This is a genomic window from Streptomyces lomondensis (assembly GCF_014651035.1).
Classification (GTDB): domain Bacteria; phylum Actinomycetota; class Actinomycetes; order Streptomycetales; family Streptomycetaceae; genus Streptomyces; species Streptomyces lomondensis.
In genome coordinates this window covers 229,683-287,353 of sequence record NZ_BMWC01000010.1, presented here as the reverse complement: position 1 = coordinate 287,353, position 57,671 = coordinate 229,683, and the positions used below count along the sequence as shown (strand labels likewise).

The 57,671-nt window shown below is 73.3% G+C and carries 48 protein-coding genes and 2 pseudogenes (2 of these 50 cut by a window edge); 29 read left to right on the top strand and 21 right to left on the bottom strand.

Going from position 1 to position 57,671, the window contains the following annotated elements:
* On the top strand, positions 1-26 hold the end of the coding sequence (locus IE255_RS29880; RefSeq protein ID WP_190053497.1) for a glycoside hydrolase family 3 C-terminal domain-containing protein. The gene continues 2,812 nt to the left of window position 1, outside the view; 26 of the gene's 2,838 nt are visible here — the last part of the coding sequence; the start codon falls outside the window, past its left edge; its stop codon occupies positions 24-26.
* A gap of 97 nt (positions 27-123) precedes the next feature.
* Here IE255_RS29880 and IE255_RS29875 read toward each other — a convergent pair whose 3' ends face one another.
* The 3 genes from IE255_RS29875 to IE255_RS29865 form a co-directional block, all read right to left on the bottom strand.
* Positions 124-1,569, bottom strand: coding sequence for an aldehyde dehydrogenase family protein (locus tag IE255_RS29875; protein ID WP_190053496.1), 1,446 nt, complete (start codon positions 1,567-1,569; stop codon positions 124-126).
* A 122-nt stretch (positions 1,570-1,691) separates the two neighbouring features.
* On the bottom strand, positions 1,692-3,365 hold the full coding sequence (locus IE255_RS29870) for a PucR family transcriptional regulator (RefSeq protein WP_190053495.1): 1,674 nt from the start codon (positions 3,363-3,365) through the stop codon (positions 1,692-1,694).
* A gap of 119 nt (positions 3,366-3,484) precedes the next feature.
* Positions 3,485-5,614: an ATP-binding protein gene (locus IE255_RS29865; protein ID WP_190053494.1), complete on the bottom strand. Its 2,130-nt coding sequence runs from the start codon at positions 5,612-5,614 to the stop codon at positions 3,485-3,487.
* 252 nt (positions 5,615-5,866) lie between these two features.
* Between IE255_RS29865 and gabT the strand changes: the two genes are divergently transcribed.
* The gene (gene gabT, locus IE255_RS29860; protein WP_190053493.1) at positions 5,867-7,201 is read left to right on the top strand and encodes a 4-aminobutyrate--2-oxoglutarate transaminase; all 1,335 of its coding nucleotides are present in this window, start codon (positions 5,867-5,869) and stop codon (positions 7,199-7,201) included.
* 122 nt (positions 7,202-7,323) lie between these two features.
* Positions 7,324-7,547, top strand: a pseudogene (locus IE255_RS39490) (phosphatase PAP2 family protein); the annotation flags it as partial.
* Positions 7,548-7,586: 39 nt separating this feature from the next.
* Here the strand turns inward: IE255_RS39490 and IE255_RS29855 are convergent.
* Positions 7,587-8,175: pseudogene (locus IE255_RS29855) on the bottom strand (imine reductase family protein); the annotation flags it as partial.
* 90 nt (positions 8,176-8,265) lie between these two features.
* The gene (locus tag IE255_RS29850) at positions 8,266-10,266 is read right to left on the bottom strand and encodes an acyltransferase (protein WP_190053492.1); all 2,001 of its coding nucleotides are present in this window, start codon (positions 10,264-10,266) and stop codon (positions 8,266-8,268) included.
* A gap of 57 nt (positions 10,267-10,323) precedes the next feature.
* Between IE255_RS29850 and IE255_RS29845 the strand changes: the two genes are divergently transcribed.
* Positions 10,324-11,001, top strand: coding sequence for a phosphatase PAP2 family protein (locus IE255_RS29845; protein ID WP_190053491.1), 678 nt, complete (start codon positions 10,324-10,326; stop codon positions 10,999-11,001).
* Positions 11,002-11,004: 3 nt separating this feature from the next.
* On the opposite strand, the gene IE255_RS29840 is transcribed toward IE255_RS29845, so the two are convergent.
* The 7 genes from IE255_RS29840 to IE255_RS29810 form a co-directional block, all read right to left on the bottom strand.
* Positions 11,005-11,460, bottom strand: coding sequence for a hypothetical protein (locus tag IE255_RS29840; RefSeq protein ID WP_190053490.1), 456 nt, complete (start codon positions 11,458-11,460; stop codon positions 11,005-11,007).
* Between the two features lie 150 nt (positions 11,461-11,610).
* A complete protein-coding gene (locus tag IE255_RS29835; RefSeq protein ID WP_190053489.1) occupies positions 11,611-13,038 on the bottom strand; it encodes an NAD(P)/FAD-dependent oxidoreductase in 1,428 nt (475 codons plus the stop codon).
* A gap of 18 nt (positions 13,039-13,056) precedes the next feature.
* Positions 13,057-13,857 carry an ABC transporter permease gene (locus IE255_RS29830; protein WP_190053488.1) on the bottom strand — a complete coding sequence of 267 codons (801 nt, stop codon included), beginning with the start codon at positions 13,855-13,857 and terminating at the stop codon, positions 13,057-13,059.
* Positions 13,857-14,786: an ABC transporter permease gene (locus IE255_RS29825; protein ID WP_190053487.1), complete on the bottom strand. Its 930-nt coding sequence runs from the start codon at positions 14,784-14,786 to the stop codon at positions 13,857-13,859. The genes IE255_RS29830 and IE255_RS29825 overlap by 1 nt, the downstream gene beginning before the upstream one ends.
* Positions 14,786-15,940 carry an ABC transporter ATP-binding protein gene (locus IE255_RS29820; RefSeq protein ID WP_190053486.1) on the bottom strand — a complete coding sequence of 385 codons (1,155 nt, stop codon included), beginning with the start codon at positions 15,938-15,940 and terminating at the stop codon, positions 14,786-14,788. The genes IE255_RS29825 and IE255_RS29820 overlap by 1 nt, the downstream gene beginning before the upstream one ends.
* The gene (locus IE255_RS29815; protein ID WP_190053485.1) at positions 15,937-17,184 is read right to left on the bottom strand and encodes a polyamine ABC transporter substrate-binding protein; all 1,248 of its coding nucleotides are present in this window, start codon (positions 17,182-17,184) and stop codon (positions 15,937-15,939) included. Before IE255_RS29815 ends, IE255_RS29820 begins: the two co-directional genes overlap by 4 nt.
* A gap of 57 nt (positions 17,185-17,241) precedes the next feature.
* Positions 17,242-18,777 (bottom strand): gamma-aminobutyraldehyde dehydrogenase, encoded by a 1,536-nt coding sequence (locus tag IE255_RS29810; RefSeq protein WP_190053484.1) that lies wholly within the window; start codon positions 18,775-18,777, stop codon positions 17,242-17,244.
* Positions 18,778-18,978: 201 nt separating this feature from the next.
* Between IE255_RS29810 and ybiA the strand changes: the two genes are divergently transcribed.
* Positions 18,979-19,548: a riboflavin biosynthesis intermediates N-glycosidase gene (ybiA, locus tag IE255_RS29805; protein WP_190053483.1), complete on the top strand. Its 570-nt coding sequence runs from the start codon at positions 18,979-18,981 to the stop codon at positions 19,546-19,548.
* Positions 19,549-19,592: 44 nt separating this feature from the next.
* On the opposite strand, the gene IE255_RS29800 is transcribed toward ybiA, so the two are convergent.
* Together IE255_RS29800 and IE255_RS29795 are read right to left on the bottom strand one after the other, a co-directional pair.
* Entirely contained in the window at positions 19,593-20,057 is a 465-nt protein-coding gene (locus tag IE255_RS29800; RefSeq protein WP_190053482.1) for a DUF4190 domain-containing protein, read from the bottom strand.
* A gap of 69 nt (positions 20,058-20,126) precedes the next feature.
* Entirely contained in the window at positions 20,127-20,795 is a 669-nt protein-coding gene (locus IE255_RS29795; protein WP_190053481.1) for a DUF4190 domain-containing protein, read from the bottom strand.
* 214 nt (positions 20,796-21,009) lie between these two features.
* Between IE255_RS29795 and IE255_RS29790 the strand changes: the two genes are divergently transcribed.
* On the top strand, positions 21,010-22,071 hold the full coding sequence (locus IE255_RS29790; RefSeq protein WP_267974821.1) for an adenosine deaminase: 1,062 nt from the start codon (positions 21,010-21,012) through the stop codon (positions 22,069-22,071).
* A complete protein-coding gene (locus IE255_RS29785; protein ID WP_229906642.1) occupies positions 22,068-22,814 on the top strand; it encodes a glycerophosphodiester phosphodiesterase in 747 nt (248 codons plus the stop codon). Before IE255_RS29790 ends, IE255_RS29785 begins: the two co-directional genes overlap by 4 nt.
* Here IE255_RS29785 and IE255_RS29780 read toward each other — a convergent pair.
* A complete protein-coding gene (locus tag IE255_RS29780; RefSeq protein ID WP_190053480.1) occupies positions 22,759-24,390 on the bottom strand; it encodes an RNA polymerase sigma factor in 1,632 nt (543 codons plus the stop codon). The genes IE255_RS29785 and IE255_RS29780 overlap by 56 nt on opposite strands.
* A gap of 192 nt (positions 24,391-24,582) precedes the next feature.
* Complete coding sequence (locus tag IE255_RS29775) at positions 24,583-27,405, bottom strand: LuxR C-terminal-related transcriptional regulator (protein WP_190053479.1); 2,823 nt, start codon at positions 27,403-27,405, stop codon at positions 24,583-24,585.
* Between the two features lie 313 nt (positions 27,406-27,718).
* Between IE255_RS29775 and IE255_RS29770 the strand changes: the two genes are divergently transcribed.
* From IE255_RS29770 to IE255_RS29760, 3 genes are all read left to right on the top strand, one after another.
* Entirely contained in the window at positions 27,719-28,387 is a 669-nt protein-coding gene (locus IE255_RS29770) for a helix-turn-helix transcriptional regulator (protein ID WP_190053478.1), read from the top strand.
* A gap of 178 nt (positions 28,388-28,565) precedes the next feature.
* Positions 28,566-29,255, top strand: a complete 690-nt coding sequence (locus IE255_RS29765; protein WP_190053477.1) for a Pvc16 family protein — start codon at positions 28,566-28,568, stop codon at positions 29,253-29,255.
* Between the two features lie 128 nt (positions 29,256-29,383).
* On the top strand, positions 29,384-31,387 hold the full coding sequence (locus tag IE255_RS29760) for an ATP-binding protein (protein ID WP_190053550.1): 2,004 nt from the start codon (positions 29,384-29,386) through the stop codon (positions 31,385-31,387).
* A 24-nt stretch (positions 31,388-31,411) separates the two neighbouring features.
* Here IE255_RS29760 and IE255_RS29755 read toward each other — a convergent pair whose 3' ends face one another.
* Positions 31,412-32,824 (bottom strand): RICIN domain-containing protein, encoded by a 1,413-nt coding sequence (locus IE255_RS29755; RefSeq protein WP_190053476.1) that lies wholly within the window; start codon positions 32,822-32,824, stop codon positions 31,412-31,414.
* Between the two features lie 214 nt (positions 32,825-33,038).
* On the opposite strand from IE255_RS29755, the gene IE255_RS29750 reads away from it, so the two are divergent.
* From IE255_RS29750 to IE255_RS29695, 12 genes are all read left to right on the top strand, one after another.
* On the top strand, positions 33,039-34,613 hold the full coding sequence (locus IE255_RS29750; protein ID WP_190053475.1) for a phage tail sheath family protein: 1,575 nt from the start codon (positions 33,039-33,041) through the stop codon (positions 34,611-34,613).
* Between the two features lie 60 nt (positions 34,614-34,673).
* Positions 34,674-35,117 (top strand): phage tail protein, encoded by a 444-nt coding sequence (locus IE255_RS29745; protein WP_190053474.1) that lies wholly within the window; start codon positions 34,674-34,676, stop codon positions 35,115-35,117.
* The gene (locus IE255_RS29740) at positions 35,117-35,605 is read left to right on the top strand and encodes a hypothetical protein (protein WP_190053473.1); all 489 of its coding nucleotides are present in this window, start codon (positions 35,117-35,119) and stop codon (positions 35,603-35,605) included. The genes IE255_RS29745 and IE255_RS29740 overlap by 1 nt, the downstream gene beginning before the upstream one ends.
* The gene (locus IE255_RS29735; RefSeq protein WP_190053472.1) at positions 35,602-35,760 is read left to right on the top strand and encodes a DUF6760 family protein; all 159 of its coding nucleotides are present in this window, start codon (positions 35,602-35,604) and stop codon (positions 35,758-35,760) included. The genes IE255_RS29740 and IE255_RS29735 overlap by 4 nt, the downstream gene beginning before the upstream one ends.
* 2,715 nt (positions 35,761-38,475) lie before the next feature.
* Positions 38,476-39,000, top strand: a complete 525-nt coding sequence (locus tag IE255_RS29730; protein WP_190053471.1) for an extensin — start codon at positions 38,476-38,478, stop codon at positions 38,998-39,000.
* Between the two features lie 74 nt (positions 39,001-39,074).
* Positions 39,075-39,497 (top strand): phage tail protein, encoded by a 423-nt coding sequence (locus IE255_RS29725; RefSeq protein WP_190053470.1) that lies wholly within the window; start codon positions 39,075-39,077, stop codon positions 39,495-39,497.
* A gap of 91 nt (positions 39,498-39,588) precedes the next feature.
* Entirely contained in the window at positions 39,589-40,314 is a 726-nt protein-coding gene (locus IE255_RS29720; RefSeq protein WP_190053469.1) for a CIS tube protein, read from the top strand.
* Positions 40,314-42,221: a VgrG-related protein gene (locus IE255_RS29715; RefSeq protein WP_190053468.1), complete on the top strand. Its 1,908-nt coding sequence runs from the start codon at positions 40,314-40,316 to the stop codon at positions 42,219-42,221. Before IE255_RS29720 ends, IE255_RS29715 begins: the two co-directional genes overlap by 1 nt.
* Before the next feature lie 31 nt (positions 42,222-42,252).
* Complete coding sequence (locus IE255_RS29710) at positions 42,253-42,693, top strand: GPW/gp25 family protein (RefSeq protein ID WP_190053467.1); 441 nt, start codon at positions 42,253-42,255, stop codon at positions 42,691-42,693.
* Positions 42,693-44,654, top strand: coding sequence for a putative baseplate assembly protein (locus tag IE255_RS29705; RefSeq protein ID WP_190053466.1), 1,962 nt, complete (start codon positions 42,693-42,695; stop codon positions 44,652-44,654). Before IE255_RS29710 ends, IE255_RS29705 begins: the two co-directional genes overlap by 1 nt.
* A gap of 28 nt (positions 44,655-44,682) precedes the next feature.
* Positions 44,683-45,243 (top strand): phage tail protein, encoded by a 561-nt coding sequence (locus tag IE255_RS29700; RefSeq protein ID WP_190053465.1) that lies wholly within the window; start codon positions 44,683-44,685, stop codon positions 45,241-45,243.
* Between the two features lie 401 nt (positions 45,244-45,644).
* Entirely contained in the window at positions 45,645-47,051 is a 1,407-nt protein-coding gene (locus IE255_RS29695; RefSeq protein ID WP_229906641.1) for an NADase-type glycan-binding domain-containing protein, read from the top strand.
* Positions 47,052-47,112: 61 nt separating this feature from the next.
* Here the strand turns inward: IE255_RS29695 and IE255_RS29690 are convergent, their stop codons facing one another.
* The gene (locus IE255_RS29690; protein ID WP_190053464.1) at positions 47,113-48,552 is read right to left on the bottom strand and encodes a gamma-aminobutyraldehyde dehydrogenase; all 1,440 of its coding nucleotides are present in this window, start codon (positions 48,550-48,552) and stop codon (positions 47,113-47,115) included.
* A gap of 164 nt (positions 48,553-48,716) precedes the next feature.
* On the opposite strand from IE255_RS29690, the gene IE255_RS29685 reads away from it, so the two are divergent.
* The 7 genes from IE255_RS29685 (at position 48,717) to IE255_RS29655 (ending at position 55,762) form a co-directional block, all read left to right on the top strand.
* Positions 48,717-49,256 carry an Lrp/AsnC family transcriptional regulator gene (locus IE255_RS29685; protein WP_190053463.1) on the top strand — a complete coding sequence of 180 codons (540 nt, stop codon included), beginning with the start codon at positions 48,717-48,719 and terminating at the stop codon, positions 49,254-49,256.
* Between the two features lie 19 nt (positions 49,257-49,275).
* The gene (locus IE255_RS29680) at positions 49,276-50,637 is read left to right on the top strand and encodes an aspartate aminotransferase family protein (RefSeq protein WP_268255762.1); all 1,362 of its coding nucleotides are present in this window, start codon (positions 49,276-49,278) and stop codon (positions 50,635-50,637) included.
* 215 nt (positions 50,638-50,852) lie between these two features.
* Positions 50,853-51,602 carry an ABC transporter ATP-binding protein gene (locus IE255_RS29675; RefSeq protein WP_190053462.1) on the top strand — a complete coding sequence of 250 codons (750 nt, stop codon included), beginning with the start codon at positions 50,853-50,855 and terminating at the stop codon, positions 51,600-51,602.
* Entirely contained in the window at positions 51,584-53,203 is a 1,620-nt protein-coding gene (locus IE255_RS29670; protein ID WP_190053461.1) for a hypothetical protein, read from the top strand. Before IE255_RS29675 ends, IE255_RS29670 begins: the two co-directional genes overlap by 19 nt.
* Positions 53,204-53,344: 141 nt before the next feature.
* On the top strand, positions 53,345-53,752 hold the full coding sequence (locus tag IE255_RS29665; RefSeq protein WP_190053460.1) for a VOC family protein: 408 nt from the start codon (positions 53,345-53,347) through the stop codon (positions 53,750-53,752).
* 25 nt (positions 53,753-53,777) lie between these two features.
* Entirely contained in the window at positions 53,778-54,899 is a 1,122-nt protein-coding gene (locus tag IE255_RS29660) for an LOG family protein (protein ID WP_190053459.1), read from the top strand.
* A 146-nt stretch (positions 54,900-55,045) separates the two neighbouring features.
* Positions 55,046-55,762 carry an LAETG motif-containing sortase-dependent surface protein gene (locus IE255_RS29655; RefSeq protein WP_190053458.1) on the top strand — a complete coding sequence of 239 codons (717 nt, stop codon included), beginning with the start codon at positions 55,046-55,048 and terminating at the stop codon, positions 55,760-55,762.
* Positions 55,763-55,821: 59 nt separating this feature from the next.
* On the opposite strand, the gene IE255_RS29650 is transcribed toward IE255_RS29655, so the two are convergent.
* The 3 genes in view from IE255_RS29650 to IE255_RS29640 are tightly spaced (at most 25 nt apart) and all read right to left on the bottom strand, a layout consistent with a single transcriptional unit that may run on beyond the window.
* Positions 55,822-56,619 carry a maleylpyruvate isomerase family mycothiol-dependent enzyme gene (locus IE255_RS29650; RefSeq protein WP_190053457.1) on the bottom strand — a complete coding sequence of 266 codons (798 nt, stop codon included), beginning with the start codon at positions 56,617-56,619 and terminating at the stop codon, positions 55,822-55,824.
* A gap of 25 nt (positions 56,620-56,644) precedes the next feature.
* On the bottom strand, positions 56,645-57,664 hold the full coding sequence (locus IE255_RS29645) for an ABC transporter ATP-binding protein (protein WP_190053456.1): 1,020 nt from the start codon (positions 57,662-57,664) through the stop codon (positions 56,645-56,647).
* A protein-coding gene (locus tag IE255_RS29640; RefSeq protein WP_190053455.1) for an ABC transporter permease crosses the window boundary here: on the bottom strand, positions 57,665-57,671 show its end. It continues 1,658 nt past the right edge of the window; the window shows 7 of its 1,665 coding nt (coding positions 1,659-1,665); its start codon lies off the right edge, out of view; its stop codon occupies positions 57,665-57,667.

Genomic DNA, 57,671 nt, shown 5'->3' with positions numbered 1-57,671 from the left:
TCGCGCACGTCGGCTTCTCCGGTTGAGGGTCCGGAGCAGGCCGGCGTAGAGAAGGGGCCCGGCACCGGAAGGCATCGGTGCCGGGCCTCTTCGCAGAGCCTATATGAAAATGGTTCCCATAAGCTAGAGGGTGATTCCGGCCAGGACCATCACGCGCTCGTAGGTGTAGTCCTCCATCGCGAACCGCACGCCCTCGCGGCCCACGCCGGACTGCTTGACGCCGCCGTAGGGCATCTGGTCGGCGCGGTAGGACGGCACGTCGCCGATGACGACGCCGCCGACCTCCAGGGCGCGGTGGGCGCGGAAGGCGGTCTGAAGGTCGTGGGTGAACACGCCTGCCTGGAGGCCGTACTTGGAGTCGTTGACGGCGGCGAAGGCCGCGGCCTCGCCGTTCACCTTCTGCACGGTGAGGACCGGCCCGAAGACCTCCTCGCAGGAGAGCGTCACGTCGGCCGGGACCTCGGCCAGGACGGTCGGCGCGTAGGAGGCGCCGTCGCGCTTGCCGCCGGTGAGCAGCCGGGCACCGGCGTCCACGGCCTCCTGGACCCAGGCCTCGACGCGCTTGGCGGCGTCCTCGCTGACCAGCGGGCCGACGTCGGTGGCGTCGTCGCTCGGGTCGCCGGTGACCTGGGCCTCGACGGCGGCGACGATGCGCGGCAGCAGCCGGTCGTACACCGAGGCGTCGGCGATGACCCGCTGGACGGAGATGCAGGACTGGCCGCCCTGGTAGTTGGAGAAGGTGGCGATGCGGTTCGCCGCCCGGTCCAGGTCCTCGTCGCTCGCCCAGTCGGCGAGGACGACGGCCGCGCCGTTGCCGCCCAGCTCCAGGGTGCAGTGCTTGCGCGGCACCGAGTCCATGATCGCGTAACCGACCTTCTCGGAGCCGGTGAACGAGATGACGGGCAGGCGCTCGTCCTGCACGAGGGCGGGCATCTTGTCGTTGGCGACCGGCAGGATGCTCCAGGAGCCCTCGGGCAGCTCGGTCTCGGCGAGCAGGTCGCCGATGATCAGGCCGGACAGCGGGGTCGCCGGGGCCGGCTTCAGGATGATCGGGGCGCCGGCGGCGATGGCCGGTGCGACCTTGTGGGCGCAGAGGTTCAGCGGGAAGTTGAAGGGCGCGATGCCGAGCACGACGCCCTTCGGGAAGCGGCGGGTGAGGGCGAGCCGGCCCTGGCCGCCGAGGTCCGTGTCGAGCCGCTGGGCCTCGCCGCCGTTGAACCGCCGGGCCTCCTCGGCCGCGAACCGGAACACCGAGACGGCCCGGCCGACCTCGCCCCGCGCCCACTTCATGGGCTTGCCGTTCTCGGCGGAGATCAGCCGCGCGATCTCCTCGGTGCGCTCGGCGAGGCGCTTGCTGACGTGGTCGAGGGCGGCGGCGCGCACGTGCGCCGGAGTCGCGGCGAACTCGTCCCGCACGGCGTACGCGGCGGCCACGGCCTCCTCGACCTGCGCGTCCGTCGGCACGCTGACCTGGCCGACGAGCCGCCCGTCCCACGGGGAGGTGACGTCGAAGGTGTCCTCGCCGGTGGCCTGGCGGCCGGCGAGCCAGAAGGCGTGGGTGGAAGTCATGTGTGTTCCGGCCCTTCGGCGTTGGGGGTGATCCTGTGCTGCGGGACCAACGGTAGGCGCGGGGTGGCCGAAGGGTGCTTGTCCGGGGTGTAGCAGTGGCGGCCGGGGGCACTACGTTTTGGCTAGTCGGTGTTGGTCGCCTTCAGGGCCAGCCAGAGCTCCATCCGCGCGTCCGGGTCGTCCAGGGAGCGGCCGAGGATCTCCTCGACGCGGCGCATGCGGTAGCGCAGGGTGTGGCGGTGGACGCCGAGGTCGGCCGCCGCCGCGTCCCACTGGCCGTGCTTGGACAGCCAGGCGCGCAGGGAGGCGACGAGGTCGCCGCGGCCCGTGGCGTCGTGCTCGTACAGCGGCCGCAGCATGCCGTCGGCGAACGCCCGGACCGCGTCGTCCGCCAGCAGCGGCAGGACCGAACCGGCCGCCATCTGCTCGTGCTCGACGAGGATCCGCCCGCGCCGCCGCGCCACCGACAGCGCCTGCTCGGCCTGCTTGTACGCGGCGGAGGCGGCGATCGGCCCGGCGGGCGCCGACAGGCCCACGACCAGTTCGCCCTCCTCGCCGCCCGGCGCCTTCTCGCGCGCCCCGGCCCGGGCCGTCTCCAGGGCGGCCGCGTACTCCCCGCAGGCCGCCGCCGCGGCACCGCCGTCCGCGGCCAGCACCACCAGCCGCTCCCCCTCCGGCACGACGAGGACGGCCTCGCCGGCCCGGGCCGCGGCGGACTCCATGACGTCGGCCAGCGCCGCGAGGGGGTCGCCGCCCGTGTCGGCCGCGGCGAGCGCGGCGGCCGAGGGCCGGTCCGCGGCCCGGGCGGGCGCCCCGGCCTCGGCACGGGCCAGGGCGGCCGACGCCGACACCGGCACCCGCTCCGCGACCAGCATCCGGAACGGCGCGTCCAGCAGCCCGCCGTACAGATCCCCGGCGACGGCCCGCGCGTGGTCCGGCTCCCCGGCCAGGAGCATGCGCAGCACCGCCGTGCCGACGCGCTGCTCGGCCGCCTGGAGGGACCGGGAGCGTTCCGTGGTCAGGGTCAGCAGCGCGATCGCGGAGTGGACGGCGTAGCGCTCGGCCGTGCCGAGGGCGGCGGCGGTCCCGACGGCGAGGGCCGCCCGGGGGCGCCGGCCGGTGCCGATGGTGTGCAGCTCGACCCGGTCCTCGTTGTCCGGCCCGCCGACCACCGACGAGGCGGGTGCGGGCCGCTCCCGCAGCCGCTGGACGTCGCCGGTGAGCCGCGCGGCCCGCCGCCCGGCCCACTCCGGTGCCGCGGCGACGACGGCGCCCGAGGCGTCGTACAGCGCCGCCCAGCCGTCGACCTGCGAGGCGAGCGCGGCCAGCAGCCCTTCCGGACCGCCGGTCTGGGCCTGCCGGGTCAGCTCGCGCTGGGCGGCGAACCCGGCCGTGACGGCCCGGTACTGGTCGGCGGCGATCGCGGCGGAGACGGCCTTGCTGATGGCGAGGAACGGGGTCCGGCGCGGCACCTCCAGCAGCGGCAGGCCCTCCTCCTCGGCCGCGTCGACGAGCGCCTTGGGGATCTCCTCGTAGTTGACGCCGACGGCGAAGCCGAGCCCGACCACTCCGGCCGCGACCAGCCGCCGCACGTAGCGGCGCATGGCCTCCGGGTCCTCGGCGTCCAGCTTGAGGGCGGTGATCAGCAGCAGTTCCCCGCCCTCCATGTAGGGCACGGGGTCGGCGAGCTCGCTGACGTGCGCCCAGCGGACCGGCACGTCGAGGCGGTCTTCGCCCGCCCGCACGGTCAGTTTCAGCGCGGAGTGGTGGACGAGCGAGGCGAGCGTCGGGGGCATGAGGCCTTCTGCGTCAGGGCTGTGTGATCTTTGTGGTCTTTTGGCCGCCGCGTATGAACGACCTGTGACGATTCTGCCTCACCGTACGGTCCCCGCGTACCCGCACCGGCGGGAAGCCGTCAGCCCCGGAGATCCACCAGCAGCGGCGGCGCGTGCTCGCCCTTCACATCGGTCAGCGACAGCACCGCGTGCCCCGCCGGTACGCCGTGCGCCAGCTCGGAGGCGGACCAGCGCTCCCGCTCGACCTGCCGTACGGTCACCGCCCGCGCGGTCGGGGCCTTGCCGGTGATCACCCGCCGCACCGCGTGCAGCGCCTTGCCCGCCGGGGTCTCGGCGATGATCTGCCGGTCGGTGACGTCCCGGGCCTCGGTCCACTCCTTGCCCCACACCTCGGCGAAATCCTGCCCGTCCCAGGGCGTGACCCCCGACAGCGCCATCCGGCACCCGGTGGCCCCGAGCAGCGGCCCGCGCAGGGGCCGGGCGACGTCGTCCAGGGTGCGCAGGGTCAGCACGACGCCGGCGTTGCCGGACCGCAGCCGCTGGATGCCGCGCACGGACTCGGGCGTCACCACACCGGTCGCGTCGTCGAGCACCAGGCAGGCGAACAGCGACCGGTCCTCCCGTACGGCGACACTCGCCGTGAACTGGGCGAGCACCAGCCGCGCCAGCATCCGGGAGGCGTCGGCGTGCCCGCGCTCGGGCAGGTCGATGCGCACCCGGACGGGGTGGTCGAGGGCCTTGAGCGTGAACGGCCGCGACTGCCCGGAGGTGTCGAAGAACCCGGCGAACGCGGGCCGGTCGAGCAGCGCCACGCGGTCGGCGAGCACCCCGCCGACATCGCCGGGCTGCCCCATCTGCCGCTCCCGGGCGTCGAGTTCCCGCAGCAGCGAGTCCTGCCCGGCGTCCTGCAGCCCCTGCCGCAGCGTGGCGAACGGCCCCGGCGCACCGTCCAGCAGCTGGCGCAGCTCCGGTACGGAGGGGAAACGCCCGTGCACGGCCCGGAACGGCCCGAGCAGCTGCGCGAGGACGGTGGTGGACCGCCGGCTGTCACTGCCCGGATGCGGGTCGGCGAGATCCCCGACCAGCGCCTCGGCGAGCACGGCCGCGGCCTCGTCCGGGTCGGCGGTCCCCCCGTACAGGTCGAGGTCGTACTCGGACTCCTGGTTCCCGATCCGTACGACGACGTCGTACGCGTCGGCCGGACCGAGCCCCGCCCCGGCCGCCCCGACCACGACCACGGCGGCCCGCCCGGCGAGAGCGTGCAGACACAGCGACTCGGCGAGCGGCCGGACGACGGTACCGGTCTTACCGGAGCCGGCGGGGCCGACGGCCACGAGCGAGGTGCCGAGCAGGTCGGGGCCGAGGGCCAGCCCCGCCCCGCGGTAGGCGTAGGGGTTGCGGGCGTCGTCCACGGTGGTCCCGAGCCGCACCTGTCCGGTGACCAGGTCGTGCCGGGCGAGCCGGGCGGGCAGATCGCGCTCCCCGGAGGGGTGGAGGCAGGCGGCGGCGCCGTCCTTGAGCACGGCACCGCTGAAGGTGGCCAGGCTGTGCCGTCCGGTGCGCACGCCCTGCCAGGCGCGCAGGATCCGGGCGTGGTCGACGTCCCGCATGAGCCCGGCGCGGGCCTCGGCGGCGAGCCGCTCGGCGGCGTCGACGGCCCCGGCCGCACGGAGTTCGTTCCACTGGGCCGGGTCCTCCTGGGGCGCCGGATGCGCCGTCTGCGGCTCGGGCCGGCGGAAGCGGGGGACGACGAAGCGGCGCCACACCTCGCCCCAGCGGCCGAGCCGCGCAACGCCGACCATGATCGCCAGGGCGACGAGCAGCTCGTACCCCCGGTACACCAGGAACGTGCCGGTCTCGCCGAGATCGCTGTCGGCGCCGCGCCAGGCGTCGGGAACGATCAGGTCGAACGGCACCCACCACCAGTTGCCGAGGTACCCGTTCTGGAGCAGCGACCAGATCAGCCAGCCTACGAGGAAGGCGATCAGCGCCCCGCTCAGCAGCTGCCGGGTGGGGACCTGCTCGGGCTCCTCCGCGGGCCGCGGCCGGTGCCCGAACCGCCACACGCCCGGCGCCGCGTCGGGGCGTGGCGCGCGCAGCCAGGCGAGGAAGGCCGACCCGTCCGGCGGCGGCGTCGCCGGTGCCTGGGGCGGCCGGGGAGGCATCGCGGGCACCTCCGGCGGCCCCGCCGGACGCGGCACGGGATGCGCGTGCGTACCCCGGGCCTCCTGCGTCCCGTCGCTGTCCATCGCCCTTGCCCCCTGACCAGCCGCTCCGTCCACCATCAGCGAGCCAATCTAACGCCCTCCCCTGGGGAGTTCACCGCTTACACGGCCGGGTCGTGGGCACCGGTCCCGGAGAGTGCCATGTCCACCCCGGACAACGCGCCCCGCCGACAACGCCCACATGGAGCATGCCCACCCCCCTCACCCCGCCCTAGCCTGCGAGAAAAGAAGCCACGTGTCCGTGTCTCCCCATCCGCACCACCCCAGGAGCCTCGCATGACCGCACTTCCGCAGGAGCGTCGCGTCGTCACCGCCATCCCCGGACCGAAGTCGCAGGAGCTTCAGGCCCGCCGCACCGCCGCGGTCGCGCAGGGTGTGGGCTCCGTGCTGCCCGTGTTCACGGCACGCGCGGGCGGCGGGATCATCGAGGACGTCGACGGGAACCGGCTCATCGACTTCGGGTCGGGCATCGCCGTGACGTCCGTCGGCGCCTCCGCCGAGGCCGTCGTACGGCGGGCGACCGCGCAGCTCGCCGACTTCACCCACACCTGCTTCATGGTCACGCCCTACGAGGGGTACGTCGAGGTCGCCGAGGCGCTCGCCGAGCTGACCCCGGGTGACCACGCCAAGAAGAGCGCCCTGTTCAACTCGGGCGCCGAGGCCGTCGAGAACGCCGTCAAGATCGCCCGTGCGTACACCAAGCGCCAGGCGGTCGTCGTCTTCGACCACGGCTACCACGGCCGGACCAACCTGACGATGGCGCTGACCTCGAAGAACATGCCGTACAAGCATGGCTTCGGGCCGTTCGCGCCCGAGGTGTACCGGGTGCCGGTCGCCTACGGCTACCGCTGGCCGACCGGTCCGGAGAACGCCGGCCCCGAGGCCGCCGCGCAGGCCATCGACCAGATCAGCAAGCAGGTCGGCGCCGAGAACGTGGCCGCGATCATCATCGAGCCGGTGCTCGGCGAGGGCGGCTTCATCGAGCCGGCCAAGGGCTTCCTGCCGGCGATCCGGAAGTTCGCCTCCGACCACGGCATCGTGTTCGTCGCCGACGAGATCCAGTCGGGCTTCTGCCGCACGGGCCAGTGGTTCGCGTGTGAGGACGAGGGGATCGTCCCGGACCTGATCACGACGGCGAAGGGCATCGCCGGCGGGCTGCCGCTCGCCGCCGTCACCGGTCGCGCCGAGATCATGGACGCCGCGCACGCCGGCGGCCTGGGCGGCACCTACGGCGGCAACCCGGTCGCCTGCGCCGGTGCGCTCGGCTCGATCGAGACGATGAAGGAGCTCGACCTCAACGCCCGGGCGAAGACCATCGAGGCCGTGATGAAGGCGCGCCTGTCCGCCATGCAGGAGAAGTTCGACATCATCGGCGATGTCCGCGGACGCGGCGCGATGATCGCCATCGAGCTGGTCAAGGACCGCGCCACCAAGGAGCCGAATCCGGAGGCGACCGCCGCACTTGCCAAGGCCTGTCACGCCGAGGGGCTGCTGGTCCTGACCTGTGGCACCTACGGCAACGTGCTCCGCTTCCTGCCGCCGCTGGTGATCGGCGAGGACCTGCTGAACGAGGGCCTCGACATCATCGAGCAGGCGTTCTCCCACATCTGAGCCGGTCCCGTTCCGCTACCGGGGCGGCGAGCGGCAGAGCGTGTGAAGAAGGTGTGCGAGGTGGATGACAGCGGGCCCTGCGGCCTGTCCTCCGCCGAGCCCCTGTCGTAGGTTCTACCCAGATGAGAGATACACCCCGCCCACAGGGGACTGTGGGTGACATCAGGCCGGGGCCTCCCCAGCTTCGACCTGGTCGTGCCCTCGCGCACACAACCGGAGCCTGAGGCTCTGGATCTCCTCACCGATCGGACAGTCGCCCGCCCCAAACCCCCCGGGGCGGCGACGTTCCGGTCCGGACGGCCGCCCCGGAACCACCCCCCCTGTTCCGGGGCGGCCGACCTCCCTCTACGCCCCCTTCCTGAGCAGCTCGGTCAGTGCCGAGATGCTGTGCTCCCCGGTCGTCGTCATGGGCCGCGCCCGCGAGGAAGAGGTTCACCGAACTCGCGGCGTCGTTGTAGTCACCGCTGTCGATCTCCGCGGCGTAGACCGGCAGCAGCCCTTTGATCATGTCCAGCCACTTGCCGGCGAACCGCACCATCGAGTCGGCCGGCAGTCCGCGCGCCTGGAGGGCGGCGGCGCCCTGGAAGAACCCGACGAGCGCGGGCAGCAGCATCGCGCCCACCGCCATCTCGTACAGCGCGGCGAGATCGGGCTCGTCCCCGAGATGGACGGTGTCGCCTCCCAGCACCCGCCGGCGAGCAGGCGGGCGCCGGCCGGGGAGCCGCTGTTCAGGGTGACGAGGGCCCGGCCCCGTAACGCCCCGGCGGCCGGTTCCAGTGCCGCGCGGGTGTCCTCGAAGGTGGTCAGGCAGATGACGACCAGCCCGCTCGCCGCGACCGCGTCCGCGACCGACCCGGCGTGCACGGCTCCTTCTCCACCAGCGGCGCGGCCCGGCCCGGGGTGCGGTTCCAGACGATTGTCGGGTGTCCCGCCGCCAGGAACGCCGTTTTGTTCGTGTGGAGGGCCGGATGAATTCGGTCATTCCCTCAATGCCGCGTTGGCGCCGCTCGGGGAATGGGGCGAGGAGAATCTGGAGCGGATCGAGGCCATTCCGTGAGTCGGCGTCAGGACGGTTTTCCGGCGGGTGGTGCCGGTTCCGGGCGGTGGATGCCGCGGGGGCGGTAGCCCAGGACGTCGGCGAGGCCCAGTACGTCCGCGAGCAGCCAGATGATGGCGAGCCACATCTCCGTGCCCTGGAGGCCGGGTTCGCGGCCCGGGCCGGTGCCGTCGGGGGTGGGGCCGAAGGCGAAGCCCCGGCCCGGGTGCCAGCGGCCCAGGGCGGCGGTGAGCTGGGTCGCCGCCCAGGCTCGGGTCTCTTCGAAACGGTGGGTGGTCTGCCGGGCGCAGAGCCACAGGGGGTGGATCACGTCCAGGACGTTGCAGGCGTTCTCGCGGCCCGGGGCGAAGTGGCGGGGGTCGCGCGCGTGGTCCAGGACCGTGTCGATCACGCGCTCCGCGTACGGCACGGGCAGGGCGAACTGGGCGAAGGAACCCCGGGTGAGCCGGTAGTAGCCGTTGACCATCTGAAGGCGTCCGCCCTCGGGGGTGGGTGAGCCCCACATGCCGGTCCAGGGGTCGGCGTGGGTGTGCAGCCAGCCGAACAGCGCCTCCAGCGCCCCGGGCGCGGCCGCTTCGACGCCGAGGCGCAGGTTCCAGTGCGCGGCGGTGGCCCAGGAGTCGACCCAGGCCCCGGCGTGCCAGGCGCGGTCGCGCCAGGGCAGTGCGGCCAGGTGCCGGACCAGCCGGTCGGCTGTCGTGGTCCGCACCGTGTGGACCGGGTGGGCGAAGGAACTCCCGAGCAGGTCCAGCGCGTAGCCCACGCACAGCACGTGATAGGCCGCGGCACCGTCGTCGTCCGGGAGCCCGGCGGGGCCGGGGAGCGGCGGGGCCGCGCCGTACTCCGGGACGAGACCGGTGGCCGGGTCCTGGAGGCCGCGCAGTCGTGCCACGTGTGCGGCGGCGGGCAGGCCGGGCGGTACGTCCCCGAGCAGGAGGTCGGCGATCTCGACGGCGTCGCAGTGGGCCCGCACGGTCGGCCGGGCGCCGGACCGGTCGACGTAGCGGCCGGTGTCGGGGCACCGGCAGCGGTCGAGCAGGTCGGGTGCCTGCGCCCGGGCGGTCTCGGCGAACGCGGCGAGCTGCGCGGCGAGGGCCGGGGCGCCGGCGAGGGTCGGGGCGCCAGCGGGGGACGGTGCCGGGGCGCCGGTCTGGGACGGTGCCGGTGCGCGCGGGGCGTGGCGGAGCGGGGCGGCCGGTGGCTGGTCCGGGTGGTCGCACGGGCCGCCATGGCCCTGGCCGAGCGCGGGGGCGGGGCGCTGGGGTCCACCGGTCGGTGCAGCCCGGTCACCAGGCGGGGGCCCACCGGCCGGTGCGGCCCCGTCACCAGGCCCCGAGGCCCCACCGCCCTCCGACGCCACGCCGCCCCCCGTCCCCTCCGGCTCACGACGCTCCCGCTCAAGCCCCTCCGCGTCGCCCCGGCCCGGGGCGCCCGGCTCCCGGCGGTCCCGGATGTGCCGTGCCGGATTCCCCGCTGCCACCGTCCAGGCCGGCAGGTCCTTCGTCACCACCGCGCCCGCCCCGATGACGCAGTGGTCCCCGATGGTGACGCCGTCGACGACGACCACGTGGGAGCCGATCCACACGTCGTCGCCCACCGTGATCCCGCGGCTGGTGACCGGCTGTTGATGGACCGGCAGGTCGGGTGCGAAGCCGTGGTTGAAGCCGAGGAGCGAGGTGTGGGCGCCGATACGCACCCCGTTCCCCAGGGTGACGGTGCCGCGCACCACCGTGAAGGGGTTGATCGTGCAGTCGGCGCCGGTGCGTATGACGCCGGTGACGTAGGCGTGGGCCGCGATGTAGGAGCGGTCGCCCAGGTGCAGGACGTCCGGGTGCACGGCGGCCGTCTCCGCGACGAAGCAGTCCGCACCGAGCCGCACCGAACCCGGCGTCGCCAGCAGCCGCTTCTGGCGCTGCTGCTGTGCCGCCCGCTGCCCGTCCGACGCCTGCTCGGCGAAGAGCCACGGGCAGTGGTCGAAGAGGCTGTCGTCGTTCGCCGGGTGGTTCACGTGTTCCTCCGCAGGGGGCCGCGAGTGGGCGTCTGTGCTCGTGCCAAGCTGTGCCCCATGCCGATCCCCGCGAACCAGGAGCGCACCACGTCCCCCGCGCGGGGCGGGAGAACACGCCCCGGCACCCTGGCCCTCCTGCTCGGCCTTCCCGTCCTGCTCTTCGCCCTGATCACCTGGCAGGTCGTCGCCGACGGCCCGCTCGTCGGGCTGGACGAGCGCGTCAGCCGCGGCCTCGTCGACCCGGACCGCGCTTCCGAACTCCTCGCCGACCTGGGCAACGTCCAGGTCGCGGTCCCGGTCCTGGCCGTCGCCCTCGGGTACGTCGCCGTACGGACCCGCCGTACGGACCGCTGGTGGCTGCCGGTCGCCGCCGCTGCTCTCCTCATGGCCCTGGTGCCGGCGCTGGTCGTCCCGCTCAAGGAACTCACGGACCGCCCGGGCACCCCGGCCGTCCCGCCCGGCACCGGCTACTACCCCTCCGGCCACACCGCCACGGCCGCCGTCGCCTACGGCTGCGCGACCCTGCTCCTGCTCCCGCTGCTGCGCACGCCCCTCGCCCGCCGCGCCCTGGTCGCCGTCTGCGCCGTCCTGGTCCTCGGCGTCGGCTACGGCCTGGTCCGCCGTGGCTACCACTGGCCGCTGGACGTGGTGGCCAGTTGGTGTCTGTGCGCGGTGCTGCTGTCGTCGCTGTGGCTGTTCCTCCGGCGGACGCGACCGCCCCAGCAACCCCGGTAGGGCCTAATCGTCGGGCTCCGTGGCCAGCCCCGCCGCCGCCTCGTGCATCGCCAGTTCCAGCAGCGCCGGGTCCGTCAGCAGGCCCGAGCCGTCCGGGGGCACCAGCCAGCGGACGCCGCCGGGTGAGGAGCGGCCCGGGTACGGCACGACGATCCAGGTGCCGGCGCCCGCCGTGCGGATGCCCGTGCCGAGCCAGCGGGCCACGGTGCCCGGCGGCACGAAGAACCCCATGCGCGCGTCGCCGAAGTCGACGAGCACGGGGCCCGGCCGGTCAAGGACGCGGCTGAGCACGTCGAGCGTGGCGTAGCCGAGTTCACCGGGCAGGATGAGCACGTCCCAGGCGCTGCCGGCCGGCAGCAGCGCGACCCCGAGCGGGTTGCGCTCCCATTCCCAGCGGCAGGCCTCGGGGTCGGGTGCGACGGATGCGAGCCACTCGACCGCCGTCTTCGGACCGGTCATCGGGAAGACCCCTTCTCTCTCGTGAATCTCGTGAACCTCGCGGACGCGCGGCGCGTCCCGAGGGCGTCACGAGGGAGAAGAGGGTCTCCTCGCTGTCATTACGCGGGTTCCGGCTCCTCGTTGGAGTGAACCGGCTCACACCCCGCCGGTTCAGCTGTCGAAGCCGAGCCCCAGCCGGTCCATGGTCCGCAGCCACAGGTTGCGTCGGCCGCCGTGCGCGTCCGCCCTGGCCAGGGACCACTTGGTGAGCGCGATGCCCGTCCAGGCGAACGGCTCGGGCGGGAACGGCAGCGGCTTCTTGCGGACCATCTCCAGCTCGGTCCGCTCGGTGCGCTCCCCCGCCAGCAGGTCCAGCATCACCTCGGCGCCGAACCGGGTGGCGCCGACGCCGAGGCCGGTGTACCCGGCCGCGTAGGCCACCTTGCCCTGGTGGGCGGTGCCGAAGAACGCCGAGAAGCGGGAGCAGGTGTCGATCGCGCCGCCCCAGGCGTGGGTGAAGCGGACGCCCTCCAGCTGCGGGAAGCAGGTGAAGAAGTGCCCGGCGAGCTTGGCGTAGGTCTCGGGGCGGTCGTCGTACTCGGCGCGGACGCGCCCGCCGTAGGGGTAGACCGCGTCGTAGCCGCCCCAGAGGATCCGGTTGTCGGCGGACAGGCGGAAGTAGTGGAACTGGTTGGCGCTGTCGCCGAGGCCCTGGCGGTTCTTCCAGCCGATCGACGCCAGCCGGTCGGCGGTGAGCGGCTCGGTCATGAGGGCGTAGTCGTAGACCGGGACGGTGTAGGAGCGGACGCGTCTGACCAGGTTCGGGAAGATGTTGGTGCCGAGGGCGACCTGTCGGGCGCGGACCCGGCCGTAGGGGGTGCGGACGGCCATACCGGGGCCGTACGGCTTCAGCGTGAGCGCGGGGGTGTGCTCGTAGACGCGGACTCCCAGCTTCACGCACGCCTGCTTCAGGCCCCAGGCCAGTTTCGCCGGGTGCAGCATCGCCACGCCCCTGCGGTCCCACAGGCCCGCCTGGAAGGTCGGTGAGTTCACCTGTTCCCGTACGGCTTCGGTGTCCAGGTACTCGACACCGTCGGCGAGGCCCCGGCGGGACGTCTCCTCGTACCAGTCGCGCAGTTCCCACGCCTGGTACGGCTCGGTGGCGACGTCGATCTCGCCGGTGCGTTCGAAGTCGCAGTCGATGGAGTGCCGGGCGACCGCCGCCTCGATCTCGTCGAGGTTGCGGGTGCCCAGCTCCTGGAGCGTGTGGATCTCGTCCGGCCAGCGGGCGAGGCCGTTGGGCAGGCCGTGGGTGAGGGAGGCGGCGCAGAATCCGCCGTTGCGGCCCGAGGCGGCCCAGCCCACCTCGCGGCCCTCCACCAGCACCACGTCCCGCCGCGGGTCGCGTTCCTTGGCGACCAGCGCCGTCCACAGTCCGCTGTAGCCGCCGCCGACGACCAGCAGATCGCAGGTCTCGGAGGTGGTGAGGGCGGGTTCGGGACGGGGCCGGCCGGGGTCGTCCAGCCAGTACGGGACCGGCTGGGCGTCGGAGAGCGAACGAATCCATTTGTACCGCTGATTCATGGCGCTCGGGGCCATGATTTCAACTCCCTACGGTTATGCCTTTTGTCTGTTGCGGCGATGACCGACAGCCATGGAGGCCAGCACGAACAGTACGGCGACGACGAACATGGCCGTGCCGATGACATTGATCTGAACGGGCGTTCCGCGCTGCGCCGAGCCCCAGACGAACATGGGGAAGGTGAGGGTCGAGCCGGCGTTGAAATTGGTGATGATGAAGTCGTCGAAGGAGAGGGCGAAGGCGAGCAGCGCGCCGGCCGCTATTCCGGGGGCGGCTATCGGCAGGGTGACCCGGACGAAGGTCTGGAACGGCCCGGCGTACAGGTCCCGCGCCGCCTCCTCCAGTTTTGGGTCCATCGACATCACGCGTGCTTTGACGGCCGTGACCACGAAACTCAGGCAGAACATGATGTGCGCGATGAGGATCGTCCAGAAGCCGAGCTGCGCGCCCATGTTGAGGAACAGGGTGAGCAGCGAGGCGGCCATGACGACCTCGGGCATCGCCATCGGCAGGAAGATCAGCGAGTTCACGGCGCCGCGGGCGCGGAACCGGTAGCGGACCAGGGCGAAGGCGATCAGCGTGCCGAGGAGGGTGGCGCCGAGGGTCGCCCAGAACGCGATCTGGAGGCTGACCGACAGCGAGCCGCACAGGTCGGAGACGCCGCACGGGTCCTTCCATGCGTCCAGGGAGAACTGCTGCCATTCATAGTTGAAGCGCCCCTTCGGTTTGTTGAAGGAGAACACCGTCACGATGATGTTCGGCAGCAGCAGATAGGCGAGCGTCAGCAGTCCCGCGATGACGACGAGGTTTCTCTTGAGCCAGTTGACGAAGGGCATCAGACCAGATCCTCCGTCCCGGACCTGCGGATGTAGAGGGTGACCATGAGGAGAATGGCCGCCATGAGAATGAAGGAGAGTGCCGCGGCGGTCGGATAGTCGAGCACTCTGAGGAATTGCGTCTGGATGACGTTTCCGACCATGCGGGTGTCGGTGGAGCCGAGCAGGTCGGCGTTGACGTAGTCGCCGGCCGCCGGGATGAAGGTCAGCAGCGTGCCGGAGACGACACCCGGCATGGAGAGCGGGAAGGTGACCTTGCGGAAGGTCGTCCAGGGCCGTGCGTACAGGTCGCCGGCGGCCTCGTGAAGCCGGCCGTCGATGCGCTCCAGCGAGGTGTAGAGCGGCAGGATCATGAACGGCAGGAAGTTGTAGGTCAGGCCGCAGATGACCGCCAGCGGGGTGGCCAGCACGCGGTCGCCGGCGGTCAGGCCCAGCCAGCTGGTCACGTCCAGGACGTGCAGCGTGTTGAGCGCGCCGACGAGCGGGCCGCCGTCCGCGAGGATCGTCTTCCAGGCCAGGGTGCGGATCAGGAAGCTGGTGAAGAACGGCGCGATCACCAGGATCATGATCAGGTTCCGCCAGCGGCCCGCCCGGAAGGCGATCAGATAGGCGAGCGGGTAGCCCAGCAGCAGGCAGAGGATGGTCGCCGTGCCCGCGTAGAGCACCGAGCGGACGAACTGCGGCCAGTACGCGGACAGCGCGTCCCAGTACGTGGCGAAGTGCCAGGTGACCTTGTAGCCCTCCTCCAGGGAGCCCGTCTGCACGGACGTGGAGGCCTGGTAGACCATCGGCAGCGCGAAGAAGACCAGCAGCCAGAGGATGCCCGGGAGCAGCAGCCAATACGGCGTCCAGCGGCCCCGGCGCTTCGGGGGCTTCGGCCCGGGTGCTTCCGGTGCGAGCGGCGGTGGCGCCTCGGTGAGTGTCGACATCAGGCCGCCTCTTCCACTCCGGCATCCGCGTCCTGCGTGGCGTCCAGGCCGAAGGTGTGGGCCGGGTTCCAGTGCAGGACGACCTCGGCGCCGGGCACCAGGCGCGGGTCGCGGTCGAGGTTCTGGGCGTAGACCTCGAAGTCGGCGCAGACCGGGCTGTCGACGACGTACTGCGTGGAGACGCCGATGAAGCTGGAGTCCGCGATCCGGCCCGTGATGCGGTTACGGCCCTCCGGTATCTCGCCGGCGTCGTCGGCATGGGTGAGGGAGATCTTCTCCGGGCGGACGCCGACCAGCACCTTGCCGCCGGTCGTCGTGGGCGCCCCGCACCGCGCCTCGGGCAGGAGGAGCTTGCCGCCGCCCGCCTTCAGCACGATGTCGTCGCCGCTCTTGGAGTCGACCTCGGCCTCGATGAAGTTGGAGGTGCCGAGGAAGTTCGCGACGAACGTGGTGCGCGGGTTCTCGTAGAGGTCGGCCGGTGTGCCGAGCTGCTCGACGCGGCCCGCGTTCATCACGGCGACCGTGTCGGCCATGGTCATGGCCTCCTCCTGGTCGTGCGTGACGTGGATGAAGGTGATGCCGACCTCGGTCTGGATGCGCTTGAGCTCCAGCTGCATCTGGCGGCGCAGCTTCAGGTCGAGGGCGCCGAGCGGCTCGTCGAGCAGGAGCACCTTGGGGTGGTTGATCAGCGCGCGGGCCACGGCGACGCGCTGCTGCTGGCCACCCGACAGCTGGTGCGGCTTCTTGCGGGCCTGCTCGCCGAGCTGGACCAGGTCGAGCATCTCCTCGACCTGCTTCTTCACCGACTTCCATCCGCGCCGGCGCAGGCCGAAGGCGACGTTCTCGAAGATGTCGAGGTGCGGGAAGAGCGCGTACGACTGGAAGACCGTGTTCACCGGCCGCTTGTACGGCGGGAGGGCGGTCACGTCCTGGTCGCCCAGGAAGACGGTGCCGGAGGAAGGTTCCTCCAGGCCGGCGATCATGCGCAGGGTGGTGGTCTTGCCGCAGCCGGAGGCGCCGAGCAGGGCGAAGAAGGAGCCCTGCGGCACGGTCAGGTCGAGCGGGTGGACGGCGGTGAAGGCGCCGTAGGTCTTGGATATGCCCGTGAGGCGGACGTCGCCGGTGGGGTCCGTCTGGTTCGTCATGGTGGTCACGCCCCCGTCAGCTTCGCGAACTTCGCTTCGAACTCGGTCTCTTCCTTCGAGCTCAGCGAGCGGAAGGCGTGCGACTTGGCGGCCATGGCCTTGTCGGGGATGATCAGCGGGTTGTTCGCCGCGTCCTCGTCGATCTTCTCCAGCTCGGCCTTCACGCCGTCGACGGGGCACACGTAGTTGATGTACGCGGCGAGTTCGGCGGCCGGCTTCGGCTCGTAGTAGAAGTCGATGAGCCGCTCGGCGTTCGTCTTGTGCCGGGCCTTGTTGGGGATCAGCAGGTTGTCGGTCGACGTCATGTAGCCGCTGTCCGGGATGAGGAAGTCGATGTCGGGGCTGTCCGCCTTGAGCTGGACGACGTCCCCGGCCCAGGCGACGCAGGCCGCGAAGTCGCCGCTGGTCAGGTCGGAGGTGTAGTCGTTGCCGGTGAAGCGGCGGATCTGGCCCTTGTCGACGGCCTTCTGGAGGCGGGCGACGGCCGCGTCGTAGTCGTCGGCGGTGAACTTCGCCGGGTCCTTGCCCATGTCGAGCAGGGTCATCCCGATGCTGTCGCGCATCTCCGACAGGAAACCGACCCGCCCCTTGAGCCTGGGGTTGTCGAGCAGGTCGGATATCGACTTCACCTCGACGCCGTCGAGCGCCTTCTTGTTGTAGGCGATGACGGTGGATATGCCCTGCCAGACGTACGAGTAGGCGCGGCCCGGGTCCCAGTCGGGGCTGCGGAACTGGGCCGACAGATTGGCGTAGGCGTGCGGCAGGTTGGCCGGGTCGAGCTTCTGCACCCAGCCCAGGCGGATCAGGCGGCCGGCCAGCCAGTCGGTGAGGACGATCAGGTCGCGGCCGGTGTCCTGGCCAGCGGCGAGCTGCGGCTTGATCTTGCCGAAGAACTCGTTGTTGTCGTTGATGTCCTCGGTGTACTTGACCTTGACGCCGGTGCGTCGGGTGAACTGCTCCAGCGTCGGGTGGTGCTTGCCGCTGTCGTCGACGTCCATGTACTCGGTCCAGTTGGAGAAGGTGACGGTCTTCTCCTTCGCCGAGAGGTCGTCCGCGGAGACCCCGCCCCGCGTCTTGCCGGCCGCGGGGATGCCGCAGGCGCTCAGCGTCCCGAGTCCGCCGGCCGCGAGCGCACCGCCCGCGGAGGCGCGCAGCAGGGACCGCCGGGTGAGCGCGGCCCTGCCGTTCCTGAAGCTGCGCCGCACGGCGGCCACTTGGGCCGGGGACAGGCGGTCGGGCTCGTACTGCTCCATGCGCGTGGTTGCCCTTTCGGAGGGTGGGCGGCCGTTGGTCAGGCGGCCTGCGTACGACTATCGGTCCCCGAAGACGGTGCGGTGCCAGTCCTTGGCGGCCACCGCGGTGTTGTCGAACATGACGTGCTTGATCTGGGTGTACTCCTCGAACGAGTACGCGGACATGTCCTTGCCGTAGCCGGACGATTTGTAGCCGCCGTGCGGCATCTCGCTGATGATCGGGATGTGGTCGTTGACCCACACGCAGCCGGCCTTGATCTCGCGTGTGGCCCGGTTGGCCCGGTACACGTCCCGGCTCCAGGCGGAGGCGGCGAGGCCGTAGGGGGTGTCGTTGGCGAGTGCGATGCCCTCGTCGTCGGTGTCGAACGGCAGCACGACCAGGACCGGGCCGAAGATCTCGGACTGGACGATCTCGCTGTCCTGCGGGGCGCCGGCGATGAGCGTGGGCCGGTAGTAGGCGCCCTTGGCGAGCTCCCCCTCGGGTACGACACCGCCGGTCACCACGCGCGCGTAGGCCCGCGCCCGGTCCACGAAACCGGCGACCCGGTCGCGGTGGACGTGCGAGATCAGCGGGCCGAGGTCGGTGCCGGGGGCGAAGGGGTCGCCGAGCCGGACGGTCTCCATGAGGGCGGCGGTCCGTGCCACGAAGGCGTCGTACAGCGGCCGCTGCACGTACGCGCGCGTGGCGGCCGTGCAGTCCTGCCCGGTGTTGATGAGCGCGCCCGCCACCGCGCCGTGGGCGGCGGCCTCCAGGTCGGCGTCGTCGAAGACCACGAAGGGCGCCTTGCCGCCCAGCTCCAGATGGAGGCGCTTGACGGTGGCGGTGGCGACCTCGGCGACGCGCCTGCCGACGGCGGTGGAGCCGGTGAAGGAGGTCATGGCCACGTCCGGGTGGCCGACGAGGTGCTCACCGGCCTCCCTGCCGGTGCCGGTGACGATGTTGACGACGCCGTCCGGGATCCCGGCGTCCGAGGCCGCCTGGGCGAAGAGCAGCGAGGTCAGCGGGGTGAGCTCGGCGGGCTTCAGGACGATGGTGTTGCCCGCGGCGATCGCCGGGAGGATCTTCCAGGCGGCCATCTGGAGGGGGTAGTTCCAAGGCGCGATCGACCCGACGACCCCGATGGGCTCGCGCCGGACGTACGAGGTGTGGTCGCCGGAGTACTCACCGGCGGACTGCCCCTGGAGGTGCCGGGCGGCACCGGCGAAGAAGGCGGTGTTGTCGATCGTCCCCGGGACGTCGAACTCCCGGCTCAGCTTCAGCGGCTTGCCGCACTGGAGCGACTCGGCGCGGGCGAGGTCCTCGGCGCGGTCGGCGAGGACCGCGGCGAACCGGTGCAGGGCGTCGGACCGCTCGCCGGGAGTGGCTCCCGCCCAGTCCGGGAAGGCCGCGCGGGCGGCGGCGACGGCCCGGTCGACGTCGGCCGCGCCCGCCAGCTCGTAACGGAGGACCTCCGCACCCGACGCCGGGTCGACGACCGCGTGCGTACGGCCCGAGGTGCCGCTGGTCAGACGGCCCGCGATGTACTGCGCGCCCTCCTCGAAGCGCGCCTCGGCCGGGAATCGGTCCGGGGTGGCGGTGCCCGGGTTGTGCATGTCGCTCTCCTCCGTGTCCCCGCGAGGGGGGCCGGCGTGGCTCAGGCTCGATTTGAGTGCCGATCCTGACAGAGGGATGGCACTCCAACAAGGGATTCCGTTGTTGATTTTTGGTTACGCGACGGAATCTGTCGACCAGGTGGCGAGTCCGCCGGGAAAAGGCAGGACGCTGTGTCAGTGGTGCGTGCCAGACTCGCGGGCATGGAGGAGATCACGGGGGCGCCCGCTTCCCGGGACGCCCTGGTCAGGGCGGTCCGCGCGGGGGCGAGGATCAAGTATCTGCACTTCTGGGGGCACCGCCCGCGGCCGGACGGCCGGATCGGGGCGAGCTGTCTGAGCCAGTGGTGGCCGGCGCCGTTCACGGTGGACGGCGTGGCGTACGCGACGGCCGAGCACTGGATGATGGCGGCCAAGGCCCGGCTCTTCGAGGACGCGGCGGCGGAGCGTGCCGTGCTGGCCGCGGCGCATCCGGCCGAGGCGAAGAAGGCCGGGCGGCTGGTGCGCGGTTTCGACGAGGCGATATGGGAGCGGGAGCGGTTCCGGATCGTCGTGGAGGGATCCGTCCACAAGTTCGGAGCCCACCCCACGCTGCGGGCGTACTTGCTGGGCACGGGTGATCGGGTGCTGGTCGAGGCGAGTCCCGTGGACCGCGTGTGGGGCATCGGGCTGGCCGCGGACGACGCGGCTGCCTCGGATCCGGAGCGGTGGCGGGGGCCGAATCTGCTGGGGTTCGCGCTGATGGCGGCGCGGGAGCGGCTGCGCACGGCATGAGCGGAGGGGCCGGCCCCGGGACCGGCCCCCCTGTGCGGCGTCGTTCAGGAAGCCGCGCCGAGTCCGCCCATGACGCTGGCGAAGAGCAGGAAGCCCAGCAGCGGCAGGATCACGGTGGCGATGATGCCGCAGACCAGGCCGGCGGTCGCCGCGCCCTTGTTGGTGGCCTCACCGCGGGTGGCCCTGCCGCGGCCGATGGCGCCGAAGATGATCGCGAGGATGCCGAGGATCACGCCGAAGAACCACAGCAGGAAGGTCACGCTGCACACCACGCCGATGATGCCCAGCACCAGTCCCGTGGTTCCCATGCCGTTGTTCGGCTGGGCCGGCATCCCGTAGCCGGGGGCCTGCGGGTAGCCCGCGGGCGGTGCGGCCGGGTAGCCGGGGCCGCCCTGGGGGTAGCCGTAGCCCGGGCCGGACTGCTGCGGGTAGCCGTAGCCGGGGGCCGGCTGCTGCGGGGGCTGGGACGGCGGACCGAACCCACCGGGCGCGGGATTGGTGTTGGACATGGACGATCTCCCCTCCGTTGTCAGACCAGGGAATCGTAGTGGCCGAGTCCGCCGTGGCGTACGGCTGTTTCAGCGGAGGGACGGGGCGGTGGCCGCGGGGGCGTGGGCGCCGTAGTACGGGTCGTCGTAGGGCTCGTCGCTGTTGATGGCGGCCGTGATGCCAACGGCGATCAGGACGATCACGGCGATGCCGAGGATGATCCCGATGATGCCCATGATCAGACCCGCCTGGGCCTGGCCGTGGTTGGTGGCCACGCCGGCCTCGGCCCGCTTGCGGCCCTTGATGCCGAAGACGACGGCGAGGATGCCGGTGACCAGGGAGACCACGCCGTACAGGCAGAACAGGGTGCAGGAGACGATGCCGAGCACCATCGCCGCTATGCCCATGCCGTTCTGGGGGGTCGGCGGCATGCCGGGCCAGCCGTAGCCGGCGCCGGCCTGGGGGTAACCGGCCCCGGCCTGGGGGTAACCGGCCCCGGCCTGGGGGTAACCGGGGTAGCCGTAGCCGCCGGGGGCGACGGGCGGGGGCGGGACCGCCCCGGCGCCGGTGTGGTCGAACTGCGGCGTGCCGGTGGGCGGGGTGAAGCCCGCGCTCGGCATCGAGGTGACCGTGGCCTGGTCGTGCACGGAGGGCGGCCCCTGCGTGGGCTGTTGGTCCTTGTCGAGCGACGGCTTGTTCTCCGGGGGCGCCCACGGGTCGTGGCCGCCGCCTGAGCCGGGCTGCGTCGGGTCCGTCATCTGTGCATCCCCCCTGGGTCGATCGTCCCGCCATGCTACGGGGCGCTTCGGTGCGTGCCACAGTGCGGGTGCGTGGGGGCGCTGGTCGCGTGGTTCCCCGCGCCCCTGGGGGCGCTGCACCACCGCCTAGGATGAAGCCCGAGTCACCGATCAGCCGATCACCCGCGCCCCGCCCGCCACGCGCCGGCCCAGGGCGCCGTTCCGGGGAGGAACCTTGACCCAGCATCTCGTCGACGCCCGCGCCCCGCGCGACCTCACGGCGTTCATCGCGGAACTGCCCAAGGCCGAACTGCATGTGCACCACGTGGGCTCCGCCTCCCCCCGGATCGTGTCCGAGCTGGCCGCCCGGCACCCCGACTCCAAGGTCCCGACCGACCCCGGGGCCCTGGTCGACTACTTCACGTTCACCGACTTCGCGCACTTCATCGAGGTGTACCTGTCGGTCGTCGACCTGATCCGCACCCCGGAGGACGTCCGGTTGCTGACCTACGAGGTGGCCCGGGACCTGGCCCGGCAGCAGGTGCGGTACGCCGAGCTGACCATCACGCCGTTCTCCTCCACCCGCCGCGGCATCGACGAGCGGGCCTTCATGGACGCGATCGAGGACGCCCGCAAGGCCGCCGAGGCCGAGTTCGGGACCGTGCTGCGCTGGTGCTTCGACATCCCCGGCGAGGCGGGCCTCGAAGCCGCCGAGGAGACCACCCGGCTCGCCACGGACGACCGGCTGCGCCCGGAGGGCCTGGTCTCCTTCGGGCTCGGCGGGCCGGAGGTCGGCGTGCCGCGACCGCAGTTCAAGCCGTACTTCGACCGGGCCATCGCGGCCGGGCTGCACTCCGTACCGCACGCCGGTGAGACCACCGGCCCGGAGACGGTGTGGGACGCCCTGACGCATCTGCGGGCCGAGCGCATCGGGCACGGCACCAGCTCCGCGCGGGACCCGAAGCTGCTCGCGCACCTCGCCGAGCACCGGATCCCGCTGGAGGTGTGCCCGACCTCCAACATCGCCACGCGCGCGGTCAGCACCCTCGACGAGCACCCGGTCAAGGAGTTCGTGAAGGCCGGGGTCGTCGTCACGATCAACTCCGACGACCCGCCCATGTTCGGCACGGACCTCGACAACGAGTACGCGGTCGCCGCCCGGCTCCTCGACCTCGACGAGCGGGGCCTGGCCGACCTGGCGAAGAACGCCGTCGACGCGTCCTTCCTGGACGCGGCGGGCAAGGCCCGGATCAAGGGCGAGATCGACACGTACACCGCGGGGTGGCTCGACCGGTGACGTCCACGCCACAGCAGCCCGGGCGGCCCGTGACCGCCGTGGCCCACCGGGGCGACCCCTACCGGGTCCGCGAGAACACCGTCGCCTCGCTGCGCTCCGCGCTCGGCCGGGGCGCGGACGCGGTGGAGATCGACGTACGGCTCACCCGGGACGGCGTGCCGGTGCTGCTGCACGACGCGACGCTCAAGCGGCTCTGGGAGCACGAGCGGCCGGTGCTCGCGCTGTCCTTCGATGAGGTGCGTGGGCTGACCGGCGGCGGGGTGCCGACCCTGGCGGAGGCCCTGGCCGCGACCGACGGGCACCGGGTGATGGTCGACCTGCCCGGCTCGCCCGACGTGCGGGCGGTGCGCCGGGTCATGGACGCCGTACGGGAGGCCGGGGCGGCGGACCGCGCCTATTACTGCGCGGGCGCCGACGCCATGCTCGCCGTGCGCGCGGCGGATCCGGACGCCGAGATCGCGCTCACCTGGACGACCCTGGCGCCGCCGCGGCCCGTGCTGCTGGAGGCGATCCGCCCGCGCTGGCTCAACTACCGGTTCTCGCTGGTGGACCGCCCCCTCGCCGACCGCGTCCACCGCGACGGCTACCTGCTGTCCGTGTGGACCCCCGACACCCGCCGCTCCATGCGACGGCTCCTGGCCGCGGGGGTGGACTCCATCACGACCAACCGCGTCGACATGCTGTGCGCTACACGCGCGAGCGCTGCGGCACCGTCGCCGGATCGGCCGGGGTCGCGCGTGTGACGTACTGCGGCACCGGCGCGCTGTCCGTGCCGGTGTCGCGGACGAGGCCGTAGCGGACGGCGCCCTGGTCGGGCCCCTCGTTGATGTCCTTGTCCACGGCCTGCCAGCTCGACGGGAAGACGGTCAGGCCGTAGTCGCAGCCCCGTTCGTTCTGGGTGAGGGTGACGGTGCCGTCGACGTAGAAGTACTCGTTCTGCCACATCTGCTGGGTGCCGGGCGGCAGCACCGCGTATCCGATGTCGGGGCCGCCCATGCCGGTGGCGTAGCCGTTCGAGGCGCCGGGCAGCGGGTCGTCCATGCGGCGCCAGCCGCCGGACGCGACGTGGAACAGCTTGCCCTTCAGGCCGGTCCAGGTGGGCATGACCAGTGCGCCGGGCCGGGAGTGCGGCGAGATCTGCCAGCGGACCAGGACATAGCCCTGGCCGCTCAGCGTCACGCTGTCGCCACGGTGCTGCATGACGGCCCTCGGTCCGCCGGTGCTGGTGAGGCCGGACTCGGGGCGGCGCGGCAGGGCGGCGGGCCGGGCGTTCGGATCGGGGGCGCGGTCGACGGCGTCGACGACCGTGCCGTAGAGGTCGGCCTTCTGCGTCGGCGACGGGGAGGGCGTGGGGGCGGGCGCGGCGGACGGCGGCGGTTGCGGGGCGGCCGTCGCCGTGGGGGTGACCGCGGCCCGGGGCGGTGGGGCGTCGGGTGGCTGGGTGACGACGTAGGTGCCGCCCGCCACGATCGTCGCGCCCGCCGTCATCGCGACGGCCGGTTTGGTGAGCGCGCCCAGCAGCTTGGCGGACCAGCCGGCCGATGTGGCGGCCACGGCCGTCTTGCCGCCGAAGGCGAGCGACAGCGTGAATCCGACGGGCAGCGGGACGAGCGCGATGCCGACCAGGAGGCGTTCGGCCGGTACGACGGACTCGCGGGTGTCGCCGCAGTAGCCGCAGCCGCGGATGTGCCGGGCGAGCCGCTTGCGCCACACCGAGTCGGGCCTGCCGTTCCAGCGGCCGGTCAGCTCGCGCAGGTCGGGGCAGGCGCCGTCCAGGGCGCGGACGATGCCGCGCGAGGTCTCCAGGCGCTCCTTCATCCGCTGGACGCGCACGGCGGCGTGCTGCCGGGTGATGCCGACGGCGGCGGCCAGCTCGCGCCGGGTCAGTTCGCCCGCGACCTCCAGCCACCACAGGGACAGCAGCTGCCGGTCCTCGTCGTCCAGCCACCGCGCGGCCTCGGCGACCTCGCGCCGCTGGCCCTCCAGCTGGAGCCGCAGCACGGTCAGTTCGGCGAAGTCGGAGGCGGCCGTCTCCTCCAGCCGGTCCGGGGTCCGCCGCCGGGCCCGGTCCCGGATCTGCCGCATGGCGATCGCCACCAGCCAGGACCGGAAGCTGTCCGGGTCGCGCAGCGAGCCGAGGTTGCCGACCGCGCGCAGCATGGTCTCCTGGACGACGTCGTCGACGTCGGCGTGGCCGTTCAGGGCCCGGCCCACGATGTTGTAGACCAGCGGCAGCCAGCCCGCGACCAGCTCGTCCAGCGCCTGCCGGTCGCCGGACTGCGCCGCCGTGATGGTGGCGCGCCAGTGCTGACTGTCCACGGTGGCCTCTCGACGCCTGGGTTCACTGATGTTCCGCACGCACCCTCTCAGCCGGTCCCGGGTTCCTCGCTATGTCGGGGATCACAAGGTGGAGACGGCGTGAAGGGACGGCGATAACACTTTTTGCGCGTCGGCAACACTTGTTGCACGTCAGCAACGCTTTTCTTGCGCGCCGGCGCCCTGTGGGCCTCCTCAGACGCGGCTCGGCCGGTCCCCGCTCAGCGCCTGTCCCAGCTCGCCCCGCCGCCGTATGCCCAGCTTCTTGTACGCGCTGGTCAGATGGGTCTCGACGGTGCGCCTGGCGAGGTGCAGCAGACCGGCGATCTCGGCGTTCGTCCGGCCGCCGGCGGCCAGCTGGGCGATGCGCAGCTCGCTGCCGGTGAGGGCGCCGGAGCCGGTGCGGGCGGTGCCGGTGCGACGGGCGCCGCCCTCGCGCAGGGCGTCCTCGGCGAGCGTCCGCAGCCGCACCGCGCCCAGGCGTTCGGCGCGTTCGGCGGCGGTGCGCAGGCAGTCCCGGGCCCGGGCGCGCTCCCCGGCGGCGGTCAGCTGCCGGCCCTGCGCGAGGAGCGCGGCCACCAGCTCCGGCTCCGTGGCGGGCGGCGCGTCCGTGAGGAGCCGTACGGCCTCCTCCGCCAGCTCCAGGCCGCGGCGGCCGCCGGTGACCGTGGCGAGCACCCGCAGGGCGCGGCCCACCGTGCGGGGCGTGCCCCACACCCGGGCCAGGCGCAGCTCCTCCTCGGCCAGCGCGAGCGCCTCCTGGGGGCTGCCGAGGGCCAGCCGGCATTCCGCGGCGGCGGACCGCCACGGCGTGACGACCGGGCTGACCACGTCGCGGGCCGTCTGGCGGCGGCCGCACTCCAGGAAGTCGTGCAGGGCCCCGGCCGGGTCGCCCGCGGCGGCGCGCTGCACGCCCCGCGCGTACAGGAACCGGTTCAGCTCCCAGTTGTCGGGCGCCGCCCCCAGGTCGAAGCCGTCCGCCAGGCGCCGGGCCTCGGCGGGGCGCCCGGTCTCCACGAGGGCGATCAGGGTGGTGGCGTGCACGTTGGAGGGCCCGTCGGCGGGCGCGGGGGGTTCGGCCGGCAGCAGCGTGAACTCGCCGCGCGCGGCGGCGATGTCGGCCCGCGTGTTGAGCAGCGCGGCGTGCATCGGGTGCAGCAGGTCGGGGCGCTGGCCGGCCAGGCCGCGCTCCACGAGGCGGTCGGCCTCGTCGAGTTCGTCGGCCCACTGGGCGACCGCGGCGGCCGTGCCCAGCAGGAAGGGCTCGGTCAGCGGGTGGGCCGGTTCGGCGAGCAGCGCGCGCACCTGCCGCATCGCGTCGTGTGCCGAGGTCAGGGCGGCGGTGGCCGCGTACCGCACGAGCAGCGCCCGGGGCGCCGGGCCGACGAGTTCCGGTGAGCGCTCGGCGGTCTCGCACAGGCAGCGGTACACGTCCCGGCGGACCGTCTGGTCCTGGTCGGACAGCAGGGCGGAGGCGGTCCGCAGGGCCGCGCTCAGGTCGGGGTGGCCGGCGAGCTGCCCGTCCACCGTGCGCAGCACCTCGACGGCGGCCCGGGCCCGGCCGCGTCCGGCCAGCGCGGTGCCGAGGGCGACGGCCGCGCGCACCCGGTCCTGGGGGGTGCCGTGCAGCCGCAGCGCCTCGGTGAGCCGGGGGATCCCGGCCGAGGAGTCCCGGCCCGCGCACTCCAGGGAGCCCAGTTCGGTCAGGACCCGCTGGCGCTGGTCATCGGGCAGCGGCTCGTCCAGGGCCCGGCGCAGGAACGCGACGGCGTCGTCGCAGCGGCCGTCGCGCAGGGCGAGGGAGGCGGCGTCCCGCAGCACGGCCGGGGTCCAGGCGGCGCCCACGGGGCCGGAGAGCAGCAGATGCCGGGCCACGGTCCGGGTGGGGGCGCCGCGGTGCAGCAGCGCCTCGGCGGCGGACCGGTGCACCGCGCGCCGCCGGGCGGCGGGGACGCCGGTGAGTACGGCGTCGCGCAGCAGCGGGTGGGCGAAGCGGGGGCGGCCGTCCGGGCCGGGGCGGAGCAGTCCGAGCCCGGTCATCGCGGTGAGCCAGCCCGCCACCCGGGCCGGGTCGGCACCGGCGAGCTCGGCCGGCAGGCCGGCCGGGTCCGCGCCGGGGTCGGCGCCGCCCGGCGCGGATCCCTGCTGGTCCCAGGCCTCTTCGAGGGCGGCGAGCACCCGTGCCACCTCCGTCGTGCCGGGCCCGGCGCTGTCCAGCCACCACCGCACGGCGGCCGGATACGACGCCTGGTAGAGCGCGGCCGAGGTCTCCGGCAGCTCCGGGTACGCGGCGAGGCCGTCGTGCTGCCCGGGCGCGCCCAGGTCGTCGAGGAGGGCCCGCAGCAGCAGCGGGCTGCCCGCGCCGGCCCGGACACAGCTGTCGACCCACGCCGCGGGGGCCTGCGGGTACTCGGCGCGGACCAGACCGGCGGCCGAGTCCGCGGTGAGCGGGGCGAGGGTGAGGGTGTCGACGAGGGCGGGCGGGAGGGTGTGGGCGAAGCCGGGGGCGGGCGGGTCGATGTCGTACTGGGTGCGTTCGGTGACGGCCAGCAGGACCGGCAGGGGTAATCGGTCCACGTGCCGTGCGGCCTCGACCAGCCAGCGGTACGAGGGGCCGTCGGCCAGGTGGACGTCGTCCACGGCGAGCAGCAGCGGGGACTGGTCGGCGTACGCGGGCAGGACCCGCCACGGCAGGGCTGCCTCGTCGCGTCCGCCGCCCGCCGGACCTGGCTGTTCCAGGCCGGGTAAGGGGCCGAGGAGTTGGCGCACTGTCGCGAAGGGCACGGCCGTGCAGCCCGGTGCGCAGCGCGCGCGCAGCACCCGCACGCCCTGGGCGGCGGCGGCCTCGGCCGCGGCCTCCAGGACGCTGGTCCGGCCGGTGCCGGTGGCGCCGCGCAGCAGGACGACGCCGCCCGTTCCGGACCGGGCGCGCGCGATGCCGGCCGCCAGCAGGGCGGCGGCTTCGCGGTGTTCGTCGGGCTGGTGACGCTGGGGCCGCTGGTGCTGCGGATCGGGCATCCTGCCTCCTTGCTCGGACGTGATGTCGTCCCCCGATTCGAGACGGCCGGTGGGCGGGGCCGGTGCTGTGACAACCGACACGCCGACGGGGTCCGGCGCCGGTGGAGCCGGGCGGGCCGTCACGTCTTGGTCGCCGCAGGATCGTTCGCGGTCCCGCCGGGGCCGGTCTCGTGGTGTGCTTGGGGGCCGATCTCGTGGTGCTGCTCGTGGTGCTCCACGATTGCGCCGGTCCCGCCCGTCCCAGAAATGTGAGGGGTGCACTTCCGCCACCCCTCCCACCGGGGTGGCGCGCACGTGGACTTGGGGGAAACGGTTGCTCAGCTCAGCGCGGACCACACGCCCCGGCACGGCCGGCTCCGCGGCTCGGATCCCCGTGGCGGTGCACGCCTCGGACCCGATCTCCCGCGAGGGAGCGGTCAGCCAGCTGCGCCGGTTCCCGGAGATCGACCTCCGGGAGGAGACCGAGTCCGGTCCCGGCACGGTGGCCCTGCTCATCGACGACGTCCTCGACGACACGGCGCTGGCCCGGCTGCGGCGGCTGGTGCGCGGCGAGGGAGCGCGGGCGGTGCTCGTCGTGGGCGCCCTGCGGGAGGCGGAGCTGCTCGATGTGATCGAGTGCGGGGTCGGTGCCATCGTGTGGCGGCGGGAGGCCACCGCGGGCCGGCTGGTGCAGGCCGTGCTCGCCGCCGCCCGCGGCGACGGTGACCTGCCCGCCGACCTGCTCGGCCGGCTCATCGACCAGGTGGGCACCCTGCACCGCGGCGCCGCCGGCCGCCCCGGCGTTCCGGCCTCGGGGATGACACCGCGTGAGGTGGACGTGCTGCGGCTGGTCGCCGAGGGGCTCGACACCGGTGAGATCGCCAGCAAGCTGTCCTACTCCGAACGCACCGTCAAGAACGTGATGCACGGGCTGACCACACGCCTGCACTTGCGCAACCGGGCGCACGCCGTGGCCCACGCCCTGCGGGAAGGCTACATCTGACCGAACAGGCACCCGAATTCGCCCCGGCGGGCAGCGGGTTCTGCCCCGCCGCCCGCCCCGGCGCCCCTGCGGGCACGGGCCGGACGGAGGGCAGGATCGGGTCCGGAGGGCAGGACCGGGTGCTGCGGCGGGTGACGCGCGGGGACGGGCACGGCAGGGCGGAAGCGGGAGCGCATCGGTGATCCACGAAGTGGACGAGGTCCTCAAGGGCCTCCTCAGCGGCGGCGCGCTGGCCGGCTCCGGCATCGACGTCGCCCTCGACGCCCCGACCCGCGACTGGGCCGCCCGCCGCAACGCGCCCACGATCAACGCCTACCTGTACGACATCCGGGAGGACGTCAACCGCCGCCAGCGGGGCCACGTCCCGGTCCACGACGACCGGGACGTCATCGTCAGGCGCCGTCAGCCGCCGCGCTGGTTCCGGCTGTCCTACCTGGTGACGGCCTGGACGAAACAGCCGCAGGACGAACACCGGCTGCTGTCCGCCGTGCTGGCCACGCTGATCCCGCGCGAGCTGCTGCCGCCCTCCGAACTGCCGGGGTCCCTCGCCGCGCTGGGCCTGACGATCCCGGTGTCGGTGGCGGGCATCCAGACCGAGTCGCGCTCCCTCGCGGAGATCTGGTCCGCGCTCGGCGGCGAGCTCAAGCCCTCCCTCGACCTCGTGATCACCGCGCCCTTCCCGGCCTACCCCGAATACGACGCCGGGCCGCCGGTCACCGAGGGCGCGGCGGTCCGCGTGCGGTCCCTGGACGGCACCCCGCCCGGGGCGGAGGAACGCGGCCACGGCCCCCGGCAGGTGGCGACGGCCCGGGAGGCCCGGGAGGCGGCGCGCCACGCCCGCGGACGGGGACGGAACCCGGCGACGTGACCACGCGGACCCCGGACCCCGAGGCGACGTCCCCGCCCCGGAGCGACGTGCCCCCGCAGACTCCGGACCCCGAGGCGACATCCCCGCCCCGGAGCGACGTGCCCCCGCAGACCCCCGGCCCCGAGACGATGTCCCCGCCCCGGGGCGGTCCGTCCGGGTCCGGCCCGGCCGACGCGCTCCTCGCCCGCCTCGCCGAGCTGCGGGACCGGGTCGCCCTGCTGGTCGGGCACCGCTCCGCCGACGACCCCACGGCCGGTGACCCGCTGCGCGGCCTGTACCTCTCTCAGGAGGCCGTACGGCATCTGCTGCGACCGGCCGAGCCGCTGCCGCTCGCCCGCCCGGTCCCCGGCGGGCCGCCCGGGGACCGGCTGGCCGGGCTCTCCGCGCGGCTGGGCCTGACCGAGCTCGACACCGCGCTGCTGCTCATCGCCCTCGCCCCCGACCTGGACCGCGGCTTCGAGCCGTTGTACGGCTATCTCAACGACGACGTGAGCAGGCGCCGGGCCACCGTCGCCCTCGCCCTCGACCTGTGCGGCGTCCCCGTCCACCTGGCCGGGGCGCGGGCCCGGCTGCACCCCACGGCCCCGCTGTCCGCGCTCGGCCTGCTCTGCGTGGAGGAACCCGAACGGCCCTTCCTCGGCCGCTCGTTGCGGGTGCCGGACCGGCTCGTGGCGCATCTGCTCGGCGACGACACCCCCGACGCGGCGCTCGCCGGGCACCTGCATCCGCTGCCCCCGCCGGACACCGTCCCCGGCGACGACGACGAGGAGTTCGCCCGCTTCGTCCACCGGCTGGCGGCCCGGCTCACCGCCGGACGGCCGTTCACCGGGTATCTCCGCGAGCGCCGCGAGGGCGACGGACTCCCCTGCGTCACCGCCGCCCTGCACGCCGCGGGCGTCGCGGCCGTGCGCTTCTCGGGCCCCGAGGACCGCGTCCCGGACCTGGTGCGCGAGGCCCGGCTGAGCGGGCGCGCGGTCGTGGTCACCGGGCTCCCGGACCACCCGGGGCCGCTCTTCCGGCAGTTGGCCGCGGCGGCCGACGTCCCCGTGCTGGTCACCGGGACGCGCGCCTACGACCCCCAGTGGTGCGAGCAGGACCCGCTCGTCCTGGACGCTCCCCCGCGGCGCGCGGGCGCGGTGCGCGCCTGGTCGGCCGCCCTGGGCGGGGAACCGGACTTCGACCTGGCGGCCGCCGTCGCCCCCTACCGCCTCGCCGGTGACCACCTCACCCGGGCCGCCCGCGCGGCGCGCGTCCTCGCCGAGTTCGAGGGGACCGCGCTCTCCCCCGCCCATCTGCGCCTCGCCGCCCGCCGGCAGTCCGCCTCGGGCCTGGAGCAGCACGCCCGCCGGATCCGGCCCGCCGTGGACTGGCGGGACCTCGTCCTGCCCGAGGGACCCCTGACCCAGCTGCGGGAACTCGCCCTGCGCGCCCGGCACCGCGACCGGGTGCTCGGCGACTGGCGGCTCAGCGCGGGCGGCGGCCGCGGGCGCGGGGTCCTCGCCCTGTTCGCGGGCGACTCCGGCACCGGCAAGACGCTCTCGGCGGAGGTGGTCGCGGCCGACCTCGGCCTCGACCTCTACGTGATCCAGCTGTCGTCCGTGGTCGACAAGTACGTCGGCGAGACCGAGAAGAACCTCGAACGCGTCTTCACCGAGGCCGACCGCACCGACGCGGTGCTCCTCTTCGACGAGGCCGACGCCGTCTTCGGCAAGCGGTCCGAGGTGAAGGACGCGCACGACCGGTACGCCAACCTGGAGAGCGCCTACCTGCTCCAGCGGCTGGAGTCCTTCGACGGCATCGCGCTGCTCACCACCAACCTGCGCGCCAACATCGACGAGGCGTTCACCCGGCGCCTGGACCTGGTCGTGGACTTCCCGTTCCCGGACGCCGGGCAGCGCCTCGCGCTGTGGCGGCACAGCCTGTCCCACGTGCCCGGCGCGGACGGCATCGCACTCGACGCGCTGGCCGCCGGCTTCGAGCTGGCGGGCGGCTCCATCCGCAGCGCCGTCGTGACCGCCGCGTACCTGGCCGCCGGCCGCGGGGACCGGGTCACCGCGGCCGACCTCCTGGAGGGGGCGCGCCGCGAGTACCGCAAGGCCGGCCGCCTGGTGCCGGGGGAAGGCACCTGGTAGCGGCCGGCCCGCGGCGCGGGGGCCTCAGCCCTCCGACGGGCGGACGATCAGCCATTCCTGGTCGTCCGTGTTGGAGCAGTCGAAGAGGGTGAGGTCGGCATCGTCGCCCCCGGTGCTGTAGCCGGAGACGTCCAGGCACTTGTTGTTGCTGGCGAAGTTGCGGATCCAGTAGGCGCCGCTGTCCTGCTTGTCGAGCCACCACAGCTGGTTGTCGCCGGTCGTGCCGTCGCAGGGGAACTCCGTGATCGGGGACGTCACGGCAGCCGCGCCCAGGTCCGGCAGGTCCATGCACAGCTGGTCCTTGGCATTGCGGATCTGGAAGAGCGCGCTGCCGCCCGGCCCCTTCTCCGGGTACTTCACCTCGAGGTTCCACAGCTGGTTGTCCTGCGCCGTCTCGTCGCAGGTGAACTGGCGTACGGGGCCGTCGGGCTGGCCCTCCTCATAGCCCGGCAGGTCCGCGCACTTGTCGGTGGTGGTGTTGCGCAGCAGGACGTTCTCCGCCGGCACCACGGGCTTCGGGGGCTTCTTGGTCTGCTCGGGGGCGCCGCCGCCCCCGCCGTCGCCCTGCCCGGCACCGGCCTCCGGCTCCGGCGGAGTCGGCGAGGGCGGTGGCGGGGCCGAGCTGAGGGCCGGAGTGGGGGTCGGGGAGGGGGCGAGTGTGCTGCCGGCCTCGACGGCCCCCGGGGTGGCCTTGCTGGTGACCGCGGGCCTGTAGGCGAGCCACAGCATGACGAAGGTGAGCGCGAGGGCGAAGAACACCCCGAAGAAGGTTGCCAGCCAGCGCGGCAGGAACCCGCGCTGGACGAACGTCCCCTCCACGGGCAGGGCCGCGGCACCGGACCGCTGCACGCTGAGCGTGTAGGGCCGCTGCTCCTTCGATCCGAACCAGATGATGTCCTTCGGCTTGAGCGTGGCCTTGACGAAGGCGGCCCGGCCCGGCTCGATCTGGACGTTGGCCGGGTGGAGGTCGTACGACAGCTCGTCGCCGTTGTCACTGCCGCTGAGGGAGGCGGTCAGCCGGGTGTTGCCGACGTTGTCGACCGCGAGCCGGGGCCGCCCCCGGAACCGCCCCTTGACCGTGGGCGGCACCAGTTCCGCCCGCACCTCCGTGAACGGGGTGATGGTCAGGTTCCCCTCGGGAACGGTCGTCGCCTCGGGGTGCTCGGTGGGCGTGATCCGTACCGCGTACGGGTTCGGCCCCGCGGTGGCGTCCGGCGTACGCGGGGGCGCGAACGTCAGCTCCACCGTGCCGGTCGTCCCGGGGTACAGGCGCAGGGACGCCGGCTCGACCGTCGTCCAGGGGGCGACGGGGCCGACCGGTTCGAAGCGGTACTCGTCGACGACGTCACCGGTGTTGCGCAAGCGCAGCCGGACGCGCGTCACGCCGCCCGGGTCGACGGTCGCGGAGGCGGGTTCCAGGGAGGTCCACAGGCTCACGCCGTCACGCTAGGGGCGGGCGCCGGGGCCGGGCAGGGCCGAAGGGGCAGTTCCGGGGGCAGGCGTGCCGTACGGGAGGGCGTACCGGCCCGGCGGGCTGCCCTTGGGGGCAGTGGAGTTGCCCTCGGCGCGGCACCGGAGGCCGTTCCGGGCGGCGCGCTGCGCGCCCGAGGGTGGGAAGCGTTCCTGACTCGTACCCCGAGGAGAGCAGAGCATGCCGTCCTACCTGTCGCCCGGCGTCTACGTCGAGGAGGTGGCCAGCGGCTCGCGCCCGATCGAGGGGGTGGGGACCTCGGTGGCGGCCTTCGTCGGACTCGCGCCGACCGGTCCGCTGAACGAGCCGACGCTGGTGACCAACTGGACGCAGTACGTGGCGGCCTTCGGTGAGTTCACCGACGGGTACTACCTCGCCCACTCCGTCTACGGCTTCTTCAACAACGGCGGTTCCGCCGCGTACGTCGTGCGGGTGGGCGGCTCCCCCGAGGGCGCCGCCGAGGCGGACCAGGGTCCCGCCGCCGTCACCGGCCGCTCGGACGCCCCGGCCGCGCTGCCCGCGGGCGAGCCCCGGCAGCTCGGCACGTTCAGCGTCACCGCCGTCGGCCAGGGTGATCTGAGCGTCGAGGTCGCCGACGCGGAGGGCGAGGGTCCCGCGGAGCGGTTCAGGCTGATCGTCAAGGACGGCGGGAAGCCCGTCGAGACGTTCGACGTGAGCGCCAAGAAGGGCGGCCGCAACTACGTCGTCACGCAGGTCAAGGAGCGTTCCAAGCTCATCGCCGTCGCCGAGGCCGCGCCGGCCGCGCAGCTGGCCCGCCCGGAGAACCAGACGGTGGCCCTGGCGGCCCCGCCGGCCGCTCCCGCCGGGAACCCGGACGCCTCGCACCCCGGCCCGGCCCAGTACCTCGGCGACTCCGCCGACCGCACCGGCTTCGGCGGTCTGGAGGCCGTCGACGAGATCTCCATGGTCGCGGTGCCCGACCTGATGGCCGCCTACCAGCGCGGCGCGATCGACCTGGAGGCCGTCAAGGCGGTCCAGCTCGGGCTGATCGCGCACTGCGAGCTGATGGGCGACCGGGTCGCCGTGATCGACCCGCCGCCGGGCATGAACGCCCGCCAGATCCGGGTCTGGCGCCAGGAGACGGCCGGCTACGACTCCAAGTACGCGGCCCTGTACTACCCCTGGATCAAGACCTTCGACCCGGCCACCGGCCAGGCCCGGCTGGTGCCGCCGAGCGGCCACGTCGCCGGCATCTGGGCCCGCAGCGACTCCGAGCGCGGTGTGCACAAGGCGCCCGCCAACGAGGTCGTGCGCGGCGCGGTGGACCTGGAGACCCAGATCACCCGCGGCGAGCAGGACCTGCTCAACCCGATCGGGGTCAACTGCATCCGCGCGTTCCCCGGCCGCGGCATCCGCGTCTGGGGCGCCCGCACCCTCTCCTCCGACCCGGCCTGGCGCTACCTCAACATCCGCCGGTACTTCAACTACCTGGAGGAGTCGATCCTGATCGGCACCCAGTGGGTGGTATTCGAGCCGAACGACCACAACCTGTGGGCCCGGATCCGCCGCAACATCTCGGCGTTCCTGGTCAACGAGTGGCGCGGCGGCGCGCTCTTCGGGCAGCGGCCCGAGGAGGCCTACTACGTCAAGTGCGACGAGGAGACCAACCCGCCCGAGTCGGTCGACCTCGGCCGGGTCGTGTGCGAGATCGGCATCGCGCCCGTCAAGCCCGCCGAGTTCGTGATCTTCCGGCTGGCCCAGTTCTCCAGCGGCAGCGGGGAGCTGGAGGAGTAGCCCGCCCGGCCCCCACCGCCGTACGTCCCTCACGACCTCCCTCACAAGGACAGCCAACTCATGAGTCTCCAGCCGGGTGACGCCCTCACCTCACACAACTTCGGCCTCCAGATCGACGGTGTGATGGTCGAGTACCTCGCCGAGGTCAGCGGCCTCACCCTCGAACAGGACGTCATCACCTACCAGCAGAACACCGCGCAGGGCAGGGCCGAGGTGGCGCTGCTGCCGGGCGTGCAGAAGAACGGGCAGTGCACCGTCGTGCGCGGCATGACCCAGTCGGCGTCGTTCACCCAGTGGATCAACGACTCCATCGCCGGGCGGATGGCCACGGCCCGCAAGAACGCCTCGATCATCATGATGGACTTCGAGGACAACCCGGTGAAGCGGTACAACCTGCGCAACGCCTGGTGCAGCAAGATCGACACGAGCACGGTGAAGGCCGGTGAGGCCGCCGCTCTCACGGAGACCGTCACCATCGTGTTCGAAGAACTGGTCATCGAGTAATGCGGCGTACGGCTGCGAAGGCCGGCGGCGCCGTCCTGCACTCCGGTGCGGACGCCGCCGCGGCCGTGCCGGAGGCGGGGGCGGAGGCCGGAGCGGACGCGGCGCCGCAGCAGGAGGCGCTGCGTACCGAGTTCCCCTTCCAGCTGCCGCGCGGCTACGTCGACGAGTCGGGCACCGTCCACCGGGACGGCGTGATGCGCCTGTCGACGGCGCGGGACGAACTCGTGCCGCTGCGCGACGTGCGGGTCCAGGAGAACCCGGCGTACCTGTCGGTCGTCCTGCTCGGGCGGGTCATCACCCGCCTGGGCACGCTGCCGATGGTGCACGACGGGATCGTGGAGAACATGTTCGCCTCCGATCTGGCGTTCCTCCAGGACTTCTACCGCCAGATCAACGCGGAGGGCCACACCCGCGCGGCCGTGGAGTGCCCGCACTGCGCGGAGCCCTTCGAAGTGGAACTCGGCGGGAGCCGCCTGGGGGAATCGTGACGTACGCGACCGACCGGCTGCACGAGGAGATCGCGTACGTCGCCTACCACTTCCACTGGAGCATGGACGAGATCCTGGACCTGGAACACCACGACCGCCGCCGCTTCACGGAGCAGATCGCGTCCCTGGTCACGCGCGCCGGGGCGGAGGGCTGAACGATGGGGTTCCTGGACCGGCTGCGGCGCCGGACTAACGAGGACGGGACGGCTACGGCGGCTACGGCAGTCTCGGCGGTTGCTGGCGCGGGGCCGGGTGTCGGCGATGTAGGAGCTGCGGGTGGGGCGGGGCCTGTGGTGACCGCTTCCTGGTCGAAGGTGCCGCCGATCCAGCGTGCCCTCGCGCCGGGGCAGCGGGCCGGGGTCGCGGACGCCGGGTTCGGCGGGCGGCTGCCGACGTGGCAGAACCCGTCCTTCACGTGTACGGCGTCCCACACGGTCCTGGACGGGCAGTCGAGCGCCCTGCTCGGCGACGCGCCGCGCCCGTCATCGGCCCGGCCGGTGTCCGGCCTCGAACGCCCCGTTGGCGCCTTGCCGTTGGCCGGCCCGGAGCCGGTACCGCAGCGGCCCCCGGCGGTACCGCTGCGGGCGATTCCGCCGAGGGGGCCGGGGGTGGACGGTACGACCTCTGCTTCTCCTGCGGTGGGAGTTGTGGGCAGAAGTTCGGTGGTGGGTGGTCTGCGGGGCGCCGGGAGGGGGGCTGTCGTACAGCGGGCGGCGAGTGGGGGGCGGGCGGCTTCGACGGGAGCTGCGTCGGCGTCGGCGTCGGGTGGGGCGCCAGGAGCGGGGCGGGGAGCGGCGTCGGTCGGGGCGCCGGGTGCGTCGCGGGGAGCGGCGCCGGGCACGCCGCCGGGAGTATCGCGGGGAGCGGCGTCGGGTACGTCGCCAGGAGCAGCCCGGACAGCGACGTCCGGCGCGCCCTCGGGCATGACGCCAGCAGCATCCCGGGCAACGGCGCCGGGCACGCCCTCGGGGGGCATGACGCCGGGAGCATCGCGGGGAGCAGCGTCGGGTACGCCGCCAAGAGCAGCCCGGGCAGCAACGTCGGGCACGCCCTCGGACATACCGCCAGCAGCATCCCGGGCAACGGCGCCCGGCATAACACCGGGAACATCGCGGGCAACGGCATCGGATACGTCGCCAGGAGCAGCCCGGACAGCGACGCCGGGCACACCCTCGGACATGCCGCCAGCAGCATCCCGGGCAACGGCGCCCGGCACGCCGCCAGAAGCTTCCCGGGAAGCACACTCGGGCGCGACACCGAGACCACCCCGGGCAACAGCGCAGGGCACGCCGCCCGCGACACCAGGAGCACCCCCGGCACCGGCGGCCATCGCCGCGCCCGTCGCTTCGTCGGCGGCGGGGCGTGTGGTGAGGCCCGTGGCCTCCCCGGGCCGTGCGGACGGCTCGGGGACCCGTGCGGGCTCCGCACCGGCTCGGACCGGCACGCCGTCGGCCACGCCCACGCGCCCGAATCCGCGGACGGACACGGGCGGCTCGGCTCCCGCGCGTGGGCCGGTGCCCCCGACGACCCCTGTCGCAGCAGCACAAGGACTCTCCTCGGCGTCACCACGTACCGCAGCCGTGGTGCCGTCGCCCCCGCCCACGCCCACGCCCACGCCCACGCGGGAAACGGCCTCACCGCCGCCCGTCTCAGGCCTCCGAGTGACCCCCGCGCCGGCGAACCCGTCGTCCCGGCCGGCGTCCCTGACCAAGGCTCGGGCCGCAGCCGGGGCGGTACAGCGGCGGACACTGCCTGCGACGCGCCGGGCCGCCAGGCCCGAGGGCCCGGTGGAGAACACGGGCGTCGAAGAAGCCGCCCCAGTGCAGCGGACCGCCCTCCCGCCCGCCGGCACTCCAACGACCGGCCCGATGCAGGGCTCCCAGAGCACGAAACCCGACGTCAGTGGCGCCGCAGTGCAGCGCATGGCGGCTCCGTCCCACGGCAACCCGGCGACCGACTCCACCAAGGGGCCCGAGCGCACCGACCCCGGCAACCTCGGCACCCCGGCGCATCCGGCAGCCCCCGTCCAGCGCGATGTGGGGCACCACCACGGCCAGGTCACCCCGGGCCGTGGCGACGTACCGCCCCCTACCCCCGGCCGAACCCCACCCGGCCCTACGGCGACCAGCCCGGCGAGCGACCCGACCGCCACCGGCGCGGGCCCGGCACCGGCCCGGACCAGGCCCGGCAACCCGACGAGCGGCCCGTCGACCCCGGGCAGGGCTGCGTCCGGAACGGCCGCCGACTCAGGCGCCCCCGACCCCGTCGTCCAGCGACGGCGCCCGGCCGACTCCGCCCTGTCTCAGCCCCCCGCCGGCCCCACACCAGCACGGCCCGACGGCGTACCTACGGCGATGCCCTCCCGCCCCACGCCACCGCCGGTCGACCGGAACCACACACCGGCAACCGGCACCGAGCCGACCCCTCGTACCCAGGGCATCCCCTCAACACCCGCCACCACCCCACCGCCGGTACAGCGGACAGCGCTCCCTCCCACCACCCCAGCGACCGCCCCCACGCACACCCCAGCACCCACCGCCCACAACTCCCCGGCGACCGGCCCCACCCCAAGCCTCACAGGCCAACCAATGCGGCGGCCCCCCGAGTCCGCACACTCACCCGTCACACCAACCGGCACCCCCCGCCGTGCCCCCCGCCTCGGCCTCGGCGCCCCGATCACCGCACAGCCCGTCAGGGACGTCAGGGACGTCAGGCCCGAGCCGACGGCGGCGAACCCCACGCCGACCACCCCCACGAGCCCGCCGCCCCCGCACAACCCTCCGCCCCCGAACCACCCCCCGTCCCAGAACCCGGCCCCCACCATCCAGCGCACCCCCACCTCCCACCGCCGCTCAGCCCTGGGCGCCCCCATGACCACCAAGCCCGCCACACCGGCACCCACCCAACCCGCCCCTCCACAGCGACCGGCCCCCCGAACCACCACCCCCACGGCCCGACCGTCCCTCCCAGTCGCCCCCCTCACCTCACCCCGGCCTCCCTCACCGGCCTCACCTCCGGCCACTCCCCTGCCCGTCGTCCAGCGCTTCGGCAGGAAGTCCAAACCCACGGGCAGGCCCCCGAAAACACCGGCCACATCAGCCATCGGCACCCTCGCCGCAGCCGCCGCGGCCACCGCCGCCACGCCCCTGGCCAACCAGACCGCACAGCCACCACCCCCCACCTCCGGACACGCCGACCCCCCACCCCCGCACCGGCAACCACCCCCGCCCGCCTACCAGGAGGTCCCCACCGGCGCGTTCGACCCCCGGGAGCTCACCGACTTCCAGCTCGACGAACTCGTGCACCGGATCATCGGCCGCATCACCCGGCTGATCCGCACGGAACTCCGGCTGGACCGCGAGCGGATCGGCAGGCTCCGCGACCCCCGCCACTGACGCCCCGCCCCAGCACACACCCCGACGACCGACCAGGAACGACCGACCAGGAACGACAGAAAGGCCCACCCGCGATGTCCCGCCAGGATCCGGGCTCCACCATCTGGTTCACCCTCAGCATCGACGGCGAGAGCCTCGGCTACTTCAACGGATGCGAAGGGCTGTCCTCGCAGGTGGAGATCGAGCAGCGCCAGGAGGGCGGCAACAACGGCTTCGTCTGGCAGCTGCCGACCCGGGTGTCGTTCTCGACGATCCGGCTGACCCGCCCGCTCACCCCGGACACCACCAAGGTCGCCAAGTGGATCTCGTCGCTCCAGACCGGGATCAAGCGGCCCACCGCCCAGATCGCGGCGCTGCGCGCGGACGGCTCGGAGGTCGCGCGGTGGGGGCTCATCGACGTACTGCCCGTCAGCTGGACGGGCCCCTCCCTCGACCCGGCGAACCCGGCCGTGGCGACGGAGGTGCTGGAGATCACCCACCACGGATTCACGGACTGAGCGGACGCGACGGACCAGACGGATCGGATGGAACGGACGGACCGGACGGACCGGACGGACCGGACGGACTGCGGGGAGGGACCGGAACATCATGGCCAAGGGCAGCAGGAGAGGCGCGGGCAAGAGCCTGATCCGCGCCACGCTCGCCATCCACGAACCGCCGAAGGGCAAGAGCAGGGCGCCCGGCGGGATCATCAAGACGTTCGACTTCGACTTCAACCCGGCCCAGCTGTCGCTGACCCGCCGGGCCCAGTGGAAGGCCACCCCCGCGCAGATCGAACGCAGCGGCCCGCTCCCGGAGTTCATGGGCGCGGAACCGCGCGAGATGAGTGTCGAGATCTTCCTCGACTCCTCCGACGAACCGAACAGCAACACCGTCCTGAAGAAGGTCGACTCGCTCCTCGCCTGCTGCGAGGTGACGGCCAAGAGCCTCGCCGCCAAGCAGCCGTCGCCGCCGTGGGTCGTCTTCCAGTGGGGGTCGTTCTCGACGGCCCGGTTCACGGCGTACGTCAGCTCCGTGGAGGCCGACTACACGCTGTTCTCGACGACCGGCGTGCCCATCCGCGCCACCTGCCGGCTGCACCTGCACGAGATCCCCCGGAAGACGAAGGGGCAGAACCCGACCTCCGGCGCGCTCACCGCGCAGCGCGTGCACCGGGTCGTGGCGGGCGACTCCCTCCAGTCGCTGGCCTGGCGGGAGTACGGCGACGCGGCCGCCTGGCGTGCCATCGCCGAGGCCAACGGCATCGACGACCCGGCGCGGCTGCCGACCGGTGTCGAACTGGTGCTGCCGGCCGCCGAGGAGGTGCGTTCCTGATGGTGGAGTCCGCGTTCTCCAGCGTCGTCGAGGTGAGGATCGGCGGCGCCCCGCTGCCGCCCGAGTTCGCCCCGGACCTCGTGGACAGCCACGTCGACCAGGGTGTCGGCGTCCCGGCCGCGTTCCGGCTCACCTTCCGCGACCCGTACCGGCTGCTGCTGGGCAAGCTGGGCATCACCTTCGGCACCCAGGTGGTGTTCGCGCCCGTGGCCGACGGCGAGGGCGCCGGCGATCCGCTGCTGACCGGCGAGGTCACCGGCCTGGAGGCCGACTACGACGGCACCGGCAGCTACACCGTCGTGCGCGGCTACGACCTCGGCCACCGCCTGCTGCGGCAGCGCCGGGTGGCCGCCTACCGCAACCAGAGCGCCTCCGACATCGCCCGCAAGCTCGCCGCCCAGGACGGCGTGCCGATCGGGCGGATCGAGTCGACGAGGACGGTGTACGAGTTCATCAGCCAGTCCAACGTCACCGACTGGGACTTCCTCGCGCGGCTCGCCGACGAGAACGAGATGGTCATGTCGGTGGACGCGAAGGGCAGGTTCCGGTTCGTGCGGCCCAAGTCGGCCTCCGGCGCGCCCTCCCCGGGCACCGGCGGCGACAAGAGCCCCTTCGTCCTCGAGGCCGGGCGCGACATCCTGCGCCTGCGGGCCGCCGTCACCGCCGCCGACCAGGTGGCCAAGGTCGAGTCCCGCGGGTGGGACGTGACCACCAAGAAGAAGCTGACCGCCACCTCGCCCGCGACCGGCAACCCCGGCATCACCATCGGCACCTCCCCGGGGGCCGCCGCCGGGAAGTTCAAGGCCGCGAAGCTGGTGGAGACGGGCACGCCCTACGACAAGCAGAGCGAGGTGAGGTTCGCCGCCGGCGCCCTCGCCGACGACGTCACCGGCTCGTTCGCCGAACTGGAGGTCGTCGTACGCGGCAACCCCAGGCTGCGCCCGGGGGTTCCGGTGGCGCTGGCGCACGTCGGCGTGCCCTTCGAGGGCAAGTACACCGTCACGTCCGTGCGGCACGACTTCGGCGACGGCAAGCACTACGAGGCGTGGGTGACGGTCAGCGGACGGCAGTGGCGCTCGCTGTACGGACTGGCCTCGGGCGGGCAGCAGGCGGCGCCCCGGTTGCCGAGCGTGGCCAACGCGCTCGTCACGGACGTGAACGACCCGCTCAAGCAGGGGCGGGTGCGGCTCCAGTTCCCGTGGCTGGACGACACCTACGTCAGCGACTGGACGCGGACCGTGCAGCTGGGCGGTCTGGGCGGCGGCGGGGTGTTCCCGATGGACGTCAACGACGAGGTGCTGGTCGCGTTCGACCGGGGCGCTCTCGACCATCCGTTCGTGATCGGCGGTCTCTACAACGGGCGGGACAAGCCGACCCCCGTGGGGGACGTGCCGCTGCACGACACCGTGCGCAGGAAGGCGAGCCGGCACACCGTCTCCGACCGGGACGGCAACCGGATGGACCTGCTCAGCCAGAAGACCGGCGGCCGCAAGCAGGGCGTCCGGCTGGTCTCCGGGGACAAGCAGCTGACGATCAGCCTGGACCGCACCAACACCGAGATCGTCGTGGACAGCAAGGGCTCGGTGACGATCAAGGGCAGCCGTTCGGTGTCGGTCGAGGCCGGCGCCGATCTCACGCTGAGCGCCCGGCGCAGCCTGACGATCAAGAGCGGCGGCCCGCTCAGCATCCGGGGCGGCGGGGCCGTCAACGTGCGGGCCGCGGGCGCGATCGGGGTGAACGCGGTCGGCGCCCTGAACCTGGACGCCACGGGCATCGCCAGCCTCACCGGCAAGGGCACCGTGCAGATCACGTCGCTCGTCAACACGACGATCAAGTCCCCGACCACCCTGATCGGTTCGAAGACGTTCGGCGTGACCACCATTCCCGTCCCGATGCCGATCCCGTGACCGTCTCCATGAAAGGCGAGGTGTGGTGCTGATGGCCGAGCAGTTCATCGGCTCCGGCTGGTCGTTCCCGCTGCGCATCGGGCCGACCGGCGGGATCGCCCTGGTCAGCGGGGAGCGGGAGATCGAGGAGGCGATCCGGCTGGTGCTGTCGACCGCGCCCGGCGAGCGGCCGATGCGCCCGGACTTCGGCTGCGCGATCCACGACCTGGTGTTCGCGCCGGTCAACGAGCAGACCGCGGGCCGTATCCAGCACGAGGTGTACGTCAGCCTGGACCGCTGGGAGCCGCGTATCGAGGTCGAGGACGTCGAGGTCACCGCCGGCACCGACCAGAGCGTCCTCTACATCGACGTCCGGTACTCCATCCGCGGCACCAACAACCCGCGCAGCCTGGTCTTCCCCTTCTACGTCATTCCGTCCCACGAGGAGCCCGACGCCCCCGGCGCGGGCGACGCCCCCGAAAGCGACCGCTGATGGCCCTGCCCTCCCCCAACCTCGACGACCGCCGCTTCCAGCAGTTCGTCGACGACGCCAAGCGCTACATCCAGCAGCGCGCCCCGGAGTGGACCGACCACAACGTCTCCGACCCGGGCGTCACCCTCGTCGAGACGGTGGCCCACATGGCCGACCAGATCGTCTACCGGCTCAACCGGGTGCCGGAGAAGAACCACCTGGCGTTCCTGGACCTCGTCGGGATCACCCTGTTCCCGCCCTCCGCGGCCCGTACCGACGTGACGTTCTGGCTGTCGGCTCCGCAGGAGGAGCCGGTGCGGGTGCCGGTCGGCACGGAGGTCGCCACGCTGCGCACCGAGAGCGAGGAGGCGGTCGTCTTCGCGACCGAACGCGAACTGACGGTGGTGCCCAGCGCGTTGCGCCATCTGCTGGTGCAGCACCGGGGCGAGCCGGTGGTCGACCGGACGCCCGACCTCGCCGAGCGGGACAAGGATTTGCCGTGCTTCGCCGCGTCGCCCGCGCCCGGTGACTGCATGCTGCTCGGCCTGACCGCCGCGGTGCCGCACTGCGCGCTCGCCCTGGACCTGGACAGCCGGGTGGACGGCGTCGGCGTCGACCCGCGCCAGCCGCCGCTGGTGTGGGAGGCGTGGACCGCGGACGGCTGGCAGCCCTGCGAGGTCGACCGGGACGGCACCGGCGGCCTCAACCGCCCCGGCGAGGTCGTCCTGCACGTCCCCGGCGGGCATGTGCTGTCCCGCAACGCGGGCCAGGAGGCCGGCTGGCTGCGCTGCCGGGTCACCGAACCCCTGCCGGGCCAGCCCTTCTACACCACCTCGCCCACGGTGCGCGCCGTGGAGGCCTTCACGATCGGCGGCACCACCGCCGCCGTGCACGCCGAGACGGTGTACGACGAGGCGCTCGGCGAGTCCACCGGGCTGCCGGGCCAGCGGCTGCGGCTGGCGCACGCGCCGGTGGTGGGCGACGACCCGCCGGTGCTGCTCCAGACCGCCGAGCACGACGGCTGGACGGACTGGCGGGTGGTGCCGAACTTCGCGGGCTCCGGACCGTACGACCGGCACATCACCCTCGACGCCACGACCGGCGAGATCGCGTTCGGCCCGGCCGTGCGCGAACCCGACGGATCCCTGCGGCAGTACGGGATGGTCGCCCCCAAGGGCGCACCCGTGCGGGCCCGCCGCTACCGCACGGGCGGCGGCCGGGCGGGCAATGTGGCGCGCGGTGCGGTGCGGGTGCTGCGCACCTCCATCCCGTACGTCTCCGAGGTCGTCAACCGCGAGGCCGCGCGCGGTGGGGTGGACGGGGAGACGGTGGAGGAGGCGAAGGTCCGGGCCCCGATCACCCTGCGCGCCCAGGAACGGGCGGTGACGCTGCGCGACTACGAGGAGCTGGCCCGCCGCGCCGCCCCGGAGACCGCGCGCATCACGTGCCTGGAGGGCAAGGAGGGCGAGCACGGGGCCTACGCCGTACGGGTCCTGGTGGTCCCGCAGGCCGTCCCGGACCCCGGCGGCCGCCTGCGCTTCGAGCAACTGGTGCCCGGTGACGCGCTGCTGGACCGCATCACCCGGCACCTGGACGAACGGCGCCTGATCGGCACCCGGCTGGCGGTGGGCCCGCCCTACTACCAGGGCGTCACGGTGGTGGCCACCGTGCACGCCTTCCGGGGTGTCGACACCGACCGGGTCCGCCGGCAGGCGCACGACGCGCTCTACCGGCACCTCGACCCGCTGACCGGCGGCGCGGACGGCACGGGCTGGCCGTTCGGGCGGCCCGTCCAGGCCGGGGAGGTGTTCGCGGTGCTGCAACGCGTGCCGGGGGTGGAGCTGGTCGACGAGGTGGTCCTGCACCCCGCGGACCCGCTCACCGGCAAACGCGGCGAGCCGACGGACCGGATCGACCTGTCGGCGCCGTCGCTGGTGTTCTCCTTCGACCACCGCGTCCGGGTGATCGGGGACGGATCCTGATGGAACGGATCCCGAGGGGGAGCGGCACATGAGGGGCTCGATCGACGGCCTCGGATCCTCCGCGCCGATCGGCGTGATGCTGCCGGCCGTGTTCGCCGACGACGACCTGGCCCAGCGGTTCGTCGCCGGGCTCGACGACGTGATCGCCCCGATCCTGAGCGTGCTGGACTGTCTCGACACCTACTTCCGCCCGTCCCTCGCACCGCTCGACTTCACCCAGTGGCTGGGCCACTGGGTCGGCGCGGAGACCGAGGGCGGCGAGCCCGAGCCGCTGCTGCGGGCCGCCGTGGCCGCCGCCGCGTATCTGCACCGCATCCGCGGCACCCGGCGCGGGCTGTCCGAGGCGGTCCGGCTCGCGTTCGGCGTGGAGCCCGAGATCACGGAGAGCGGCGCCGCGTCCTGGAACGCCCGACCGCTGGGCCCGTTCCCGGGCGACCCGCGCCCCCGTCTGCGCGTCCACCTGCGCCTCCCCGCGCCCACTCCCGCGGACCGCCACCGCCTGGACGCCCTCGTGTCCGCCGCCCGCCCCGCCCACATGCCGTACACGGTCCAGGTGACCGCGACCGCCGAAAGGACCCCGGAGAGATGACGACCCCCCAGAACTGCGCCGACTGCGGCACCCGCGCGGAGCCGGGCCAGTCGTTCTGCGACGCGTGCGGCGCGGTACTCAGCTGGACAGACCGCCCGGCAGAACCCCGACGAACGGCCGCGACACCCGCGCCTTCCCGGGCCGCCGAGGCTCACGGGGATTCCCGGCCCCCGGCTTCCCGACCGGCCGGAGGTTCCGGGGCGTCCGGCAGGGACCGGTCGCCGCATGCGGGTGCGGGAACCGACCGGTCCGCGACTGTCGACACCGATCGGCCCGCACCTGCCGGTGCCGACGGGTCCTCTCCTCCGGCTGCCGGCGCCCCGGTTATCGGCCCGGCGTACACCGGGGCGGATGGCCCGGCCGGTCGGTCCGGCTTGGACCAATCAGCCGGCCGCTCCGGCATGCACGAAGCAGCCGGCCGGTCCGGCATCGACAACCCGGCCAGCGGGGACGCCCCTGCGGGCGGTCCAGGGATACCTCCTCCCGCCGAAGCTGTCGCTGTCACCCCGGGCGAGGCCTCCTCCACGACACCTCCAGCCAGCCGCTACACCTCCGGCCCCGCCTCCCCTCCCCCCCAGCCCTCCACCCCGACGGCGGCGCCCGCCACCCCAGCCGCCTCCGCCGGACCCGGCCCGGACTGGGACGCCTTCTCCCGCCCGGACGGCAGGGCGGGCCTGCCCCCCACCCCCCGGGACCGGCTGGGCGCGGGCAGTGTGACGCACGCCAGCACCCCCGGCACCGCGCCCACCACCGCTCCCCCCACATCCGGTGCCGGCGCCGAAGCAGCCGCCCACCACCCGGCCACCCCCGGCCACACCCCTGCCACACCGCCCCCGGACGACACCGCCCCCACCCAGCCTGTCCCCCCGGCAGCACACCCTCCGCACCCCGCCGACCCCCACGGCATGACCGACCGCGCCCGCAGCCTCCTCATCCCGGTCGGCGACCCCGAACCCGCCCCCACCGCACCGCCCTCCGTCGCCCCCGTCCTGCCCGGCCGCCCCACCCCCCAGCGCCCGCAGGCCGTGAGAGCCCCGGGCGAGGAACCCGGCGTCGACGGCGGCGCGCCCTGCCCCTGGTGCGCCACGCGCAACCGTCCCGAGCGGCACTTCTGCACCCGGTGCGCGATGCCCATGGCCGGTGAGGGACCGGCCGCCCCGGGCCGGCTCCCCTGGTGGCGGCGGCTCGGCCCCTCCGGCAGCCGGGAGGCCCCCTGGGCGGGCGACCGCCCCCGGCTGCGCCGCGCCTTCGACCGCGTCCTGTCCTGGCTGGGCATCGCGGTCGTCCTGGCCCTGCTGGCCGTGCTGGCGTTCACCCTCCCCGACGGCATCCAGGCCACCCGCGACCACTTCGCCAAGCGCGCCCCGGTCTCCCCGGACCGCTTCACCGCCTCCCGCTCCTACCCGGGCCACAAGCCGGACCTGGCCTTCGACAAGCTCAACGACACGTGGTGGGGCCCGGGCGTGTCCCAGTCGGGCCGGGGCCAGTGGATAGAGGCCCGCTTCGCCCAGCCCACCCGGCTGCTGGACCTGATCATCACGCCGGGCGTCTCGACCCGCGCCGCGGACCTCCGCAAGGAGGCGCTCCCGCACCGCGTCACGGCCACCGTCACCGGCGCCGACGGCAGGACCACGACCCGCCGGCTGACCCTCGACCAGGGCGCCGGCCCTCAGCGCCGCGCCTTCCGCGTGGGCGAGGTCACCGCCGTCCGGTTCACCATCGAGTCCGCCCACGGCATCTCGGCGAAGAAGCAGGTCGCCATCGCGGAGATCGAGTTCTTCGGCCCGTCGAGCGCCAACCGGACCTGAGCATGCGGCGGCCCCGGACGGAATCCAGCCGTCCGGGGCCGCCCCGCCGTGCCCGGTCCCGCTACACGTCCAGCGACGTCATCACGTGCTTGATCCGCGTGTAGTCGTCGAAGCCGTACGCCGAGAGGTCCTTGCCGTAGCCGGACTTCTTGAAGCCGCCGTGCGGCATCTCGGCGACCAGCGGGATGTGCGTGTTGATCCACACGCAGCCGAAGTCGAGCTTCTTGGACATCCGCATGGCGCGGCCGTGGTCCCGGGTCCACACGGAGGAGGCGAGGGCGTACTCGACGCCGTTGGCCCACTGCACCGCCTGGTCCTCGTCCTGGAAGGACTGCACGGTGATGACCGGGCCGAAGACCTCCTTCTGGATGATCTCGTCGTCCTGCTTCAGGCCCGAGACGACGGTCGGCGCGTAGAAGTAGCCCTTGTCGCCGACGCGCTTGCCGCCGGTCTCCACGCGCGCGTGCGCGGGCAGCCGCTCGATGAAGCCCTCGACCTGCTTGAGCTGGTTGGGGTTGTTGAGCGGGCCGAACAGCACGTCCTCGTCGTCCGGCTGCCCGGTCTTCGTCTCGGACGCGGCCTTCGCCAGCGCGGAGACGAACTCGTCGTGGATGGACTCGTGGACGAGCACGCGCGTGGCGGCCGTGCAGTCCTGGCCGGCGTTGAAGTAGCCCGCGACCGAGATGTCCTCGACGGCCTTGGCGATGTCGGTGTCCTCGAAGACCACGACCGGCGCCTTGCCGCCCAGCTCCAGGTGGACGCGCTTGACGTCCTTGGAGGCGGACTCGGCGACCTGAATGCCGGCGCGCACCGAGCCGGTGATGGAGGCCATCGCCGGGATCTCGTGCTCGACCATCATGCGGCCGGTCTCGCGGTCGCCGCAGATGACGTTGAAGACGCCCTTCGGCAGGATCCCGCCGAGGATCTCCGCGATCAGCACCGTGGACGCCGGAGTGGTGTCGGACGGCTTGAGCACGACCGTGTTGCCCGCCGCGATCGCCGGGGCGAACTTCCACACGGCCATCATCATCGGGTAGTTCCACGGCGCGACCTGCGCGCAGACGCCGACCGGCTCACGGCGCACGATGGAGGTCAGACCCTCCATGTACTCACCGGCCGAGCGGCCCTCCAGCATTCGCGCCGCGCCCGCGAAGAAGCGGATCTGGTCGACCATCGGCGGGATCTCCTCGGAGCGGGTCAGCCCGACCGGCTTGCCCGTGTTCTCCACCTCGGCCGCGATCAGCTCCTCGGCGCGCTCCTCGAAGGCGTCCGCGATCTTCAGCAGGGCCTTCTGCCGCTCGGCGGGCGTGGTGTCGCGCCAGCCGGGGAAGGCCTCGGCGGCCGCCGCCATCGCGGCGTCCACGTCCGCCTTCCCGGACAGCGGAGCGGTCGCGTACGCCTCGCCCGTCGCGGGATTGACCACCTCGGTGGTCCGTCCGTCGGCGGCGTCCCGGAACTCACCGCCGATGTAGTTGCGCAGACGACGCAGCTCGGTGCTCACTGCCGGCCCTCCAGTTCGGATGTCCAGTACTTGAGACACCCACCCTAGTCGGCCGCCCCACGTTTTCAACACCCCCGCTCCCTTCGTTCGTGCGGAATCCGCAGGAGCAGGGGATCCAAACAACGGATTTCATCGATCGAGGCTTGCGGAAGTGACGAGACCTCGTGCACAGTGACCTCGTGGCCAGTCGAAGCGCAGACCAGAAGGGCTCGCGGGAGCACCGCGAGTCCTCCCGAGAGTCCAGAAACGGCAGCTCGCCCCAGCTGGACGCCGTCTCCCTCGCCATCATCGAGCAGCTCCAGGAGGACGGCCGCCGGCCGTACGCCGCCATCGGCAAGGCCGTGGGCCTGTCGGAGGCGGCTGTACGCCAGCGCGTCCAGAAGCTGCTCGACCAGGGCGTGATGCAGATCGTCGCCGTCACGGACCCGCTCACCGTGGGCTTCCGCAGACAGGCCATGGTCGGCGTCAACGTCGAGGGCGACGTGGAGTCGGTCGCGGACGCGCTGACGGCCATGCCCGAGTGCGAGTACGTGGTGATGACCGCAGGCTCCTTCGACCTGATGGTGGAGATCGTCTGCGAGGACGACGACCACCTCCTGGACGTCATCAACAAACGCATCCGGGCCGTCCCCGGAGTGCGCTCCACCGAGAGCTTCGTCTACCTCAAGCTCAAGAAGCAGACCTACATGTGGGGAACCCGATAACCGTGAGGACCCGATAGCCGTGAGCAAGGACCTCTCCCAGACCGCGTACGACCACCTGTGGATGCACTTCACGCGCATGTCGTCGTACGAGAAGTCCCCCGTCCCCACCATCGTCCGGGGCGAGGGCACGTACATCTACGACGACCAGGGCAAGCGCTACCTGGACGGCCTCGCCGGCCTGTTCGTGGTGCAGGCCGGGCACGGCCGAGTCGAGCTCGCCGAGACCGCCTTCAAGCAGGCGCAGGAGCTGGCGTTCTTCCCCGTGTGGTCGTACGCCCACCCCAAGGCCGTCGAGCTGGCCGAGCGTCTCGCGCACCACGCCCCGGGCGACCTGAACAAGGTCTTCTTCACGACCGGCGGTGGCGAGGCCGTCGAGACCGCCTGGAAGCTCGCCAAGCAGTACTTCAAGCTGGTCGGCAAGCCCACCAAGCACAAGGTCATATCCCGCGCGGTCGCCTACCACGGCACCCCGCAGGGCGCCCTGTCCATCACCGGCCTGCCCGCCCTGAAGGCCCCCTTCGAGCCGCTGGTGCCGGGCGCGCACAAGGTCCCGAACACGAACATCTACCGGGCGCCGATCCACGGCGACGACCCCGAGGCCTACGGCCGCTGGGCCGCCGACCAGATCGAGCAGCAGATCCTCTTCGAGGGCCCGGACACGGTCGCCGCGGTCTTCCTGGAGCCGGTGCAGAACGCGGGCGGCTGCTTCCCGCCCCCGCCGGGTTACTTCCAGCGGGTCAGGGAGATCTGCGACCAGTACGACGTACTCCTGGTCTCCGACGAGGTCATCTGCGCCTTCGGCCGCCTGGGCACGTACTTCGCCTGCGACAAGTTCGACTACGTCCCGGACATGATCACCTGCGCCAAGGGCATGACCTCGGGCTACTCCCCGATCGGCGCGTGCGTCATCTCCGACCGCCTGGCCGAGCCGTTCTACAAGGGCGACAACACCTTCCTGCACGGCTACACCTTCGGCGGCCACCCCGTCTCCGCGGCCGTGGGCCTGGCCAACCTCGACCTGTTCGAGCGCGAGAACCTCAACCAGCACGTCCTGGACAACGAGGGCACCTTCCGCGCCACCCTGGAGAAGCTGTACGACCTGCCGATCGTCGGCGACGTCCGCGGCAACGGCTTCTTCTACGGCATCGAGCTGGTCAAGGACAAGGCCACCAAGGAGTCCTTCGACGCGGACGAGACCGAGCGCGTCCTGTACGGCTTCCTCTCCAAGAAGCTCTACGAGAACGGCCTGTACTGCCGCGCCGACGACCGCGGCGACCCGGTCGTCCAGCTCGCCCCGCCGCTGATCTCCGACCAGTCGACGTTCGACGAGATCGAGCAGATCCTGCGCGCCACCCTCTCGGAGGCGTGGACGAAGCTCTGATCCTCGCCGCGATCGTCGCTCCGATCGTCTGCATGGATGATCAACACCGGCCCCGGTGCCGCCCGTTCGAGTGAGAAACGGCGTCCCGGGGCCGCGTGCTGTCCGGCGTCCCGCCGCCTTCTGCCTAGCGTGCCCAGTGACCGATCGGCCCTGCCTTCGTTCCCCCGCACGGGGGATGGCACGGGAACTACGGATCTGAACCGAGGTGTACGCCCATGGAGGCTCCTCCGGACAACGACGTGCTCTGGGCACGCGCCCTGCACTTCCAGCACGACGACGGCTCGCCCGCGCTCAGCGGTGTCTCGCTCGGCGTCCGGGAGGGCGAGATCCTCGCCGTCAGCGGCCCGCGCGGCAGCGGCAAGACGACCCTGCTGCGGTGCCTGTCCGGGCTGGTGCCCGTGCGGCGCGGCGAGGTCTGGTTCAACAGCGTGCCCGTGCACACCATGGGCCCCCTCACCCGCGAGCGGCTGCGCCGCGACCGCTTCGGCTGGATCGACCCGGCCCCCGCCCTGGTCCCGGAGCTCAACGCCTGGGAGAACACCGCCCTGCCGCTGATGCTGCGCGGCACGAGCCGGCGCCGCGCCAAGACCGCGGCCCTGGAGTGGCTGGAGCGCCTGGACATCGGGGACGGCGCCCGCAAGCGCCCCCACCAGCTGGTGCAGGCCGAGCGCCAGCGGGTCTGCATCGCCCGCGCCCTCGCCCCCGCCCCGTCGGTGCTGTTCGCGGACGAGCCCACGGCCCCGCTGCACCGCGCCGACCGCGCCCACGTCCTGCGCACCCTCACCACGGCGGCCCGCTCCCACCGCATCACCGTCGTCCTGGCCACCCACGACGCGGAGACCGCGGCCCTCGCCGACCGCACGGTGTCCCTGCTCGACGGGCGGCGCGTGCAGACGGTGCACCTGCCGCCCGTCACCGAGAACGCCGAGCCGGAAGGCCGGGCCGCGTGCTCGCTCTCCGTCTGATCCGCGGCGCCCACCCCGCCGTCCAGCTGCGCCGCCTCCTGGTCGCGGCGGCCTCGGCGGGCACGGGTTTCCTGTTGCTCTGCGCCCTGGGCCACGCGCTGGGCCACCCCGGCGCCACCGGAGACTCCCTGCTGCGCCTGGCCTGGTGCGCGGCCCCGCTGGCCGCCACGGTGTACTTCGCGGTCGCCGTCGCCCGCACCGACCCCGGCACCAAGCCCCGCCCCGGCCTCTCCGCGATCGGCCTCGGCCCGCTGCGCCTGATGGTCGTCTCGGCGGCGACGACGGCCCTGTCCTGCACGCTCGGCTCGATGCTCGCCCTGCTGGTCTTCCTGCACCTGCGGGGCGACCTGACGGGCATGCCGTTCGACGGCGCGGCCGCCGGGTTCCTCGCCGCGGGCCAACCGCTGCCGCTGCCGGGGGCCCTGACGCTGCTGGCGATCGTGCCCACGGGCACGTCGATCGCGGTGGCACTGGCCCTGCGGCCGAGGGAGGCGGGCCCGGCCACGTCCCGGGCGGTCCGGATGTACGGCCGCTTCGGCGCGTACCGGCGCAGGAGCGAGCGGGAGACCTTCGGGGCGTACGGCAGGTTCGGCCGGCAGATCATCCGGCCCGACGGCGCTCCCGGCCCGCGGTCCGCCGCGAAGAGCGGCCCGCCGGCGGCCCGGACGAGCGAACCGGCCTCGGCGGCGACGGCCGGGGGCGCCGGCGGCACGGTGACCGCGGTCGCGGATCCGGCACGGCTGCCGGGCCGTACGGCCGGGGACCCCTCACAGACGGCCGCTCCCCACCCGGGCGCGACGAGCCCGGCCGGGGACGCCACCCACCGGGCCGCCCCGGACGCCACTGGTCCCGTCGCCCCGGACGCGATGAGCCCGGTCGGCGACCCCGCCCGGCTGCCCGCTCCGCACCCGGCGGCGCCGGACGCCGTGGCCGCCGTGGGTGCCGACGACCCCGCCGCCCTCGACGCGGCCCTGCGCGACACCCCCGCGACCGACGCCCCAGCCACCGCCCCCTCCGGCCTGCCCTGGGGCATCGCCGTGCTGGCCGCGGGCCTCGCCGTCGAGACCTACACGAGCCGCACCTCCCCCACACCCCCCGACCTCACCTTCTCCGGCGCCTCCCCCGGCGTCCTGGCCGGCTGGGCGCTGGCCGCCGTCGGCCTGGCCCTGGCCGGACCCGGCCTGACGCACCTGTGCGGACGCCTGCTCCAGTCGGCCCGCCCGGGCGCCCTGCGGCTGCTGGCCGGCCGCATCCTCATGGCGGAGGCCACCCGCATCGGCCGCCCCCTGGGCGTCGTCTGCGCGGTGCTGTCGGCCGCGTACGCCATGGCGCTGCTGCACGCCCCGGACGGGCTGTCCCTCGGCCCGCTCACCCTCCTCGGCGTGTTCCTCGTGACCGGCTGCACCATGGGCACGCTCCTCACGGCCGCCGTCGAGGCCCGGCAGGCCCGCGCCGACACCACCGCCGCCCTGCTGCGCCTCGGCGCTCCCGCGACGATGCTGCGCGGCGCCGCCGCCCTCCGCGCGGGCGCGCTGCTCGCCCTGTTCGGCCCGCTCACCCTGACGGTCGCCGAGCTGGCGGCACTGCCGCTGGCCCGCTGAGCCCGCAGGACTGCCGGACCACCGGACCGCCGGACCACCGAGAAAACCCGTACGAGAAAAATCTTCGAACGGCGATGAGTTCCGCGCCGTACCCCGGTCTATCCCCGCGTAACGACACGGACCCGATGGGAGCGACCCGAGATGTACCAGCAGATGATCTTCGTGAACCTGTGCGTCAACGACCTCGACGCCTCGAAGAAGTTCTTCACGGAGCTGGGCTACTCGATCAACGAGCAGTTCAGCGACGAGACGGCCGCCTCGGTCGTGATCAGCGACACCATCGTCGTGATGGTGCTCACGAAGGAGAAGTACGCCCAGTTCACCAAGAAGGAGATCGCGGACTCGAGAAGGACCAGCGAGGTGCTCATCGCGCTGAGCGCCGAAAGCCGCGAGAAGGTCGACGAGATGGTCGAGAAGGCGGTCGCGGCGGGCGGCTCCGTCAGCGGCGAGACCCAGGACTACGGCTTCATGTACGGCCGTTCCTTCGACGACCTGGACGGCCACACCTTCGAGGTCGTGTGGATGGACCCGTCGGCCGTCGAGGGCTGAGACATGGCTGTGCCAGCATGGGCGGGTGCAGACGATGCCCGCCCATGCGGCCCACCACGACGACCGTGAGATCGAGACACTCGAGGAGTTCGACGCGACCGTCTCGGCGCGCGGCACCCTCGCCGGCCACCGCGTCCAGGCCGTCGACCTGACGGACCGTACGCGCGAACTGCTCAGCACGGACACGGCGGGCGCGATCTTCCTCGGCTGCGCGATGCGCGAGGACGCGGCCGCGAAGATCCGCGGCGACGGCGCCCTGGTCTTCCCGCCGGTCCCGGACCTGCCCTTCGACCCGTACCGCGGCCTGGTCTACTCACCGGACGAACTCTTCGCGTCCCTGCCGGACGGCTACGAGGCCACGCCCGACGCCCGCACCTACGCCTGGTTCCAGCGCACGAAGGCGGACGGGGACATCTACGCCTCCATGCTGCGCGCGGTCCACGACGACTCCGTCTCGGACGCGCTCGACGAACTCCTGTCCGGCGCCCCGGTGGTGGGCGTGATGGGCGGCCACGCGATGGCCCGCGGCACGGAGCAGTACGCGGGGGCGGCGCGCCTCGGCCGGGAGCTGGCCCGTGCGGGTTTCACGGTCGCCACCGGCGGCGGCCCAGGCGCGATGGAGGCGGCGAACCTCGGCGCGTACGCCGCCCCGTTCGGCGAGGACATGCTCACCGAGTCGCTGGAACTCCTCGCCAAGGCCCCGCGGTTCACGCCGTCGATCACCCAGTGGGCGACGGCCGCCTTCGAGATACGCGGCCGCTGGCCCCGGGGCGGCCGTTCCATCGGCATCCCGACCTGGTTCTACGGCCACGAGCCGCCGAACGCGTTCGCCTCCCACATCGCCAAGTACTTCGCCAACGCCACCCGCGAGGACGGCCTGCTGGCCCGGTCGAACGCGGGTGTGGTGTTCCTGCCGGGCGCGGCCGGGACCGTCCAGGAGATCTTCGACAACGCGACGCCGAACTACTACGAGTCGCGCGGCGAACCGACACCCATGGTGCTCGTGAACCGGGCGCACTGGACGGAGAAGCTGCCGACGTGGCCGCTGCTGCGGTCGCTGGCCCGGGGGCGGTCGATGGAGGCGCGGATCGCGCTGGTCGACCGGATCGAGGAGGCGCCCGAGGCGTTGAAACGTCTCGGCGGTTAATAAGCTGGCAAAGCAAGTGCTTGCACCCTGCATATGCGTTGACACTACTTATGCGGCGCTTATAGACCTGTGAGCCTCCGGTAGTGCTGATGTTCAGTCAACACTGCCTCCACCCCCCGCATTTGCGCATCCTGTAAAGGACAAACGTGGCAGTTCTGTCCGTATCCCGCCGTACGGCTTCGCGCCGTACCGTCGGCCGTTCCGTGCGGATCCTCGGTGTCGTCTCGGCCTCGGCCGCGCTCGCACTCGGTGCCGCCGGCAACGCGCTCGCCTGCAACATCAACGAGTTCTCCGCCGAGGCGAAGTGCGACGGTGACAAGGGCGTCATCACCGTCACCGACGTGGACCCCGCCGGCATCCCGGCGACCGTCACCGTGTACCTGGAGAACAACGGCGCCGACGTGAAGAAGGTCGGCGAGCAGGTGGTCAAGGGCTCGCGCGAGGGCACCACCATCACCTTCGCCGAGAACTGGAAGCCGAACGCCGAGTACCGCATCCACGTCAAGGCCACCCCGTACGTCGACGAGGACATCAAGCCGAACCTCGTCACCCCGGCCACGGCCTGCAAGAAGGAGGAGCCCTCAGCGACTCCGTCGACTCCGCCGGCCACGCCGACCCCGTCGGCCTCCCCCTCGAAGCCGGCCGAGGACACCGGCACCCCGGCCCCGACGCCGTCGGAGAGCGAGAGCAGCACGCCGGCGGGCAACGCGCCCGCCCCGGCGGCCGGTGACTCCAACCTCGCCGAGACCGGCGCCGACTCCAACACCGGCATCATCGCCGGCATCGCGGCGGCCCTGGTCGTCGTCGGCGGCGGTGCGGTGTTCTTCGGCATGCGCCGCCGCGGGGCGAACAGCGACAGCTGACGCCCGCGCACAGCGCGCTGTGGCCCGTCCCCGATCCATGGGGGCGGGCCACACCCGTCTCACCCGAAGCTCGCCCGCTCCAGCCAGAATTCCAGCAGCTCGCGGTCGCCGAGCACCTCGACGTCCGGGGCGTCCAGGGGCAGCCGCCGGTAGAAGGCGAGCAGCACGGAGGTGAGCGGCCCGCGCAGGGCGACCGTGGCCTTCTCGTGGCCGCGGCGCCAGGTGACACCGTCCTCGGTGAGCTCCACCAGCCACTCGGCGTTCAGGCCGGCCCCGGCATCGGTGGCGTGCAGATGGATGCTGTGACCCGGGCCGCGCAGCTCCCCCGCCTCGTCGTGCGGCACCGTCCGCTGCACGTGCTGCACGATCTGGAGCCACTCGTCGATCGCGTCGGCCGCCACATCGGGCGCGACCTCGTAGGGCAGCCCGGCGGCGAGCGCGGCGTCCGCGCGGTGCACGGTGATCTCGTGGGTGACACGGCGGGCCCAGAACCCGGCGTTGTGGATCCCCGCCCAGCCCCACACCTTCGCGTCCGGCCCGGCCTCCCGCAGCGCGGCGACGACCTGCTCGCCCGACTCCCCCAGCCACGCGTCCAGCGCGGCCGCGTCCCCCCGCGCCCCGGGCCCGGCCGCACCCGGCACCCGCTCCTCGGGCACCTCCTCCGCGGCCCGGGTCCGCACCATCAGCTCCACCCAGCGCAGGGCACCGCCCAGGTGCCGGACCAACTGCTCCAGCGACCAGTCCGGGCAGGTCGGCACAGTGGCGGACAGATCGGCACCCGAGGTCACCACCGACCTCAACAGGCCTACCTGGAGGGCGATCTCGTCGCAGTAACGGTCGTGTGCAAGTAACGTCATGCCCCGCACCCTAGGCCGGAGCCGATCAGTCGAGCACGGCGATTTCGGCCGCGTCGAACTCCACCCCGACCTCGCCCCCGACCTCCGGCGCGGCCCGCAGGGCGCAGGCGGCCTCCAGGCGCGGGGCGTCCTCCGGCTGGAGGTGGACGGCGACATGGGTGCCCTTGAAGGTGCGGGCGGTGACCGTGCAGCGCAGGCCCGTGCCGGCCGGCACCAGGCGCACTCCGGCGGGCCGCACGAGCAGGGTCCGGGTGCCCTGCGGGGCGCCCTCCGGCACCGGCACCTTGCCCCACGGCGTGTCCGCGGCCTCCGCCCCGACCGTCGCCTCGACCACGTTCTCGAAGCCCAGGAACCGGGCCACGAACGCGTCGGCCGGCCGCTGCCACACCTGAAGCGGCGTACCGGACTGGGCGATCCGCCCGTCCCGCATCACCACGACCCGGTCGGCGAGCGCGAAGGCCTCCCCCTGGTCGTGCGTCACGGCGAGCACGGTCGTGCCCAACCGGCCGAACAGTTCCTTCAGTTCGACGACAAGCCGCTCCCTGAGCGACCGGTCGAGCTGGCCCAGCGGCTCGTCCAGCATCAGCAGCCGGGGGCTCGGCGCCAGCGCCCGGGCCAGCGCGACCCGCTGCTGCTCACCGCCGGACAGCTCGGCCACGGCCCGGCGCGCCGCCCCGGGCAGCCCGACGAGATCCAGCAACTCCTGGACACGTTCGGCCTGTTGCCGCTTCGGCGCGCCGCGCATCCGCAGCCCGAAGGCGACGTTGCCGCCCACGTCCCGCTGCGGGAACAGCTGGTGGTCCTGGAACATCAGCCCGACGCCCCGCTGGTGCGCGGGCACGCCCGCCTGGTCGCGCCCGTCGAGCGACACCCGCCCGGAGTCGAGGGCCTGGAGCCCGGCCACCGCCCGCAGCAGGGTCGACTTGCCGCTGCCGCTGGGCCCGAGCACGCACACGATCTCGTGCTCGGCGACCTCCAGATCGACGGCGTCCAGCACGGCCCGCCCGCCGAAACGGACCGTCGCGCCCCGCAGACTCAGCAGCATCTAGAAC

Excerpts from the sequence above, each read along its gene's own strand:
- IE255_RS29815 (WP_190053485.1), bottom strand. The coding sequence starts at position 17,184 with ATGGAGCAGTACGAGCCCGACCGCCTGTCCCCGGCCCAAGTGGCCGCC.
- gabT (WP_190053493.1), top strand. The coding sequence starts at position 5,867 with ATGACCGCACTTCCGCAGGAGCGTCGCGTCGTCACCGCCATCCCCGGA.
- IE255_RS29740 (WP_190053473.1), top strand. The coding sequence starts at position 35,117 with ATGCGGCGTACGGCTGCGAAGGCCGGCGGCGCCGTCCTGCACTCCGGT.
- IE255_RS29875 (WP_190053496.1), bottom strand. The coding sequence starts at position 1,569 with ATGACTTCCACCCACGCCTTCTGGCTCGCCGGCCGCCAGGCCACCGGC.
- IE255_RS29675 (WP_190053462.1), top strand. The coding sequence starts at position 50,853 with ATGGAGGCTCCTCCGGACAACGACGTGCTCTGGGCACGCGCCCTGCAC.
- IE255_RS29840 (WP_190053490.1), bottom strand. The coding sequence starts at position 11,460 with ATGACCGGTCCGAAGACGGCGGTCGAGTGGCTCGCATCCGTCGCACCC.
- IE255_RS29730 (WP_190053471.1), top strand. The coding sequence starts at position 38,476 with ATGACCACCAAGCCCGCCACACCGGCACCCACCCAACCCGCCCCTCCA.
- IE255_RS29750 (WP_190053475.1), top strand. The coding sequence starts at position 33,039 with ATGCCGTCCTACCTGTCGCCCGGCGTCTACGTCGAGGAGGTGGCCAGC.
- IE255_RS29865 (WP_190053494.1), bottom strand. The coding sequence starts at position 5,614 with ATGGACAGCGACGGGACGCAGGAGGCCCGGGGTACGCACGCGCATCCC.
- IE255_RS29870 (WP_190053495.1), bottom strand. The coding sequence starts at position 3,365 with ATGCCCCCGACGCTCGCCTCGCTCGTCCACCACTCCGCGCTGAAACTG.
- IE255_RS29665 (WP_190053460.1), top strand. The coding sequence starts at position 53,345 with ATGTACCAGCAGATGATCTTCGTGAACCTGTGCGTCAACGACCTCGAC.
- IE255_RS29695 (WP_229906641.1), top strand. The coding sequence starts at position 45,645 with ATGCACGAAGCAGCCGGCCGGTCCGGCATCGACAACCCGGCCAGCGGG.
- IE255_RS29715 (WP_190053468.1), top strand. The coding sequence starts at position 40,314 with ATGGTGGAGTCCGCGTTCTCCAGCGTCGTCGAGGTGAGGATCGGCGGC.
- IE255_RS29830 (WP_190053488.1), bottom strand. The coding sequence starts at position 13,857 with ATGCCCTTCGTCAACTGGCTCAAGAGAAACCTCGTCGTCATCGCGGGA.
- IE255_RS29800 (WP_190053482.1), bottom strand. The coding sequence starts at position 20,057 with ATGTCCAACACCAATCCCGCGCCCGGTGGGTTCGGTCCGCCGTCCCAG.
- IE255_RS29710 (WP_190053467.1), top strand. The coding sequence starts at position 42,253 with ATGGCCGAGCAGTTCATCGGCTCCGGCTGGTCGTTCCCGCTGCGCATC.
- IE255_RS29650 (WP_190053457.1), bottom strand. The coding sequence starts at position 56,619 with ATGACGTTACTTGCACACGACCGTTACTGCGACGAGATCGCCCTCCAG.
- IE255_RS29775 (WP_190053479.1), bottom strand. The coding sequence starts at position 27,405 with ATGCCCGATCCGCAGCACCAGCGGCCCCAGCGTCACCAGCCCGACGAA.
- IE255_RS29760 (WP_190053550.1), top strand. The coding sequence starts at position 29,384 with ATGTCCCCGCCCCGGGGCGGTCCGTCCGGGTCCGGCCCGGCCGACGCG.
- IE255_RS29645 (WP_190053456.1), bottom strand. The coding sequence starts at position 57,664 with ATGCTGCTGAGTCTGCGGGGCGCGACGGTCCGTTTCGGCGGGCGGGCC.
- IE255_RS29725 (WP_190053470.1), top strand. The coding sequence starts at position 39,075 with ATGTCCCGCCAGGATCCGGGCTCCACCATCTGGTTCACCCTCAGCATC.
- IE255_RS29845 (WP_190053491.1), top strand. The coding sequence starts at position 10,324 with ATGCCGATCCCCGCGAACCAGGAGCGCACCACGTCCCCCGCGCGGGGC.
- IE255_RS29700 (WP_190053465.1), top strand. The coding sequence starts at position 44,683 with ATGAGGGGCTCGATCGACGGCCTCGGATCCTCCGCGCCGATCGGCGTG.
- IE255_RS29795 (WP_190053481.1), bottom strand. The coding sequence starts at position 20,795 with ATGACGGACCCGACGCAGCCCGGCTCAGGCGGCGGCCACGACCCGTGG.
- IE255_RS29720 (WP_190053469.1), top strand. The coding sequence starts at position 39,589 with ATGGCCAAGGGCAGCAGGAGAGGCGCGGGCAAGAGCCTGATCCGCGCC.
- IE255_RS29835 (WP_190053489.1), bottom strand. The coding sequence starts at position 13,038 with ATGGCCCCGAGCGCCATGAATCAGCGGTACAAATGGATTCGTTCGCTC.
- IE255_RS29825 (WP_190053487.1), bottom strand. The coding sequence starts at position 14,786 with ATGTCGACACTCACCGAGGCGCCACCGCCGCTCGCACCGGAAGCACCC.
- ybiA (WP_190053483.1), top strand. The coding sequence starts at position 18,979 with ATGGAGGAGATCACGGGGGCGCCCGCTTCCCGGGACGCCCTGGTCAGG.
- IE255_RS29745 (WP_190053474.1), top strand. The coding sequence starts at position 34,674 with ATGAGTCTCCAGCCGGGTGACGCCCTCACCTCACACAACTTCGGCCTC.
- IE255_RS29705 (WP_190053466.1), top strand. The coding sequence starts at position 42,693 with ATGGCCCTGCCCTCCCCCAACCTCGACGACCGCCGCTTCCAGCAGTTC.
- IE255_RS29810 (WP_190053484.1), bottom strand. The coding sequence starts at position 18,777 with ATGCACAACCCGGGCACCGCCACCCCGGACCGATTCCCGGCCGAGGCG.